Origin of the sequence: Eubacterium segne, from assembly GCF_014287775.1 — a bacterium.
Lineage (GTDB): Bacteria > Bacillota > Clostridia > Lachnospirales > Lachnospiraceae > Eubacterium_G > Eubacterium_G segne.
The window spans coordinates 57,672-106,228 of record NZ_JACOOZ010000011.1; the positions used below are offsets into that span (position 1 = coordinate 57,672).

Sequence of the window (48,557 nt, forward strand, 5' to 3'; positions counted from 1 at the left end):
TTTTATGGCAAATGACATTCCCAAAATTCCCGGATTGTTGTTTATATTAACTGCTACCTTTACTGATTTAGCTCCTGCCTTTGTATCCACATTAGCTACACTAAAATAAGGCTTCGTTCTGTTAATGTTGTCAGTTGTTTCTTCCTGTTCATCTTTTTTAGTAGTCTCCGGCTCCTTTGTAGGTTCTTCCGGTTTAGTAGTAGGCTGCTGAACCGGTGTTGTAGGCGTCGGCTTTGCCGGCTCAGGCTTTGTTGGTGTAGGTTTTATTGGCTTTGGAGTTGGCTTTTTCTTTACTGTAACCTTGCACTTAAGAACCTTCTTTCCTACCTTGGCACTGATAGTAACCTTTCCGGCTTTCTTTGCCGTAACTACTCCTTTCTTTGAAACTGTCGCAATTTTTTTGTTACTGCTTTTCCATGTAACTTTTTTTGCATTTTTTACCTTTAATTTTTTCTTTTGTCCCACTTTTAAGGTTATTTTTTTATTGCTTAATTTTGGTGCCTTTTTTGCTTCGATTGTACTTACTGTAAGCAATGACATAACAAGAACTAAAGCAACTAACCCAACTAATGATTTTCTTTTGTTCATGGTTTTCCTCCTTTTTATCATTAAACCGGATAACTACACTTTTTATAGAAAAAATTGTCACTTTCCAATATCTGTAAATAATTGTATCCCATTACATGCTATATTTCTACTTTATAATTGTTAATTTTGTTATATTTAATGCCTTTTTTTCACTTTATGTTTAAATATATTTTCTACTGATAGTTCTCCTCAAACACCCATATTTTACTACCCCTTTCATCTATCACCAAACCATAAACTTCCCTTGCGGCTTTTGTGGCATCCTCCTTTTTAGAATACACTCCCTGAAGCATTCCATATCCATATACAAAATATCTGTCTTCAGTGGTTTTTACAAATTTAGAGTCAACCTCTGTTCCTGTAGAAAATTCCACTGTTCCCCATTTGCCAATGGTAAGCTTGGTTGTGGCATTAAGATTATTGGTAAAGGACAGCGCCAGTTCCCTCATTTTCATGTCATCGGTATAATAGCTTGAATTAGCAACCCTTACCGTATCCTCTGTGTTATCAAGAAGCTGGTCATCCTCTAAACGCTTTCCTTTTCTAAAACGCTTAAAGCTGATAATTGTATCTGTAATGGTTACGTCTGTCATGGTTATTCCGCTTTTTGAATATGACTTAACCAGGTTTAAATCAGAATCCACTATGTTTAGTGTTTCAATAGGAAAAGCATCGTATTTCTTATCCTTTGAAATTGTTCCTGTTCCATATACCAGATTAGCACCGGTATATCCGCATACTGCAATTTTCTTACCTTCTTCTGCCTTAATTTCCTTTTTCTCTCCATTAGTTAAATCAATAACGGTAATACTGTCACTGTTGTAAATACTTCCATTGGTGTTATAAGCAATTACTGTTCCCTGCTCATTTACACACAGACTTCCATCCTCCATGTTCTCAATCAATGTTCCCCATTCCTTTGTTTTTAAGTTCACATAATATACTGCTTTTCCTAGCATTATATATAATGTTCCGTCACCTTCATAGCAAAGCTGAGACATTTGATTTTCCAGAATCCACGCCGGCTCATTACATGGTATAAAGGCTTTTTCCACTGATTTATTATCCTTAACACTGTAATCCATTATGGAAATTCCATTTTTTCCACCATGATTTACACTTGGACTGTAACCATATATCATGTATTCTGCATTTCCATCATTATCCACCTTTATAACTCTGGAGCGGGTCTTGTAAAGCTGCTGCCCGCTTTTTGCCCTGCTGTTATATACACGATACATTTTTTTGCCGGTAACATCAAAAGTATACACGTCACCATTTATCTCATATCCAATAAACTGTCCGTTAGAGCTTTCTACATTAGGAACCGTTGTCTGCTTCTGTATTCCCAAATCAATAAAACTGTTTCCAACATTATTCTTTGAAGCAGCCCAAACCTGATTTACCTCCCTGTCATATGCCAGTACATACTGTTTACCTGCACAGGTCCACACTGTAATGTTTTCAGTAACATTGTAGGTTTCCTCCACCTTTTCAGTATTTGTTGCCTTCATCTGATAATTCATGGTGTAGGTTCCTGCCTCGCCGCTGTCTTTTATACAAAAATCCTTGGCATACACAGTTGTATCAGTGCTCTTTGCCGGGTGAAGTGTCTTCCACACCAGCATGCTGTAACTGGATTTAATGGTAGTCACCCCTAAATTATCATTAGCTCCCTTTGCATCCGGCTCAATATATGCCACTAATCCCTTTGCCTCGTTTTCATTAAAGGTTCTGTCACTAAAATCCTTGGCAAAGGCAATCTGGTCTTCAACTACATCTGCACCTATTTGCATAACCCTTGTGTAATAGTGCAGATTTTTATGTTTATCTGTAGACATGTTGAAGGTAAGAAAATATTCTTTTCCCTTTTCCATAATGGCACTTGCCTGATAATCAAAGGCAATTTCCCCGTCATTTTCCTGTAAATCCGTGATTTCTCCACTATCTAGAAGAGTGTCACCTTCTGCACTTACCACCTCATAAGATAATTTTTCAATCTTATTTTTGTTGGATGTTATTTCCATAGAAACCTTATTGTCTGTACCTACCGGAATAATACTATCTCTAAGGTGTGCATAATTCATTTCCATTGTGTATCCGTCTATGGTTCCAATAACATTGCTTCCTGCATATACCTTCATGTCAGGAATTTTGTCTGTCATTTCTGCCACATCATTTTTCTCAGGCTCCCCTGATGTATGATTTTTATTGTACATTATTCCAAATGCACTTGCTCCACCTAATATAATTAAAATAATAATTACGATAAATACCTTTTTTTTCATCTTTTTCTCCGAAAATTCTCTGTATTGTTACTGCCAACAAAGGGCAGCTTAACAACTGCCCTTTTTAGTTAATCTTTATTTCTTTTTTGTTGTTTTTGCTTTCTTCTTTATTACTTTAGGGAATTCAAAAACTACTGATTCCAGAGGCCTAAGTGGTATTTCCAATCTATATGGCTTACCATCAGCCTCCTGTTTCTTTGCTTTATATTTCACTACTTCCGTATCTCCTGTTTCCGTAGTAATAATTCTCTTGTATGTTCCGGCTTTTGGAACACCAACTACATAGTCAGGTCTTTCCACCGGTGTAAAGTTAAATACGAATCCCACAGAATTCCTGTAATCAGGCTCTGTTGTTTTTCTTATAAAACTAAATATACTTCTGTCTCTGTCATCTGCATTTATCCATTCAAAAGCTCCATAGCCTTTTGTTTCAGTATAAAGTGCCGGATATTTCTTATAGATATGTAATAATTTCTTTACATAGTCCTGCATATCCTTATGTTCAGGTTCGTCTAACAAATACCAGTCAAGACTTCTTGCCTCTGACCACTCCTGAAGTTGGGCAAATTCCTGTCCCATAAACAAAAGCTTTCTTCCCGGATGTCCCATCATAAATGTATACGCCGTCTTAAGGTTTTTAAATTTATCTGACGGGTACCCCGGCATCTTGTTAATCATTGAACATTTCAAATGAACTACCTCATCGTGGGAAAGAACTAAGATAAAGTTCTCACTAAATGCATAAGTCAGTCCAAATGTCATCTTATTATGATTATTCTTCTTAAAATACGGGTCAAGCTTCACATATTCAAGGAAATCGTGCATCCATCCCATATTCCACTTGTAAGAAAATCCCAGTCCGCCTTCTTCCGGTGCCATGGTAACCTTCGGCCACGCTGTAGACTCTTCTGCTATAATATAAGCCCTTGGATTTCTATATCTCATAATACTGCTTAAATGCTTAAAGAACTCTATTGCCTCTAAATTTTCATTTCCGCCGTACTTATTAGGAACCCATTCTCCATCTTTTCTTCCATAATCAAGATAAAGCATTGATGCCACTGCATCTACACGAAGTCCGTCTATATGATACTTTTCCACCCAGAATAAAGCATTTGCAATAAGGAAATTGCTAACCTCTGTTTTAGAATAGTCAAAAACCTTTGTACCCCAATCAGGATGTTCTCCCTTCCTAGGGTCAGCATATTCATAAAGAGGTGTTCCGTCAAACATGGCAAGTCCGTGGGCATCCTTTGGGAAATGCGCCGGAACCCAGTCCAAAATAACTCCGATTCCTGCCTTATGAAAAGCGTCTATTAAATACATAAAATCCTGAGGCTTTCCATATCTGGATGTAGGTGCATAATATCCCACAACCTGATACCCCCATGAACCGTCAAAAGGATGCTCTAAGATTCCCATAAGTTCCACATGAGTATATCCCATATCCACCACGTAATCTACCAGTTCATCTGCCATCCTTCTATAGTCATAAAATCCATCTTCATCATCCGGTCCCTTATAGTCTTTTCTCCATGAACCCGGATGCACCTCATAAATTGACATAGGCAGTTCGTAGTGACTTTCCGATGCCTTCTGATGAATCCACTTGGAATCATTCCATTTATATGAATCAATATTGGTTACTCTTGAAGCATTGCCCGGTCTGACTTCCGCCCAGTTTCCATATGGGTCGGACTTGTACAATGTGTCTCCACTTTCCGTGGAAATCACATATTTGTACATTGCTCCTTCTCCAACTTCCGGAATAAACAGCTCCCATATTCCTGAATCATTATCCATAGTCATATTGTGATTAAATCCTAACCAGTCATTAAAATCGCCTATAACTGCAACATTAGCTGCATGGGGAGCCCATACTGCAAAGTATGTTCCCTTAACTCCATCTATTTCCGTAATATGAGCACCCAGTTTCTCATATATTTCATAATTAATGCCTTTACCAAATAAGTAACAGTCATCTTTTGTTATGGCTAATTTATTTCCCATATGGTGTCCTCCATCTGCATACATTATGCTTATATTTTTCCGACTTGTCTGTTTCCGGAAGATTGATTTTAAACTCTGTTGTAGTTAATGAGACAACCCTTTAATATAATGTCACGTTCATCATCTGTCATTTCACCAAGCTTTAATGTAAATGGCTTTAATTCATCGCCAACTACATATGCCGGAATTTCTGTTGTCTTATTCTTTACTGCCTCTGCAATATTTGGAACGAAAATAAAGTCATCCTTCTTAAATGGGAGCTCTTCCTCTTCATAAATAAATGGAAGCATACCCCAGTTAATAAGGTTTGAACGATATCTCTTTGTAGCGTACTCCTGAGCAATATTAGCCCATCCGCCCAGAACCTTCTGACATGATGCAGCTTGTTCTCTTGCTGAACCGTCACCAGGTTTTACAGCATAAATTGTACTTCCTACACCTAAATTTTCTTTATTCACATCAGCAAATTCCTTCTTGATTGTTTCAAGAATCTTCTTATATTCATCTGAATATTCACACATACACTGGCCTGCTTCTCTTGCCTTTTCTACCTTCTGAACTTCCTTTGCCTTTCCTACATATTCAGGGTCTTTTCTTGAAAGTGCAAATTCTGCAAGTCCTAATGGGTTAGAACGGTATGATGAAGTTTCACCTGATGGAATAAGTTCATCAGTTGTTGTTACAGGGTCATGTATTTCTGATACCACCTTAAGTAACAAATTGTCTGTAAGTGCAACCATTTCCGGCCAGTCCTTAATGTTAGGGCCAAACTGGATTTCCGTATCAGGGTCAGCAACACCGTGAGAATCAAATACTCTGTTTTCGTAAATAGTCTTATCAAAATGATACTTACGTCCCTTGTATTCAACATCCATATCTGTTGCTGCTGTAAGATATCCCTTGTTAGCTGCTGTAGCTGCAATTGATCTTGCATCCATAAGTGCAACTGATGCAATCTGTCCGTTCTGCAACTTGCTTCCTTCTCTGTTAGGGAAGTTACGTGTAGAATGTCTGATACTGAATGCATTGTTTGCCGGTGTATCTCCTGCTCCAAAACAAGGTCCGCAGAAAGCTGTCTTCATAACACCGCCTGCTTCCATAATGGAGGCTGCTGCACCATTTTTAATAAGTTCCATGTATACTGGCATTGAAGCCGGATATACGCTAAGGGTAAATTCATCCGATCCGATATTCTTTCCTGTAAGAATGTCTGCTGCTGCACAGATATTTTCAAATCCACCGCCGGCACATCCTGCAATAATACCCTGATCCACGTATAATTTACCATTCTTAATTTTGTTTGTAAGTTTATAATCAACCTGTCCGTCTAATGAGACAAGGGCTTTCTTTTCAACATCTCTTAAAATATCTTCAAGGTTAGCATTTACCTCGTCAATAGTATATGTGTTACTTGGATGGAAAGGCATTGCTATCATAGGCTTAATCTTTGATAAATCAACGTATACCATTCCGTCATAGTAAGTAACTGCTCCCGGATTTAACTCCTTGTATTCCTCTACTCTTCCATGAATATCGTAGAACTCTTTAATCTTCTCGTCTGTTCTCCAAATAGATGAAAGACATGTAGTTTCTGTAGTCATTACATCTACGCCGATTCTGAAATCAGCACTAAGATTTGAAACTCCCGGTCCTACAAATTCCATAACTTTATTTTTAACATATCCTTTGTCAAAAACTTCTCCGATAATGGCAAGTGCCACGTCCTGAGGTCCCACTCCCTTAGCAGGCTCTCCTGTCATGTAAATTCCAATAACTCCCGGCATGTTAATATCATATGTCTGGGAAAGAAGCTGCTTAACAAGCTCCGGTCCGCCTTCACCCATAGCCATGGTACCAAGGGCACCGTATCTTGTATGTGAATCTGAGCCAAGTATCATCTTTCCGCCACCGGCAAGCATTTCTCTTGCAAACTGATGAATAACTGCCTGATGAGGTGGAACATAAATTCCGCCGTATTTCTTAGCACATGTAAGACCAAACATATGGTCATCTTCATTAATTGTTCCTCCAACTGCACATAAACTGTTGTGACAGTTTGTAAGTACATATGGTATAGGGAACTTCTCAAGTCCTGAAGCTCTTGCTGTCTGAATAATACCTACAAATGTAATATCATGGGATGTAAGCTTATCAAACTTAATCTGAAGCTTGTCCATATTTCCTGATGTATTGTGATTTTTTAAGATGCCGTATGCAATAGTATTCTTTGCTGCATCTTCTTTTGAAAGATACTTATCTCCTAATTTGCTCTTAAGTAATTCTTCCTGACCGTCCTCAATCACTTCTGTACCGTTAATGAGATACGCGCCGCCTTTGCTTAATGTTATCATTTTCTCCTCCTGCAATCCTAACTTTTCAGTCTGTATCTGTAATACTTAGCTGATATTCAGGCAAAATAATATGCCTTAAATGATGGCAGTGCCAAAGGTACTTTTGACATTCGCCTATATAAAATATAGTATACAAAATTTCCGGTTTCAAATCAAGCAAAGCAGTGTCCGGTTATTGCAACAAATATATGTTTTTGTATGTTTTTTATTTCTTGATTTCATGTACTGCCTATATTAAAATACCAATATGTGAGATTAAGAAAGGTTTTACCTTTTTAATATATATGTCATAAGCCGTGACAGAATGGAGATTAGTATGATAATTGCAGTAGTTAGCGATGTCCTTGGAGAAGAAAATAACGGTACTACCATTGCCGCTATGAACCTTATACGTTCCCTAAAGGCTAAGGGCCATGAGGTTCGTGTTATCTGCCCTGACGCAGACAAGGCCGGCGAAGACGGTTATTATATTGTAAAAACATTAAACGTTGGGCCTTTTAATAATTATGTTAAGAAAAACGGAGTTAATATTTCAAAGCCTGATAAAAAAGTCGTGGCAAAGGCTCTAAAGGGCGTGGATGCCGTTCACGTTATGGTTCCTTTTCTTACAGGATGCTACGTTGCAAGATATTGTCACAAATACGGCATTCCCCTGTCTGCCGGTTTCCATTGCCAGGCAGAAAATTTTTCTAATCATTTCTTTTTAATGAATGATAAGCATTTTAATAAAAATGTATATAAGTTTTTCTATAAACATTTGTACCGTTATTGTGATGCCATTCACTACCCTACCCAATTTATTCGTGATACCTTTGAAAAGGTGGTAGGGCCTACTCCGGGACATGTTATTTCCAACGGAGTTAACCGCCAGTTTAACCGTGATATTCCAAAGTATCACGTTAATGACGGTCTTTTCCGTATATTGTTTACCGGACGTTACAGTCGTGAAAAAACTCACATTGTGCTTTTAAAAGCTGTAAATAAAAGTAAATACCGAAACCGTATCCAGCTGATTTTTGCCGGGGACGGTCCTCAGAAATCTAACCTGATAAAGTATTCTAAAAGACATTTGCCAATACAGCCTACAATGAAGTTTTATTCAAGAACGGATTTGCTTAAGGTTTTAGGAACAGCTGACCTTTACGTCCATGCCGCGGAAATTGAGCTTGAAGCCATTTCCTGCTTAGAAGCCATTTCCTGTGGTCTTGTACCTGTTATTAATAACTCCCCCCGTTCCGCTACCCGGTACTTTGCCCTTGATGACAAAAACCTGTTTAAATGTAACAATGTAGGGGATTTGGCTAAGAAAATTGACTACTGGATTGAACATCCTAAGGAAAAGGAACAGCGAAGTCTGGATTATGCTGATTTCGCAAAGCAATGGGCTTTTGATAAATGTATGGACAGTATGGAAGAAATGATTTTGGGCATCATAAACAAATAGATAAATAATAGTGTTCTAGTGAAATTAACGGAAAAGGATTTTTATGAAAACAATTTACTATACAGATGAATTAAATGATGATTTTGCGGCAACTAACGGGATAAAAACTCAGGCTCTTCCCCCGGACTATAAGTGGATTCACACCGGTTTTCTGTGGAATTTCTTTGCAGATATTTTGTACTATCTTATAGTGTTTCCTTTGGTAAAGATTTTCAATACCATTGTCGTAGGGCTTCATGTTAAAAATCGCGGTGCTATAAGGCGGTTAAAATCCGGTTGCTTTTTGTACAGCAATCACACCATGCATATTGACCCTCTTCTTTCTGCCGATGTTTCAGGCTGGGGACACCGTACTTATTTTATGGCCGGAAATGATGCTTTTTCCATTAAAGGACTTTACCATTTAGTTGCAATGCTTGGTGCTATGCCCCTTGGCTACGACATGGCAAGTATGAAGGAAATGCTTAACACAGTTTCTAAACGTTATCATCAGGGCAGCTGCATAACTATCTATCCTGAAGCACATATATGGCCTTATTATGTAGGCATACGTCCTTTTAAAAGTGCCAGTTTTGCTTACCCTGTACTTTTAAACGCCCCGATAGTGGCTATGGTTGTAACTTACCGCAAACGTAATTTTCCTTTGGGACTGATATTTAAGAAACCCGCCATTACCATATATTGCAGCGACCCAATGTATGCAAACCCTACTCTTAGCCGTAAAGCTGCCAAAGAGGATTTGCGTAACCGGGTTTATTTATGGATGAAGGAAACCGCTGAAAAATACAGTACTTATGAATTTATTCATTATGAAAAAGAAAATGAGGAGTAAAAAGGAACTTTTCAGCCCCTTTTTTGGTTTTGTTCTCAAAGATGTTCTCATAAGAGACTTATTTTTCATTATTTTTCATTATCTTCCAAATAAATCTTTTTTAATATCAAAGCTAAAACTATTATTAAAAAGATTTCCGGTATGATATAGCAATACGGACTATAATTTACATTCAGCAATGGAAGCCAAAAATCAAAATATGTATCCGGTTCGTCCAATGGATGCATGGTGTTAGAAAAAATAGCAGCAATTATATAATATGCTCCTATCGCTTTTACCAGACAGCCCTCATTTTTAGTATCTTTCCGTTTTAACTTAACCAATACCAATATGATATTGCTTAAAATGAATGTAATGATTATTTTTGCGTATATCGTTTTATAATCCACATAAATATCATCATATGTTTTCAGTATTTCGGAAAAATTTACATCCAAATGGTAAAACACGGCTTCTATTGTTGCGTAAATATTTATAAATATAACAATATATTCAGAAATACTTCTTTTATTTCCGTACTTGCTTAGTATTATTCCTAATATACCTCCAATTAGCAAGCCAATTATCGTTCCTAATATTTTATCATTTGTGACAAATAAAATCATTTCACCTAATACTATAGAATAATACAAAATTATAACTGTTTGTTTATGTCTGATTTTAAGAAATTTTGAAATAAGAATAATTCCTATAAACATCCTTATTATAATTGTTAACAAATATAAATTATTACCAATATTAAAATAATCCATCTTCACTCCTAACTTACTTTCCTAGCTCCCTATAAGCAGTATCTCTGAATAAAATCCCACCATCTCCTACAGGTAGTTGTCTTGCCGGTGTAAAATATCCATTATTGTAAAGAAAAACGATTTGCTTTTATAAAGATTATTTTATATTTACCTTTTTTTAAATTCCTGCCAAAATATTTTTTCCATTTTATCTTTATCGGCTTCTTTTCATTTTGTAATATTGTTACGGTTTTCGCAAACTTAACGCCTTTCTTAAAATGTATTTTCTTCCACTTTCCTTTAACCTTCTTTTTTAATACAAATCTTTTGGAAATATATACACTATTCTTTCGTTTATTGTTAACAGTTATTTTAATGTACTTATTTGTTGCGTTAACTACATTAACTTCTACACCTTTTATTTTTGATGCTTCTACACTTTTTTCACTTGGTACAATAAGCGCTATTGCTATTATCAAAATCATCAATCTTTTCATAACTTTTTATATCCTTTAATATTTAGTCTTAAGTTTCCCTCAGAGCATTTTTAGGGGCTGCCACTTTAACGCTTATAAATCATTAAAATGACAGCCCCGCTATGTAAACCTTATATTATTTCTAACTATTTCTTTGTTTTAACAGCCTTCTTCTTTGTCCATTTGCTGTATACTGTATCTTTTGACATATTGTATTTTACAGCTCTGACTCTTACATAATACTTTGTTCCCTTTTTAAGCTTTGTAAGCTTGTATGTGGTTTTCTTTATTGTTTTTGTCTTTGCTCCCTTAAATGAACCTTTTGTAGAATACTGTACCTGATATTTCTTTGCTCCGCTAACCTTAGAAAACTTCAATGTTGCAGTAGCTTTTTTAGCCTTTTTAGAAACCTTATTTGCTTTTAACTTCTTAACAGATGGTTTGCTAATAGTATTGTCAGCTTTGTATTTAGCTTTTGCTGTTTCTAAAGTTACATTTGAATTTGTAGTTGCAAATAATGTCTGATTCTTTGAAATCTTAACATCAAATGTTGCAATGTTTTTGTTTGTTTCACTAATTGTTCCTGTTGTTGCAACAATTGCCTTTGGCATTTCAACATTTACTGTCATTTTTACTAATGAATCCATATCAAGACCTGCTGCCTTAAACTGACTTGCTATGTCTCCGTCAACCATTCCTGCATCCATTCCGCCTAAATCGTTCATTTGTGAAGCGAAGTCCATTTTTAAATAAAATGTATCAGTTGTTACATAACCTTCTCCACCTTCAGTTATATCCTGACTTAAGTTTCCTTTTTTGATAGTCTGATTTCTTGTAATCTGATAATATGTTTTACCATCTCTTACAACCTTCTTAGCTCCTGCTTCTGCAAATGATTTAGGAAGTTCTTTTCTTAGTTCCTTCTCATATAATGCAATTTCCACATTTGAAAGCCCACTTGCCTTAAGCATCTTAAGTGTAGCATCAATGTATGCTTCTTCATCAATTTCTACATTAACAGTAACCTTTCCTGTTCCATCAGCATTAATCTTAATGTCTGACTGCTGTGTAGCACATCCTGTAAATACCATAACAACTACCAGCATAATTGCCATAACCTTAACTTTGATATTTTTCATTTTTGCCTCCTGTAAAAAATATTTCCGGGGTTCAAATTTTGTTGCCCCTTGACTGATAAATTAATTATATTCTATATTCCAAAAAAAGTAAAACTATTTTTAGAGCATTACTAAATACACTAAATTACTCTACTACTTTGTTAAATCAAAAACACCTATGGCATATTTTTCCTTACCTGCATAATCGCTGTACCCTATGCCTTTTTGGGCTTTGCGGTCATGGAGAAATACTTTGCCGTTGTATATTCCTCCATCTTCAGAACAAAATTTAAAATAGATATACATTGCTTTATTTGTTTGAATTGCTCTAATCTTTTGATATGATGTGCATGCCGTTATTCCCTCCTTAAAGCCTTCACCTTTAACATCAGTGGCAAAAAAGTACCTTGTGTCATCTAAACCGAAATTAAATAGATTTTCGTCATTTCCACTATCCGTTTCCATTTCCCGCATATCCAAATCAGGGTACATCACTTTTATCCTCAAATAGCCTGCTGATTTATCACTCTCAAAAAAATACTGATCCATAACCATTGTGTATCCATCTACCTCTATTGTCTGGTTTCCTGTTTTATAATTTTTCACTCCATACTGCTCTTCTAAATTAAGTACATCAGGAAAATATTTATTTTTTACATAATTATATATTGGATTCTTTCCATATATACTTGTAATTATTGTTAGGGCAATGATTACACCTATCACAACTGTTATTACTGTTTTTTTCTTCATATATTTATCACCTAATTATTTAATTGTAAACTTAAATGCTTTATCAACACCAGCATATGATTCCTCTACGCTCTTATTCTTTCCTGTCACTAATGTATATATAGCTGTAAACTTTCCATCATCTGCCAAGCACACCGCCACTGAAACCCAATCTTTTTTTGTCTGTATGTGTTTATAATACGGGTGGAATACAACGATGTTTGACTTTCTTTTCAAATAGAAAATTATACCTATTCCCTCATTTGAATATTCTTTAGTTTTTACATATGGGAAGTTTGCAAGAGCAGTATCATTATTTTTATGAAGTTTAAATGCACATCGTATTCCATAATTATCTAAATAATACTGATTATTCTTCAAAGTATTATAATTATCATTATACTTCATATTAACTGATTCTGATACATATTTTTCATTTAGTATCACACTTCCACCATCAGTTCTGTGCTCATATTGATGTTTTGTCCAGAAATGACTCACCGATGTTTTTCCAGCATATGCGTAATCATATACCACATTATCCCATTTCATTGCTATCGTATCTAACTCTCTGTATTTGGGCATTTGATCCCACTTAAAAATTGCATGAACATAAAGGTAGTTCTTTTTATTTTTTGCTTTCGTACATATAATTGTTTTCTTAAGCATTGTCTTATTTTTCTTATCATTTGTTCCACCTTTATGCTGTGTCTTTGCTTTTACCTGCAGAGGTCTTATTCCAATACCCTCTAATATACCTTCAATGACAGAAACTTTGTCTTCCTCACTGTCTTCTGCCTCCTCATCATAATACTCTTCCGCAATATACGCATTAATTTCCTCATCTGAAACCGGCACCATTTCTTCGTCTGTAACAGATACTCCATTTAACTCCTCCGTATCCTTTATTGCATAATATTCAGCCTGTACTTCTATATCCTCTGGATTAAGTTTATTTAGTTCGTCAATATATGTTTCCGAATATTGACATATTTCGCCATCAAACACACCCTGTTCATTTAAAGCCTCTTCCACCTGCGGTTCAAGCAAACCTGTATCTACACTTAATTCGTCCTCAACTTTTTGCTCTATGTACTCATAATCTTCCATATTTTCGGTGAAGTTCTGATTATCCTCCCCTACCATAGATACTGTGGTATTATCTACCGCATAAATACTTGTTGGTTCCCACCCCCCTACAATAATTAATGTTGTTGCCATTGTAATTGCTAATATTTTCTTAATCATATGCAATTCCCCTTTCAATTTTTATATTTATTACAACATTTGAAATTCAAATGCTTAATACTTCTTTCGTCTTTAAACTTTTCATTAATTTAAAGTAACACTTACACTCAAAGTTATATCTATTATTCTACTGATATAGTTAACAAGCGTCTGTTATTTATTCTATTATATGTTTTAACTTTAAGGGATTTTGTCTTTCCTGACTTTTCATTTTCCACATATTTAGACAAAATTTTCCATGCGTTGCTACTCTATCATAATTGTATCAATATTTCAAGTGTTTTAATTACCCGGAAATAAAATACAAAAGTGCTTCTTCCCAATAATTTGACTACGTATAAACAAATCAAACCGGGAAAGATTTGATTTGTTTTAAATATCCTGGTAGAAATTGGCGCCTTACAGGCTATAATCAATGAATTGAACCCGGAAAACAGCAATTTCACAAAAATATCCTGGCATGAATAGCCTTTTCACCGGTTAATACAACCGGTATTTACGTGGATTTTGGCATTTTATATCTTCTTCCCGGTTCTTTGCTGCGCATATTGTTGTTTTTAACCCTTTAATTACCCGGAATCAATTCATAAATTCGTCTTTTCCGGGTAATTGCAAACAATTTCAGCCGACGAAGGTGCGATTCCTACCGGGACTTTTATATAAAATCATCATTTTCCTGGTAATTGCACCTTCTTCCCACCAAAAAAGCTGCCACACCTAAGTGCAACAGCTTTTTCGCTCTCATTCTTTATATTTAACGCAGCTTAGCTATATTTTAAGCCGCCATTAAATCTCCATCTAAAACTTCCATCTAAATCTTTCATCTAAAATCTTTCATCTAAAATCTTCAACTAAAAATTTCGCCCAGAATCTCCATCTAAAGCTTCAATTAAATTTTTCAGATGACATTTTCAATTATTATTTTCCTTTATGCTTCTTTATCTTCTTGAACTGTATGTACTTAACTTCAATACCTGCTAAAACATCCTCCAGTTCAATGTTGTAAACTCCCTTGTCTAACTTAACCTTGCATAACTTCTGGGTAATCCAGTTACCATCAGTTCCGTTAGTCTGGATAACAACCATAGTCTCACCGTTGGCATTAACATTTACCGTTGACTGGGCAAGATTTGATTTTGCAAAAGAAATATTCACAATAATAGAATATTCTGCCTCATCTTCCACAACCATTGTTGCAGTTTTCCTGCCATCAAACATAATCTTATCGCTGTCTGCTAACTTCTGTACATCATATTCTGCCTTATCCTCAGACACTGCCCCGTAATGTTTAGCCACGTCAGTATCAACTAACTCTCTATTAATAACCGGTGCATTCAAAATAAATGTACAAATGTTAATTGCTGCTCTTTGAAGCTCTCCAACTGTAAGTCTTCCCTCTTCAACAGACTTCTCTGTATCATCATTATTTGAATTAATTTCAGCACCATTGTTATTGACAACCATGTAAACGTCATTCTGTGAGCGAACCATATCACGGGTTTTCTGACCTGATTCCTCACCTTTTTCCACAACGTCATTCATTTTTGCCCACCAGTCAGTCATAACAATACCTTCATAACCCCATTCTCCACGAAGAACTGTTGTACAAAGGTCATAGTTTGAAGCTGCCCAATGTCCGTTTATAGGATTATAACTTGTCATAAGAGTCATAACCGTTTTTTCCTTTACAGCCATTTCAAAGGACTTAAGATAAATTTCTCTTATAGCTCTTTCTGAACAAACTGCGTCAACCTTAAATCTGTGTGCTTCCTGACCGTTAAGTGCGAAATGCTTGATAGTTCCCCATGCACCGCCGTCTTTAATACCACCCGTAGATGCTACTGACATAGTTCCTGAAAGATAAGGATCTTCTGAATAATATTCAAAGTTTCTTCCGTTAAGAGGATGACGATGAATATTAACTCCCGGTCCTAAAAGTGTGTCAACTTCATTTCTGCAAAGTTCCATTCCCTCCATGGTGTAAAGTTCCCTTACAAGCTTTGGATTCCATGATGCTGACAAAGCAGTTCCAATAGGAAGCTGTGTAGCCTTAGCTTCCATTCTAAGTCCGCTAGGGCCATCTGCCGTACAGGCTGCCGGAATACCATAGTTAAATAATGAATCGCTTAATCCACCAAAAGCTGAAGCCGTTCCTTTAGTTACACGTGGGTTGCTCATTCCTTCACCTCTGACAATCTGTGCCAGTTCTTCCACACTAAGCTGTGCAACAAATTCCTCCACACTGCTTTTTCCTGCATGAACATCCTGAAGGGCAATTCCAACATCACCGGTAATTTCCATTGTTTTTGGAAGATTCTCTTCAATTCTCTTTCCTAAATCAACTGTCGGCTTCTGAGAAGGTATATAAACTTTCTCATAACTTCCATCTTCCTTTTTTGCCCCCGGCTTTAAGATAGTTAAATTATCATCATCCGGACACATAACCTCTGACAACTGTTCTACTACAACTATGTCATCTAACTGATATGTAAATACGCTTTCGCATTTTTTAACACTGTTACCAACTAAAATCTCGTAATCTCCTGCTTCTAATACATAGCATGACTTGTGACCTGTCACTCCTGAATCATCATAAGAAGCCATTGAATACTCATCTACATCAATTTTTATAATCTGACTTTCTCCCGGATTAAGGCACTTAGTTTTCTCATATCCACACAAAACCTTTGCCGGTTTTCCCAGCTTGCCCTGTGGTGCCTTACAATATACCTGAACTACTTCCTTTCCCGAATACCTGTCACCTGTATTTGTCACCTTGATTTCAAGACTGATTTTTCCATTATCTGCTTTTGCTGACAATGTTTCAATATTAAAAGTTGTATAAGACAATCCATATCCAAACTCATATACAACTTTGTCCGGTGCAAATGTTTCAAAATATCTGTAACCAACATAAATATCTTCTTTATAAAGATTAGTAAACTGGTTTCCGAAATTTTCAAAAGATGGATAATCTTCCAAATTAAATGCCACTGTATCCGGCATCTTTCCGCTAGGAGTTTCCTTTCCTGACAATACATCTACAACAGCGTCACCGCCTTCCATTCCGCCTTGCCATACAAAAAGTGCCGCCTTAATGTGACCCTTAAACTCCTCATTATTAATCCACTTTACATCAACAATGTTTGATACGTTTAAAATAACACACACATCATCAAATGCTTCTGTAATATTCTTTAAATTCTCTTTCTCTTCATCTGTAAGTAGATAACTTCCCGCTCCGTTATAGTTATCCTTGTCTTCACCGGCTGTACGTCCAATAATATAAACTGCCTTGTTAGTTGTCTCAGCCTGCTTTTTAGCATATTCAACGCTTATGTCCATATCCTTCTGGAACCATGGCTCACAAGCCCATCCGCCACCGCCATTATCAAATGGATGGTCTTTAATCCAGTTTACATAATCTGTAACCAGTTCTTCGTTTATAGATAAATTACTGCTTTTAAATCCATCAATTATATTTTTAGCATACTCAACATTTACAGCTCCACCTGAACCTGTACCACTTCTATAGTAATCCAGCTGTGGACGTCCAAATACTGATATTTTATCTTCTTTAGTAAATGGAAGAATGTTGTCTTCATTTTTTAGAAGTACAATTCCTTCTGCTGCCGCCTGACGGCTCTTTTTCGTGAACCCTTCAACCGGAACACCTTTTAAACTTTTTTCCATATGTTAGTTGCCTCCAAATTCTAATTTTATTCAAACACATTTTGTTACGTGATTTTCTTCCAAATTTCTTTAATTGCACTATACCATATAGCTCCACGAATTACTAGATTTTATGGGCAGAAAAACATTTTTATTATGGTGCTTAAACGCCCATTTCAAGCACCATAAAATGTTGCTTTTTGCTAAAAGAAATCTATCTTTGGGGAGTTTTTGTAACGTTTTTATATTAAAAAAAGTTTATTGCGCAAGTACCCTAAATATTGTAAAATCATATTATAAATATTTACGACCGAGAGAAAGGATTTACAAAAATGGGAAAATATTTTCAAGAAGATATTGAGACTGCTTCCCGCGAGGAAATCGAGCAGTGGCAAAATGAAGGACTTGTATCTGTAGTAAAACGTGTTTATGAAAATGTACCTTACTACAGAGACTTGATGGACAAGGCAGGAGTTACACCTGACGATATTAAAAGCACAGCAGATTTACCGAAGCTGCCTTTTATTACAAAGGATGATTTAAGAGATGCTTATCCATATGGTTTACTGGCAGTTCCACTTAAGGACTGTATCAGAATCCATTCCACATCAGGAACAACCGGAAGACGTGTTGTTGACTTTTATACCAAAAAAGATATTGATATGTGGTATGACGGATGTGCCCGTGCCATTGTTGCCGCTGGTGGAACTGACGAAGATGTATGCCATATTGCATACGGATACGGACTTTTCACCGGTGGTTTTGGTTTAAATGGTGGTTCCCAGAAGGTAGGATGTCTTACACTTCCTATGTCATCAGGTAATACCGACAGACAGCTTCAGTTTATGACTGACTTTGGTTCTACTATTCTTTGCTGTACTCCTAGCTATGCTTCATATTTGGCAGAATCCATTGAAGAACGGGGACTCAAGGATCAGGTTAAGTTAAAAGCCGGCATTTTCGGTGCTGAGGCATGGTCTGAGGAAATGAGACACGATATTGAAAGCAAGCTTGGCATTAAAGCATATGATATTTACGGTCTTACGGAAATTGAAGGACCGGGAGTTGCTTTTGAATGTGAAGCACAAAATGGCATGCATATTTGTGAAGATTATTTTATTCCGGAAATCGTTGACCCTGAAACCTTAGAACCTGTTCCTGACGGACAGATTGGTGAACTTGTATTTACAAGCTTTGCTAAAGAGGCTTTCCCTCTTATCAGATACAGAACAAAAGATATTACATATATCACAAGGGAAAAATGTTCCTGCGGACGTACTCATGCACGTGTTCACAGATTAATGGGTAGAACTGATGACATGCTTATTATAAAGGGTGTTAATGTTTATCCTTCACAGGTTGAAGAAGTTCTTATTAAACAGGGTATGCCTGCTAACTACCAGCTTATTGTTGACCGTGTAAATAACAGCGATACCATGGAAGTTCGTGTTGAAATGACACCGGAAATGTTCTCAGATACAGTAAGTTCCATTGAAAAGAAGGAAAAAGATATTGTTTCAGCCCTTAAGAGCATGCTGGGAATTTATGCCAAGGTTAAACTTGTGGAGCCAAAGTCCATTACCCGTTCAGAAGGTAAGGCTGTCCGCATAATTGATAAACGAAAAATTTAGGAGGTAGACTTATGTACATTAATCAGATTTCAGTTTTCGTAGAAAATAAACCGGGAAATCTTGCAAATTTTACAAACTTTCTGGCAGACAATAACATAGATATCAGAGCCTTTGAAATTGCAGATTCCAGCGACTATGGTATTATTCGTATTATAGTTGATAAACCTTTTGATACAGTAACACTTTTAAAGGATAATGATTGGATTTGTAACCTTACACAGGTTATTGGCATTAGAATTGCTGACAAGCCAGGAGAAATGGCTGCAGTCCTTAATGTTTTAGCAGATGCCAAGGTTAGCATTGATTACGCTTACACCTTTGTAACAAGAAATACTGATGATGCTTTAATGATTTTTCGTGTACAGGAAAACGAAAAAGTTTCATCCCTTCTTAGCAGCAAAGGTTTCAAGCTTGTAGCACAGGAAGATTTGGCAAAACTATAAACTTATAAAATAACTTATCATCCAATGAGGCTTCCCCTCAGATGTATTCACTACATCTGAAGGGAAGCCTCATTTATATATATATATATATCACATCTAAGTTTTTATTATAGACGCTTTAACAACTGTGCTGTTAAATCTTCAAATCCCGGCTTACCAAGAAGTGCAAACATGTTCTTCTTGTAGCTTTCTACACCAGGCTGGTTGAAAGGATTTACTCCTAAAATGTAACCACTTACACCACATGCAAATTCAAACATATAGAATAACTCACCAAGATAAAACTCATTCTGCTTTGGTACGTTTACTATAATATTTGGTACATTTCCATCTGTGTGGGCAAGAATTGTTCCATTCATGGCACTCTTATTAACAAAGTCCATATCCTTTCCTGCTAAATAGTTAAGCCCGTCTAAATCCTCTGCTTCTTTACTTATTTCAATCTTTGCGTCAGTTTCTTCAACGTTGATAACTGTCTCAAACATTATTCTTGAGCCATCCTGAATAAACTGTCCCATAGAATGAAGGTCTGTTGTAAGGTCAACTGCTGCCGGGAAAATACCCTTGTTGTCCTTTCCTTCGCTTTCACCGTAAAGCTGCTTCCACCATTCACCTACATAATGAAGGCTTGGTTCGTAGTTAGCAACAATCTCTACTGACTTACCTTTTCTTAATAATATATTTCTGATTGCCGCATATTTCATGGCATCATTATCTTCAAATTGGCTATTTAATGCTCTCTCTCTTCCGCTTGCTGCACCTGCCATAAGCTGGTCAATATCAGCTCCGCTTACTGCTATAGGAAGAAGACCTACTGCTGTAAGAACTGAGAAACGTCCTCCAACATCATCCGGTACTACGAAGCTTTCATAACCTTCTGCTGTTGCAAGTCCCTTTAAGGCTCCCTTTGACTTATCAGTTGTAGCATAAATTCTCTCTGCTGCACCTTCCTTGCCATATTTCTTCTCTAACTTCTCTCTGAATACTCTAAAAGCAATAGCAGGTTCAGTAGTTGTACCTGACTTTGAAATAATATTAACAGAAAAATCCCTGTCTCCTACTACATCAAGTAAAGCCTTTAAGTATGATGGGCTTATGCTGTTTCCTGCATAGTAGATCTCAGGTGTCTTTCTGATTTCCTTTGAGACATTGTTATAGAAACCATGTCTGAGAAACTCAATAGCAGCTCTTGCGCCTAAATATGAGCCACCAATTCCTATTACAATAAGAACTTCTGAATCACTCTGAATCTTCTGTGCCGCCTTTTTAATTCTCTCGAATTCTTCCTTGTCATAATCTATTGGCAAGTCAATCCATCCAAGAAAGTCATTACCTGCTCCAGTCTTTTCAACTAATACTTTCTTTGCATTTTCTGCAATATCCTTCATGCTTGTCAACTCGTCATCCCCGATAAATGATTTAACTTTTGAACAATCAAGCGTTACTTTAGACATATTTCTTCCTCCGTTGTTTCTCCAAAATCATCCTTAATTATAGGCTTAGAAAACATTTTTAGCAAGACTAAATCCAACAATTATGAAAATCCTGCACATTATTGTAAAAATTCTCCAATAACTTGGTTTAATATTTGCTCTTCACTATCATTTTCACCTATTTTAGATGGTGAAAATTCTTGATTATCAGGCATATTTTTATTATATTCCACATCTATATCATTATTATCCAATATATTCTCAGTATTCTCAGTATTTTCAGTGACAACGCCCTTATATCTGGCACTGTTTTCAAGATTATCCGCCACAGAGTATGCAAGCTCTGACTTTCTATCCTCCACATTAACCATGCGGTCTGTCATTTCCAGGCTAATTGCCACAAAAATTCCAGCCAGCACATAGGAAAATGCTACATTTTTCTGTGCCGAATTATTGTATAAATACCATCCGGCTATAGCTGTAAATCCCATAATTAAAACCACACAATACCTGATAATATTATCAATTTTTCTAATTGGTATATAGAATAGTTTACTTTTGTTAACATAGTGTTTTACAAACAAAAGAGTATTAGGCAATTCTCCGTTTACCTGCCGGATACCTTCATATTTATTTTTAATCTGACGGATAGTTGCATTTTTAGTATGCTGCATGTTCTCTGCCCTTCTAATAAGTTTCCCATAATAATGCCATACTATCCATTTTGTCACAGCACCTAATAAAAAAAGACTTCCTATTATCAACAGAAAGTTCTCTTTATCCATTACCGTTGGTGCCACACTCTCCAACCCTTTTTCTAATTTAGTTATGTAAACTTCCAACATTGCTCATTCCCCCAAATATAAAATAGTTTTAAGACATCCCGTCCAAAATTACTATATCACATTTCAGAGGCATAAGCACTTGTAATCGTTCGTCAAATTATTCTAAAAAATTCGTAGCCGTCCTAAGCTGCTGTACACAATACTACACGTTTTTGATTATCTCATTTAAAAGCAAAATGGAATTAGCTGCTGCCTTCTTTTCAAATGTGGGATAATCCATATGAGCGCCACCATCTGCCTTGTCAGAAATTGCTCTGATAACAAGAAATGGAATGTTATTCAGGCTTGCCACATGAGCAATTGCAGCTCCCTCCATTTCAGCACAGTCACCGCCAAAGCTGTTCTTAAGGCTTTTCTTCTTTTCGTGGGTGCTTATAAACTGGTCGCCGGATACAACCTTACCTTCAAAGACCTTTACATCAAGACCTGCTTCCTTTGCACTCTTTTTTGTAAGTTCCACCAGCTTTCTGTCTGCTTCAAATATAGAAACATCCATATCCGGAATAATTCCCTTCTCATAGCCTAATGCCGTTACATCCATATCATGTTCCTGTGCCACAGTTGATATAACAATGTCGCATATATCTATATCGTTATTAAGGGAACCTGCAACACCTGTGTTAATAACGGCATCCACATTGTATCTGTCTGCCAATATCTGAGTACACATAGCTGCATTTACCTTGCCGATTCCACACTTTACCACTACAACATCTTTTCCGCCAATTACACCTTCATAAAAGTCCATTCCTGCAATTTTATTAATGGCGGGATTTTCCATTTCGTTTTTGAGGCTGTCCACCTCAATGTCCATAGCTCCAATAATTCCTAACATTATTTCTGCTCCAAATACTGTTCCAAGGCAATTGCCAGCTGATCAGGGCATGAAGTTCCCCTGCCATTGCAGTCAATACCTTTTAATCTTTTTATTACTTCGTTAATGTCCATGCCTTCCACTAATGCTGCAACCCCCTGAGTATTTCCGTTGCATCCCATAGTAAACCTTACATTAGTTACTTTATTATCCTCTACATCAAAATCTATAAATCTTGAGCATGTTCCCTTTGTTGTATATCTCATAATTCTATCCTTCTATCTTCTTTCTGTACAACTCAGCCATTTCATTCATTTCTCCTTTTGCAATAAGGTTTCCATGGTCTAATAAAATAGCCTTGTTACATATTCTCTGTACCTGTGCTAAGTTATGTGAAACGAAAAGAACCGTAACACCGTGGTCAAACATAGACTGCATCTTCTTTTCGCACTTTCTTCTAAATCTGGCATCACCAACCGACAAAACTTCGTCAAGAATCAGAATGTCAGGCTCAACTACTGTTGCAATGGCAAAACCAAGTCTTGACTTCATTCCTGATGAATAGTTTTTAATAGGTACATCTATAAACTCCCCAAGCTCTGAAAATTCCAGAATTTCATCATATTTAGCCTCTAGGAATTTACGTGAAAATCCAAGTACCGAACCGTATAAGAAAATGTTTTCCCTTCCTGTATAGTTTGGATCAAAACCTGCACCTAACTCAAGAAGTGGGGCAATATGTCCCCGTCTTACCACTTCACCGGTAGTCGGCTTGTACACCCCGGCAATAATCTTTAATATGGTACTTTTTCCTGCACCGTTAAGTCCCAGAATACCTAATCTGTCACCTTTTTCAAGTTTAAAACTTAAATTTTTTACAGCCCAAAACTCGTTAAAACGAATCTTTTCGCCCTTTATTTTTTTAAATATTAATTCTTTTAAATTGTCTACTTTTTCTTTACTTAAATTAAAACGAATGCTGACATTATTAACTTCAAGTACATACTTTTCCATAACGCCTCCTAAATGTGCAAGATGAATTCATCCTGATGCTTTTTAAATACATACATACCAATTATTAGTGCCACGATACTAAATATTAATGAATATATCATCATAAACAGATTTGAGAATCCATAGCTTACACTTGTAAATATAGACCCCTGCTCCATTAAAATACATCGGAAATTACTAATAATACAATATATCGGGTTGAACTGTAATGCCAAAGTAATACCTGAATTAAGTGTATTTACATAATAGAAAATAGCTGAACAGTACATAACAAGCATTATAACTACTTCCCAAAGGTATTCTAAGTCTCTAAAGAATACACACACTGTAGACAATATCAGTCCCGCCGCAACGCATAAAATAAGTAATATGGTTAGCGGTATAAATATCTCGATTATGTGCCATGTCATCCTTACTCTTAATACTATACACAATGCTGCAAGCACTATAAGTGACAGTAAGAACAAAATGTAGTTATATATAATAGCTGACAACGGATACAGGTACTTAGGTACATATATCTTCTTAATCATCGCCTGATTAGCTCTTATGGAACGCATGGCAATTTTACTTGTACTGGAGAAACAGCTAAATACCAGACGTCCACACAAAATATAAACAGGATATGTTGCATCACCTTTTCCTAATATCTTTCCGAACACAACTGTAAGTACCATTGTTGTAAGCAACGGCTCTAACAATGTCCACACCAATCCTAAATATGATCTTCTATACTTTAACTTAATACCCTTTGTTACTAATTCTTTCAGCAAATATCTGTAATGCCAAAAATTATCTATATATTCCTTCATGTTACCTCCATAATAACCTGCAATACTCGCATATATTATATATTATTTTGTTTTATTGTCAAATTATAATTGAAAAATGACCCTTATCTTATTAGTATACCAAAAAAAGTCCCGGTAGTATATTAAATATTTACTTCCAGGATACATTATTTCAGATTATGACTAACATAATCATTAAAGCTTTATTTTATACATAATTATATCAACAATTATATTATTTTTTTATAAGTTTTAAAATTAAACAAACAATTCCTACTATAATGGCTGCAACAATCAATAAAAAAATACCTAATTTCATATGTATCTCCCTTCTTGCATTAATATTTTTGAAATTTTTAATGGGATTTTTTATCATTTTGTAAATAATAACAGATTGAACCTACCTGTCACAAATCATGTTTATAATTTATATATAATTAATTTTCCATCTCTTTTGACATTAAAGACACTTTTTTCTTTTGAAATATTTTTGATTTTATCATATTCTCCAACATCAAAATCGAATCCTAAATTATTTGGATTTCCATATATCTGATATACAACTTTGTCATCTAGTGTGAATATCATATACAACGTTCCCTCATCTGAAATATTATCATATATTTCATCAGAACTTATGCCAATATACTTTTCTATTTCCGACTTCTCCGTATACGGTTTTACAAAATACACACTATTCCATTGGAAATCTGTCAAACTGTCAAGCCTTACTATGTCACTTTCCTTTTTTTTCAAAAGTGCATCTTCAAGGCTCTTATCTTCTTTTGAACATGAAACCATAAATATAGCCAATATAGTAAACAATAACATTATTGTAACCAATCTATGTATTATCCTTTTCATATCCCTGTATCTCCACTATTTCTTAAAACAAAATCTTTACCTGTCATCCAACTGTTCTTTTATATAATTACTTACTTTATACAAATCTTTAACATCTGTCAAATTATTATATATGCCCTCTTCAAATACTACTTTCCTATTTTTTTCAATAAATAACCAGTACACACCATTTAACAATCCATAATCAGATATATCCTTTAAAACCAGCTTATCTGATCCGCTTTGCACAAAATATTTTTCTCCTTTATCATCGTACTTTACAGGCATAAATATTCCTTCATCTCCAACCTGAAGTTTGCTGGAAATTGTTGCAATTGTCGAATTAATTGGAACAAGAATACTTATCATTTCATTCTTCTTTATTTCTCCTCTAATTACATCGTCAACAGTGACAGTGACAATAGCCCTATAATCTTCCTTTTCACCAACCTTAATTCTTATTGGTTCTATTGATTTTACCTTTCCCCTTACAATATCAGTATCATAATCATTAAAAATTTCATATATAGATACTGCCTGCAAATCATAACTCATTCCCCTACCAATTTCGTTATCCTTTATCGATGTAACCCTAACTCTTCCAGTGGATCTTTTTAATTTATAATCTGATTTTTTGTTATTGAGTAAATATATTCCACCTATTAAAAAAATACAAATTATAATAATTATGACTGCTATAATTTTTTTATTTAATACTTTAAACATTTATACGCTCTCTTTCATAACATTTGTTTTATTTTATTCCTGAATGCAATTATCTATATCATCTTGTTCTAATTCATAAACAACTTTCTCCCCAGCTGAAGCAACATCACTATCTGATAAATTACGAATGTATTTATCATCATATTCTTCTTCAAATATACCCTGATATAATCCTACTGGATTGTATTTTTTTAATTTCTTATTATATGTTGCAAAAACAATATATGTTTCCCCCGTCTTCATAGACGAAATACCATTAACTTTCATATCAATAACTTTTTCATTTATCTCTTTTTGTTTAAACTCATTTTCCCCAATCATTGAATCTTTAGCATCCACTTGTTCTAAATATTCTGCGCAAGTAATGGTTCCCCCAAGAGATTCAAGATGAATCACGTCTGGCATATTATCTCCCTTGTATATTTCCTCAATTTTCACCTCATAGTCCGTGTAAATACTTGATCCAGTTTTTACAAAAGCTTCTTGTCCAATAACATTACATTTAATTATAATATCAGCACTATCACACAATTTGGGAACATCATTGTATATTTCTTCCATATCGCATTTACATTCTAATTCTACCAATATATTTTCATCGTTTGCTTCGACTTTAGAATCATTGTCATCAATATTTCCTTCATTGTTATTTATTAACTTTTCATTATTATAACAAACAAATGATGTACACATAACAATTCCTACCACAAACATTATCATTCGCTTAAGTTTCATATTATCTTATCTCCCATCTAATCATCTTATTTATACAATTTTTTTATGCCTTCAAAATCACACGATTGTACACTTGTTACAGATCTCCCATAAGCTGCTTGGCACATAATTGACTTTTTATTTGTATTATTTTCATCCAATCCAAAACAATGCCCTATCTCATGTGCATATACCGCAATAATTTTTTTTCTATCTTTTTTCTCTAATCCATTATCTAAATTATAGTATATCTGACCATATTTCCAGTTTGATTCATCAGGATCAACACTCGAAAACCAACTCTTTCTAAATACTGTATATGCGTTATATCCCGATTCTTTTCCATCATATGAGCCATATATGTCCACAACACTTTCTGGTCTTTTCGATGTTATATAAAAATTAATATAGCTTGCGTTGTTTGTCCAATTTAACATTGCATCTTTAGCACAGTTATACATAAACCCACTTAAACCAGATGATATCCAATAACGTTTCTGATCCTTTTTACTTTTTCCAACTCCACCCTCAAGATGGTGTTTGTCCTTAAAATACACATATTGTTTTGGCTTTGATTTTGAACTTGTTGCCGCTTCAATATTTACTATAGAATGAGATGATATCGTTATTAAAATTGCCAAAGTAACAATTAATATCCTACTTTCTATCCTCAACTTACCGTTTAAACTCTTCATCTTAAAGCCTCTCTTTCTTTATTCTTAACATCCACAGTCTATATTATTTCTTTTATCCTTTCCATAACTTTTCGACGAACGGTCTATTTTTTCGACAAACGGTCATTTTTTATTTGTATTTCTGAATAAAACATATTATTCTCTACTTTACATAGAAAATTTCCATCATACTTTTTAACTGTCTTTTTTATATTTTTTATTCCAAATCCATGGTTTCTTTTGTCTTGTTTATCTGTTTGAAATCCACTGTACTTTGTAAAACATGTATTCTCAACAATTATATATGTATAATATTTTCCACTTTTTATATTAAAATTAATTAATTTCTCACATTTTTTGTTTATCTTTTTTATTCCCTCAACCGCATTAGACAAAAGATTTGATACCATTATACATAAATCTCTATCCTCAATATTGATTGTTTCCGAAATATAACCTTTAACATTAATACTGCAATTATCTTTAACTGGAATTAGGTAATGATTCAACAATATATTTACTACCTCATTTCCAACATCATAATTATAATTGCTGATTAAATCTAATTCATGTAAGGATTCTGCCACGTATTTATCTAGTGCCTGATATTCCTTCCGCTCCACATAAGATTTAATCTGCATTAATTCTGCCATAATATCATGCCTAAACTGCCGTGTTTTCCCTTCCTTATTTAATAACATTTCAAAATATTCTTTTTGCAATTCTCCGTATTCACTTAAATGTTTAGACCTCTTATAATACTTTTGCTTGGCATTCATAGAATATATCATTATTAACACCATTGTTAAAATAATAATTCCACCTACAATTGCTAATCCAATTGCGACATGAGGGTACCGTATGTCTGCTGCTTCCTGTATTATATATGTAAAATATACAAACATTATAACAATTGTAAACATTACAATAGATAGCAATGCGTTTATTTTTTTCGGTAATATAAAGGCTTCTCTATCTAATTTTTTCCCAATAATTTCATAAAATCCCCATATTAAAATAACAGTAAGTATAATAGAAAAAATACCACTTTGATCGTCATTCATTTTTGTGCATGAATCTATGAAAAAACCAAATATACTCTCAATAATTGACAACAATGGAAATGTGAAGAAAAAGGTGTTTAACATCTCTCCCCATTTTATTTTATAGATTAGCATAACATGTATAAATGACTCCATTGCCGTTATGCATAAAAATATTAATCCGGATTTTTCAGACATACATTGTATAACCATTGCAATAATATCCCCAATTGCTAAACATATATAAATCTTTTTGTTTCTATTTAACTCTCTTTTTCCCAAAAACACGTAATAAAAAGAAAGATATTCCGCAACTATTATCAGACATGCTGCTACATTAATCCACTGCATATTTTTACCCTTCCCAATTTTTATCAAATTCAATTATTTTTTGATGTACCTCTTTATATTTTCTTCGTGAAACAGGTATCCTTCTCCCACCATTTACATATAGCCATTCTTTATCCATATCTAAAACATATAATAAATTAACAATTTTACTTCTGTGTGTCTGTACGAAGATTCTTTGGTCCAATTTTTCCATAAATATTTTTAACGATTCATTTATCTCAAAATCGGTTTTATAAGTATAAATTTTTAAATAATCTTTTTTTGACTCTATATATTTTATTTCTCGTTGAGATATTGTACATTTTTCACCGTTATTAGATACTTCAATTAACCCACTTCCTGCCAAAGAATATATTACGGCACTTAGTGCCTCATAAAATTCCTTTTCATCAACAGGCTTTGTAACAAATCTTTTTGCTCCTATTTTAAAAGCATCTTTAAACCTTTCTCGTTTACTGCTAAGCATTATTATTTGGGGATTATAGCCATTTTTCAATAGTATCCGTGCTGCTTCAATGCCATCTTTATCAGGCATGTCGATATCCAGCATTAGCACATCGTACTCAATACTAAAACTTATAAGTTCCTCACCATTATAGCAATGAAAAACCTTAAACACATATTCATTTGTTTTATCATAAGTTTTAATTAACTCTTCTACTTTTTGATGTATCAATTCTTCATCATCACAAACCAAAACCCTGATTTCCTGCATTCTTCAACTCCTCTTCCGTATAAAAACTTTTCATTCCACAATATATTACCATACATTTTATATCCTGTGGTAATTTTTTACAAAAAACAGGCACAGAAAAACAGGCTCTCCTGCCAACAACCTCAGTCATTAGCAAGAAAGCCTGTTATTTATACCGTTGCCCTGTGTAGGCAATATTCTGTTTTACTGTGCCAGAGTTACTATTTCACTCCATTCAAATTCCAGTTTTTTGTAATCTTTATTTACCACTGATAAAATCTTATCGTAAATAAAATTATATCCCTCAAGAGAATTCATCTTTTTATTCTGATAAATGTAATCAGCAATTTCATAAATTGAAAACTCACTTATTGTACTGTATACATAAGTTCCATCTTCAAGAATTGCATATGCCCTTATTTTATATCCTGCTGTAAGGGCTGTGGCATTTGTGTTACCAAAGGACATTGTTCTTACATAATTTGTGCATGTAGCTGAACCTCCCAGATTGGTTGGAAGCGTACCCTCAGCTGTTGACTGATAATGAATAACTTTGTTGCTTGAAGAATCAATAATCATATCATCATCTGTAACACCTGTACTTTGGTTATTTATGGTTGCGAGACCGTATATAAATCCCCAGCCTGTAACTTTCTTACCGTTTATTTCCGGTTCAACTGCTGCAAGAACCCTGAAACCACCTTCCTTGTTAAATGCCTTATCACTTATCTGGTATCCTAAAACTTCAATATCATCACTTACTACAATTGTATTATCTTCATATAATTTTGCATTCTTTTCCGTGCTTAAAATTGCAACTTCACATATCTGAATACCATATGTCGGTGTTGTAGGATAACATACCTTGACATATCTTACTGCCCCGGTGTTACCTGAAACATCAGTAGCAACGCAATTGTCACTGTCTAAATCATTTGCAGTAATTGTCTTTGAAGTATAAATAGTTTTGAAGTTCTCTCCGTCTTCAGAATACTGAATATTATATGTCCTGCCAACTACAGTATCATTATCATTATTGTCTTTGTACTGTACCAAAACTTCATCAATGGTAGATGCGTCATATTTAGCTCCTAAGTCAATAGTTATATAACTTTCTCCTGAATATCCCCATCCACTTGATATGGCACAATGAGTTCCTCCTGTTGTGAGTTTTCCATCTGTAACACAGTTTTCGTCACCTTCAGCTACTCCCGGGCTTATTTCAAAACTCTTATTAAGTGCCACATTGCACTTGGTACTTGATACCATTTCCTGATTTGTTGCTGCCGGCCCTACAGTTACGTGACATACTGCCTTATGTTCTCCCACCTTAACTGTAATATCAACTTCACCTTCATTTTTAGCTGTAACTGTTCCTGCATTACTTACAGTTGCAATTTTTTCATTGCTTGAGCTCCATACAGCTGTTGTGTCGTCAGTAGTATCTGCCGGATTAATCTTAAGCTCTAATGTTTCCGAAGTTTTCTTCTTCATTGTATAAGTTTCCGGAATGCTGATAGAGGTAATGTGTACCGGTTCCATAACTGTAATCTGACATTCTGCCACCTTTCCACTTGGTGTAGTTGCCGTAACCTTTGTAGTTCCCGGATTTTTACCTGTAATCTTTCCTTCTTCATTTACAGTAACAATTCCTGTATCTTCACTTTTCCATGTAACTGTTTCGTCACTTAATGCTGCTAACTGCATTACTCTTCTAATTGCGATTTTAACTGATGAAGGATTAATTGAAATTGTTCCCGCAATTATAATATCCGATTCTGTTACATCAGATAAAATCATTCCTTTTCTATAAGTAACTGCCTTAACTATAGTTGACTTATTAACCTTTATTGGTTCAACATATGTAGCTGAATCCTCTGTTGGTGTTGAGCCGTCTAATGTATATTTAACTTCGGCACCCTTTACTGCCGTTGACATTGTAATAGTCTGTTCACCTGTATATTTTCCACTAACCGGTGAAACTATAGGTGCATTAGCCTTTAAGGCTCCATATACTTCCATCTCGTAAATTGAGTATCCGTACCGGGTTCCTCTCTTAACACCCTGCATTCTTACATACTGTGCCTTAACTGCTGCAAAGCTTGATGTGATTTCTCCCACCTGTCCGCTTTCTGTTGCAACTGTAGTCCAGTTTTCTCCATCTACAGAAACCTGAATCTGATATTTTTCCGCATAAGCTGTTTCCCATGTAATTTTTACTGTATTAACAGCCTGAACACTTCCCAAGTCTACCTGTAAATATTCATCATCTGCTGACTGTGCCTGCCATCTTGTGCTTCCATCTCCGTCAACTGCCAGTTCTGCCTTTGCCGCACCATCCTCTGATGATGCAGTAGCCGTCTTTCTCAATGCAAGATTATTGCTGCTTTGTACTGTATCTCCGTTGATTTTTATTGATGCTGATGCATAAGCAGAATCTATTGAACCGCTTTTAACTGCAATGGCTTTCAGTACAGTGTCACTTGATACCAATATTTTTCCATTGTACCGGTTAGAAGCTGTAGTTGGAACTGTTCCATCTGTTGTGTAATAAATCTCTGTTCCTTCATCTGATGAAAGTTCAACAAACTGTGTATCGTCAAAGTTCTTTGTTCCTGTTATATTGTCAGCCACTTTTCCATCAGCAATTGCTGTTGCCTTAATTACCGGTGTACTTACCTGAGAAATAGCAAATTCCTCTTTTGTGTTAATTTCAAATGCTACAGTAGCCTTTGAACCTACAGTGGCTGTTCCCACCTTTGTTCCGTCAGCCTTCTTTACGGCAACTGTCTGGGTAACTGATGTAGGATTCCAAACCTCTGCTGTGTACGCCCCGTCTTTAACATATACGGAACCCTGAATATTTCCAACTACCATGTAGTCATTTGTTCTGTGACCGATAGAATCCATTGCTGAAATAAACCATAATGTATTTGCCCTGTCTTCTACCTGAACCTTTGAAACATTTGCCTCAAATTTGTCATAGGCACGCTTTGCATCTGTCTGTGAAAGATACGGCCATGTAATATGCTGCCATCCATTGTCCGGTGTTGCATACTCATCATCATCTGTTATATTTCCCAGTCTCTTTTCTATACTGATTGCGTATGCAGTATCATCTTCCAGACCTTTATAGATTTTTGCACATTTTGTCTGATTCATGCCATAGTTTGTAAGGTACTCCGAAACAGGAAGCCACTGAATACCGTATACATATACCGGCTGTCCTCCAAAATATGTACCATATCCCATTGATGCACCATATATCTGACCTGCTGCCTGGAAAGGATAATCCGGCAACCAGTTATCTTCGTCATAATCAAACCAGTATTGCTCAATTGCATCCATTTCAGTAGTAAATCCATAAGCACCTGCATCTATGTATGTTTTATTCTGAGTTGCCTCGCCCCAAAGGTACATTCCAACCCAGCTAAACAATGCTTCTGAAGCTGATTCCTGGTTGTTACCTGAATCGCTGTCTCCATATCCTCCTGCCCATGAATGTCCTGAATACTGGTCAAAAGCCCTGAACTTGCAGAACATGTTTCCGTCATCTTCCGGGTCTTTTGGATCAGCATAATCTCTTACCAAAAGTTCAATCATGTCTCTGTAATCATTTAAGAACTCTTTATCGTAGGTAGCCAGAACTGCTGCACCAAACATAAAATATCCGTATGTGAAATGGTGGTCACATATTGCGGCGTTTGCGCCGTAAGCACTGTCAGGATAGTAAATTGTTCCCCAATCCTTATTATATATAAGGTAGCATCTGTCATCCGGCCCGTCATAGTTAAACCAGTCAACCATAATGCTCTTTAATTTAGCCAGTAACTTTTCCTTAATTTCCGTTTCACCTAACTGGTCTGCCATTATTGCACTAATTGCCAACGGATGTACATTTTTACCTTCCCAATATGCATCTGATACAGGAGCGGTATTTACCTTAGACGCAACTACCTGATTTAAGTAGTCAATCATTTCCTCTGTATCCATCATGTCACTGTCAGGCTTTGCAAAAGTTGGAAGCAAGCCTGAAAACTGCTGGGTTGTACTATATGTATTAGCCCAGATTGACTTCATATTGCCTCTGATTGATGTATATGTAGCCACCGGTGAATCTGCTGCAGTGCTGTGTTTCCACTGATGTGGGAATAAGCAATGCATAGTTTCATTGGAAAATCCTGCTCTCTTTAAATCTGTTGAAGCAGTATATATAGTTGTAATTTTTGAATTATCATGGTTATACTCGTAATCTACAGTAGTATCTGTAACAAAAGCATATCCATGCTTATAATATCCATCAATATTTTTTAAATCCGTCATTGCGGCAACAGACATATAATTATCAGCCTTTGATGGGAAAGTAACCTTAACCTTATAATTTGATTTTCCAATCATTACTTTAAATGTTGTGCCTGCCGGAACGTTTACCTCAAAGTATGAGCCTTCATTGCCTGCTTTTGTATTTTCCTTATCAAAAGACTTAAAAGCAATGTGATCTGTTGTTATTGTGTCCCCTTTATTTCCAAGAATTGTATTTCCGTTTCCGTCATAAAATTCCTGAATGCTGCTTCCACTTATAAATGCAACTGTGTTATTGCAAAATTCATTGAAAATATATGGTGAACCCTTTACTATTGTTGATTTCATCTGAACTGCATCTTCATCTGTAAGTCCCAGTTCAACTGAATAATCTCCATAATTTTCTACTCTGTCATATCCTGTTTCTGTATCAAAATTCTCCGGTGAAATATAGAAATCTCTTTCTGTCTCTGTACTTTGATCTGTTCCCAAATCATTTTCAGTTCTTGTTCCTACCCATCCTGATGTTGCCAGCAAAATTCCCAGACCTTTAGTTGAAAAACTTGCTTTTAAAGGTGTTGAACATAATAAACTGCTGTACTTCTGAACAAGGGCAGATGACCACCAGCTGTTAGAATCTATAGGTGTTTTAATATTGTCTTCATTAACAAATGTAGGGAGCTTGTTCTTTTCATTGTACATTTCTCCCGTTACATAAGTTCCCTTGCCTGATGCACTTTTTAAAATTTCCTGTTTTGGAAGTTCTGTAATTGTTTCATTTGTCTTGCTGTCACCTTCTACATATTCATACACTGACAACTCTGAAATACCAAAGCCACTTCCGCTTTCTACCTTTGTATATCCTAATACCTTTACATATCTTACATTTTGCTGATACATAGTGCAGTTATCCACCATATATGCGTATCCCTTTTGAACACGGTGAACTGTTTTCCAGTCTTTTCCGTCTGAAGATACCAGAACGTCATATATTTTTCCTGCATCTGCATTCCAATTTACAATAACTCTTCCTATTGTGTATGCCTGTCCCAAATCAACGGTAAGCCACTGGTCTGTACCCTGATAAGATGTAAATGATGTTTCTGTATTTCCGTCTACTGCATTTTCAGCCTTAACATTATTATATGCACTTTCCATTATATTTCCGTCTTCATCCTTCATCCACCACTCATCTCTTATTCCTGAACATGTAACTGTCTTATTAAGAGCAAGGTTTTTGCCATAATTTGAAGGACGTTTTCTTGCGCCGTTAGTTCCATAAACCTGAAATTCATACATTGAACATCCATAGGCTTCCATGGCTCTTTCATTTACTACCATTCTTACATATCTTGCCTGCTTCTGTTCTGCTGAAAGCTCATCAAAGGTAATTGTGTCTTCATACTTGTTTTTGCCTTCTTTAGTTGTCTCCTCAACTGTTGTAGCTTCCTCCGTAAATTCCCCTTCTATTGTTCCTTCTCCTAAAACCTGCTTTGTTTCTTTATCCAAAGCATAAACCATAAGCTTATGTTTTCCTGCGGAAAGAACAATCTGTCCCTGATTTACATTATGACCGGTAAAACTATATCCGTCCGGCGCCTTGGCAATATTTTCTTCACTGTCAACGCAAACCTTATATATTGCTCCGTCCACAGAATCCCAGTTTGCCTGAATTGTGGCATATCCCTTTTCAACCTTTTGAACTGAATATGTAATTTTCAGCCCTGTAGTTTCTCCTGGTTTAGTTGTTTTTCCCTTTGTATATACTGTAGTCCAGTTTTCTTCATCATCTGAAAACTGGATTTCATATGACTTTGCATATGCGGCTTCCCAATGTATAAACAAATGGTCGATATCTGCCTTTTTTCCCAAGTCAACATATAACCACTCATTTGTATCATCACCGGCAGCCTGCCATCTGGTGCTATCCTTGCCATCCACGGCATTTTCTGCGGAATCATTTCCGTTCTGTGAGCTGGCATATACCGGTCTTCCATATGAAATATTATATGGCTCTCCATCCATGGTATCTGCTGCTGATACATTAGTATAGAAAATCTGTCCCTTAGGACAAACTGTTACAGTCATGGCAACGCACAACGCCAGACTGCATGCCTTTTTAAGGAATTTATTCATCATTTTACCTCCGAAATCTTTTCTCCTACTATTAATTATAATTTTTGGTAAATTAGTGCACAAGTGTAAAAAAGTTTTTCCTTAATTTAGAGCATATTGCACAATTTTTTAACTATATATTCTTAATGTTCCACCTGTTTTTATGGTAATAATATCTAAATTATTTTTGGGGCAAAAAAATGTTTTTACTACTTTTTTTGTGCAATTTGTTTTATTATAAATTTTACGTTTTTTTCTTATGGTTTTGTTTGAAAAACCATAAACCTTATACTATAATTTAACTGATGTTAAGTGTAACAAATTTAACTATGATTTTACTATAATTTACGAGGTGTGGTATGAGTGAATATACAGCCACCGTCAAAGATGGCACAAAGGTTAAGTTAAACAGAGGTTTTAAAAAATTTGCTCAAAAATTTCGTATGAGCAAGGATGACAAAATCAAATTTCAATATCATAATTATCTTTCTCTTCCTATTAAAGATAATTATATTTTTTATGAAGCATTTTTAGGGCTTGGTATTTTAGACAGCCCCCGTGCGCTTTTCAATTATTTATTAGATTCTAAGGATGCCAGTCAGTATACCCATGTGTGGGCCGTGGCTGACATTGAAAAAACCGGTGATAATTTAAAGGAATATTCTGAATATTCCAATGTTATTATTGTTCAGAAAGGCTCTGATGATTACTACAAATATTTAGCCACATGTAAATATTTAATAACCAACTCTTACTTTGATTATTTCTTTGAAAAAAGAGTTGATCAGGTTTACATAAATACATGTTGTGGCATTCCTTTTAAGCACGTAGGCTATGATAATCATTCCCAGCCTGTGGAAAACAGCAAGGATTTAGTCCGCAACTTCCTTATGGCTGATTATCTGTTGTCTGCCAACCGTTTTATGACAGACACATTGTACAAGCATGCCTTTATGTTAGAGGGAATTTTTCAGGGAAAGATTCTTGAATTAGGATATCCCAGAATCGATACTATTTTAAATTCCAATACCGCAGTTGTGTATAAGCGGTTGGAGAATTGCGGTTTTGACACTAATAAAAAAATCATTTTATATGCTCCTACATGGCGTGGAAATGTTAATTCCGTTGACTTTAATTTAGATGGCATTAAAGATGCCATTTCAAAAATGTCCGGCGCCATTGATGAAACCCGGTATCAGATTTGTCTCAGGGTTCACTATTATTTGTACGAAGCATTGGCAAAAGACCCTGATTTAAGTAAGTTTTTAGTTCCTTTTACAATTGATACCAGTGAACTTCTTACTGTTACAGATGTTTTAGTTACAGATTATTCTGCAATTTTTTATGATTTTTTAATTACACAGCGACCTATACTTTTCTATCTTCCTGACTACAAGGATTACAGGAAAAGCCGTGGACTTTACATTCCTGCAAAGAAGCTTCCGGGATATGCAACATCCGATGTGGATTTAATAGCTGCTTCCCTTACTGCCATTTGCAATGATCCTGAGCAGTACATGGAATATTACGGAGAAAATTATTATGAATTAATGAAAAAGTCATTAGAAGGTGAAGATGGTGAAAGCTGTCAGCGTATTGTAAATACCATACTGCGAAACAAAAATACGCCAATTGCTGTTAATACCCTAAAAAATTACAAAAAGCAGACTCTTGTTATTGTGGATATTGACACCAATGGCAAAACTTTTTATGACCTATTAAATGAATATCTTGATAATGTAAACTTTTTCGATAATGACATAACTATTTTAGTTACGGCATTTAAGGATACATATAACCGTGAATACTTTAACGCCCTTGCCACTAAAATACGTGTTTTAGAATGGCACAGGCTTCCTTATGAGCTTAAGAGAGATAACAGTTTCTTTACCCGTGAAGTAAGACGTACCCTTGGCAATTCCGACTTTGACGAAGTTAAGTTTATAGGCAAGGTTTCCGAATACTGGGCTGAATTTGCCAATAATGTTATTAAGTTATCATAACAAAAAGTAGCTAAAAACCACTACTTATGGCTTTTAGCTACTTTTTCTTTTTTTATAATTATTACCGTTCCTGCTGCCACTATAACTATGGCTCCCAGCAAAATAATTATTCCATTATTATTCTTTTGTTTTTCCTCACTACTACTGTTTTCCGTTGTTTCCTCAACTATTTTAGTAACAACTATCGTTTCTCCATCTTTTTTCGTTTCAATTTCAGTTTCTACTATGGTTTCATTTTCCACAGTTTTTTTTCCTTTTTTCTTTGACTTTTTAATTGTTGTTGTTTCCGGCAACGTTTTTTCCTGATAATAGGTTGTTGTATTGTTTATTTTTTTCACGGTTTTAGAACTTTTTGAATTTTTGTTTCCTGACCTGTTATTTTTGTTATTTTTATTTTCGATATTTTCCCTTGAATTATCTGCTTTTTTTATTTCAATGCTTTTGTAGGTAATTCCGTCAGACATATCAAAAAGTCTGTTCATTCCTGAAATATTTCTATAATAGGCAGTTAAAGCATACATCGCCTGTTCCGTGGACATCTGATTTATCATTCCTCCCTGAGCATGACTAAATCCACCATTTTTATAATATTTCATTAAACCATCTATTACGGAATTTCCGTTTTTTATAAACCTTGAATCCTTTACACTTACATTTATGGTGGAAATTGCCGTTAAAACCTGTGCCGTACTTTCACAGTTTTTAACATTAGATGTAGCATATCCTCCATCACTTTGCTGCAATTCTCCAAGGCAGTCCACTGCCTTGTCCACAGCTTTTTTTACCCTTTCTTCACTCATATATGGAGCTAGTGCCTGAATTGCCATAGCTGTCATATCTGTGTCAGCTTTTGTGCCACTAAAATTCCAGCCTCCATCGGATTTTTGGTTGTTTAAAATAGTCTTAACCAGCTTTTCCCTTGTTGTAACCTCTCCGGTGTAATTTTTCTCAGGCTTTGGAATATCATAATTTCCACAATCAAGGGCAATTAATCCATAAATAATACCATTTAATCCCTGACTAATAAGCCTGTCATATTCAGCTAATGGTCTTACGAGATTATATCCTGCAAAATTTTCCGGATTTTCCTCTATAGCTGTTAGTGCAATAACAACCCTTGCATACTCCGTATATTTTCTGGAAGATAACTGTCCGTTACAGGATTTCACATATGCCTTTAAATTGCTTTTGTATGTAGAAAGAGTTTCCCGGGTAACGGCTCCATATCTGGCAAGCCCCATTACCATCCATTCCCCGCCTACACTTCCATAGGAAGGTTTTGTTATATTATATTGCTCATAATATGAAATGTCATACAAATACTTATCTGTCTGAGCCTTTGTTAATGCAGTTGCCCCACATACAGGTACTGTACTTATTAGCAATAATATCATTATTACACAGACAATCCTTTTTTTCATATTTGTATAACTCCTTCATTTTGTAACTTAAATAGCTGATTATTTCTTTATCCTTACGGTTTTAACCTTACTCCATTTGCCATATATACGAACTCCGTTAACCACTCTGTAACCACGGACCTTCACATAGCATACCTGTTTTTTCTTTAATTTCTTTGTTGTTATATATGTTTTTGATGTGGTCTTTACTACTGATTTTTTAAAGCTTTTGCTTACGGAATATTTGTACTGATATCCTGTTGCTCCTGATGCTTGGTTTACATAAATTTTAGCCTTGTACTTTCTAACATTTTTAACTGTTTTTATGGAAGCGGTTTTCACTGTAGGATATGTGGGTTTCTTCTTTGCTCCCTGCAATGCTGCCAAAGCATTATCCACATTCTTTTGTGTAGGATTGTACTCCTTTGCTACCTGAAACGCCTTATCATATGCTGATTTAACATTTGGATATGCCATCCAGTAATCTTTCTTTTCGTTAGTTTCCGCCACTTCCTTTAAAAGTGCATCCCTGTTAGCCATCTGGAGTTTAGGAATACCGGTGTAGCTTTCCGTATCATATCCTAAATCAGCTCCATAACCATAAACTGAAAACTGAAGTCGTATAACATCTCCATCTTTTACCGGTATGTAATTAACTGATTCACTTGCCGGCTCATTGTTGATGGTGAACATCCATCCTGCCATTTCGCCATATGAATATTCACCTAATGCATTATTTTCCAACTGATTTCCTATATTTACACTACTTGTAGGTGCCTTATAAGAAACGCTATGCTCCTCACCGTCACTTCCCACATATGTATATGAGTAATCAGGCATGGCTGAAATTTCTTTTGGAATATTCACCGTTCCTGCATCTGCATTATTTATGGTCTTAAGATAAAAAGTCTTTACCCCTGTAGCTGTATAAGTTCCTCCCATACCCTTAAGGGCTCTTTTAAAAATCGTCTTTACATTATCTCCTGCCTTTATTTCCACCTTAACAGGCTCCATGTAAAAGCCCTGACCAATAGTCATTCTTTCTATGTCAAAGGTAACTGTTCCCAGATTTTCTTCCTCTGCACCTTTTACATATCCCGGTGTGTAAACTGATAAAATCATAGCTGCTGCTAAAATTCCCGCAACAAACTTCCTTGCCCATTTGTTCATAAACTACTCCTTATCCTATCTGTTACATTCATTATAAATGTCTCTCTTAGACACGCCTCTATCCTTTGCCGCAAGCTTCATGGCTTCTTTTTTGTCCCGACCTTGGTTTACATAATATTCAACATGCTCCTGAACACTCATTTTTTCCCACTGCCTGCGCTTTTCTTCTATTAATTCCTCTTCAGGTTTTCCTGCAATTACTAAAACAAACTCTCCCTTTATATCTGTATTGGAATATTTCTCTATTAATTCTGAGAAAGTTGTCTGAAAAGCTTCCTCATACTTTTTTGTCAGTTCCCTGCATACCGTAAGTGGTCTGTCACCTAATACATCCATTAATTCCTTTAAAGTCTTAAGTAATCTGTGAGGTGCTTCATATATAATAATAGTCCTGGTTTCCTCCTTAAGGCTCTCCAAAACTCTTGATTTTTCCTTTTTATCCTTTGGCAAAAATGCCTCAAAACAAAATCTCCTTGTTTTCTGCCCTGACATGGTAAGAGCTGTAATACATGCTGCCGCACCGGGAAGTGAAGTTACTTCCACCCCTGCCTCATAGCACTGTCTTACAAGTTCCTCTCCCGGGTCTGATATTCCCGGCGTTCCTGCATCAGTTATTAATGCCACATTTTTTCCATCTAACATTTCCTGCACCAAAACCTTTGCCTTATCATATTTATTAAATTCATGATAACTGGTCATAGGTGTTTTTATATCAAAATGATTTAATAACTTTATGCTGTTTCTGGTATCCTCCGCACCAATAATATCCACTTCCTTAAGGGTTCTCACCACCCTGTAAGTAATATCTTCTAAATTTCCTATTGGTGTAGCACACAAATATAATTTTCCTGCCATTTTTCTTCCTTACTTAAAACATTAAAAACCATATATCTCATGGATTTCATCAGAATACACGCCCTGTTCCTTATAAACAACAATAGGAGGTTCCACCTTCATCATAGGTCTCTCTCCCCTTCTTCCCTCAATTAAAACCATATTGGCTTCTCTGTCTGAAAAAGGATGTACCATTCTTATACGCTTAGGCTCAATTCTATATTTTCTCATAATCTCAATAATGTCCACTAACCTTCTGGGTCTGTGAACCATATAAAATCTTCCACCGGGCTTTAAAACCTTAGCACTTTCCCTGACAACATCCTCTAAGGTACATTTAATTTCATGTCTTGCTATTGCCTTTGGCTCTTCAGGATTTTTAAGTCCGTGATTTTCTGTCATATATGGTGGATTAGTAGTCACCACGTCAAAGGATGCTTTTCCAAAAATCTCTCCCGCTTCCTTTATGTCCCCGGTTACCACATCGATTTTATCTGCAATATTATTAAGCATAACGCTTCGCCTTGCCATGTCCGCACTTTCTTCCTGAATTTCCAGACCGGTAAAATGCATTCCTTCTGTCTTTGCCTCTAAAAGTATAGGAATAATGCCTGTTCCCGTTCCTAAATCCAGCACCTTTTCCCCTTTTTTTACTGCGGCAAATCCGGTAAGTAAAACAGCATCAATGCCAAAACAGAATCTTTCCCTGTCCTGAATTATACAATAGCCGTTTCGCTCTAAGTCCACAATGCGTTCATTTCCTTTTAGTTCCATAAATTTATTCCCATTAGTCCAATTTTGAACTTTCTGTATCCTCAAGTCCTTTAAGTTCCTTAAGTTCATCTGCTGCCAAATCAAACTTCTTTTTCTTAGGCTTAAACTTAAGCTCGTTTACAGAATACTCCCTGATTTCCCTCTCATCATTTTGTTCAATAACAATTTTAACCTTCTGTCTTAAAACGTTGACACTTGCAACCTCCCCTTTAAATCCGTCAAAGGTTTTAACAGTTTCTCCCACATTTGGAAGGTTAGAATTTAAGTGTTCATAAGCCTCCTGCTCGTTTTTAAGACAGCACATAAGTCTTCCGCATATTCCGGAAATCTTTGTGGGATTAAGTGACAAATTCTGCTCCTTAGCCATCTTAATTGAAACAGGTATAAACTCTGACAAATAAGTATTGCAGCACAGTGGTCTTCCACACATTCCTATGCCGCCTAACATTTTTGCCTCATCTCTCACTCCCACCTGTCTTAACTCAATTCTTGTTTTGAAAACCGAAGCTAAATCCTTTACTAACTCTCTAAAGTCAATTCTTCCGTCAGCTGTGAAATAAAATAAAACTTTATTGTTGTCAAAAGTATACTCTGAATCTATTAATTTCATTTCAAGGCCGTGCTTTGCAATTTTTTCCTTACATATTTTGAATGCCTTTTTGCCCTTCTCAATATTTTCCTGTGCCTTTTGGTCGTCCTCCGGTGTTGCCACCCTTATAACAGTTTTTAAAGGCATAACCACATCTTCTTCCTTTTCCTCCTTTACGCCAAAAACAACATAGCCATACTCTACGCCTCTTGCTGTTTCCACTATAACATGGTCTCCTTTTTTTATTTCCAACTCTGCCGGATCAAAATTGTAAATTTTTCCTGCCTGTCTAAATCTGACTCCAATAACTTTTATCATTTTTTTATCCTTTCTTTTATCGATAAAAACAATACCTCCATGGTAATATCAAAATTAACATTTGATTTAATTCTGTTCCATGCCTGGTCTATTGATTTTAAAATAATATTTATATGAAAATATGATATTTTTTCTGACATTTCCACAATTTCGTGATAATCATCCTGAAAAATAAGTTTTTCCGTATCTCCCGTAGCCTTGTACAAAAGTACATCCCTGAACCACGTTTGCATCAGCCCGAAATAATCATCTATCTGATTTTTAAAACTGCCTGCTTCCTTAACCCTCTGGGTTATAATGTCCATTCCGCCTTTCTCTAAAGAAAGAAGTGTGCCTACCACCTGCTGCTTTAATTCCTTAAAATCCTCAGATGTAGCCAGCTTTATGGCTTTTCCCGGATTACCATTGGCAAAAACCGCTGCCACATTAGCCTCATAATTTCCAATGCCATACTCAGACATTAACTGATTTCTAATGGTCTCTTCCTTTACCGGCCTTATGTTTAGCAGTACACATCTTGACAATATTGTTTGAAGAAACATATCTGCATTAGTTGTCAGCAAAATAATTATTGCATATTCCGGTGGCTCCTCAATGGTTTTTAACAGGGCATTTTGCGCCTGCACCGTCATTTTTTCACTATCAGGAACAATATAAATTTTGTATCTGCTACTATAGGGCTTTATATCAATATCATTGTTAATCTGGTCTCTTATTTCATCTACGCCTATACCTGATTTCTCGTGAGTTACATATTTTATGTCCGGCTGGTTTCCCGAATCTGTCTGGTGACAGGATTTACAATGTCCACAGGCAACTCCGGTAATTTTCTTCTTTTCCCCTGTGCCTTCTCCAAAATCAAACTGCATATTTCCATCAGCTGCATCAGGATTATTGGCTTCACATTGAAGTGCCTTGGCAAAATGAACTGCCAGCTTCATTTTTCCTGAACCTGCCTCACCATTTATAATATAGGCATGGGATATTTTTCCCATTTTTATGGCATTTTCAAAATGTTTAATTATATGGTTTTGTCCAAGAATCCTTCCTGACTCCATATTTCGCTCCTATCTTAAAAATGAATTTGCACATTAAGGTTTGAGCTAAATATTATCTGACACAAACCCACCTTTTATAATACCATAAAATCACGAATATCTTCAACTATCTCTTCTATGCATCTTTCCAGACTGTTATTTTCATATCTCTTTTTGATTCCCGCTTTTTTTATATTTTCCTCGCAAAAATCTTCTTCATCTGCCAGAAATCTTCTGCAAAGCTCTGTATATTTAGGATTTTCCTGCTGTCTCTCCCTATTTACGGCTCTTGTCAGCCTTTCTCCTGTTTCCACTTCCACATAAATAGGAACAACTACCTCTTTTCCGTAGTATCTAACCATCTGCTCATAGGATTCCAGTGTTCCTATGTACAAATAATTTCCTTTTTCAAGATTAATCTGTCCGTCATCCACCGTAAAATAACTCCAAACTCCGTAAACAGTGTTGTAATCCCTGCACTCTATTACTTTTCCCTGATTTTTTAAAGCCTCAAGTTCCTCATTATTTACAAAAAAATACTCCACACCGTTAATTTCCCCTTCTCTCATGGGTCTTGTGGTGTAACCTGTTACAGTATTTAAATTTAATTCCCTGTCTTCCTTTAACTTCTTAAAAATTGTATCCTTCCCGCTACAGCTTTTTCCCAACACAAAAAAAATCTTTGCCATTTTACTTCCTCTTAATCTATTTAATAACCTTAATGTATTTATTTTCCATATCTGCTAATCCGTTAATGTTCATATTCATTTTCTTAAATTCTTTTACATGACTAATTAATTTATGGGAAATAACTTCCCCCGGCACTAAAAGAGGGATTCCCGGTGGGTATAAATAAAGAAACTCCCCTGAAACTTTTCCCTGTGCCTCTTCTATTTTAACCGGTACACTTTCTGATTTCTGTGCCTCATAAACAGACATTGCCCTGTCATTTCTTGTAAGTTCAAATTCTGCTGCGTCACAGGTCTTTTCCTTATAACTAATACTGCTGTCTATTTCTTTCAAACTTTCATAAAGTCTTTGTATCTGGCTTAAATCATCACATATACCTGTAATTCCCAGAACATATTCCGGTGCTTCCATTTCCATTTCAAATCCATAGTGTTTCCTTAATATATCTGAAAGCCATTTTCCATCCCCTGCCTGTGCTTTTATGCATATTACCAGCTTTGTAGGATCCATATCATATACGGAAAACTTTCCTACAATTTCCTTTCCCGGCACATAAAAGCTTTTTAATTTATTAACATTGCTTCTGAAATTATTAAGGGCTATTAACAATTTTCCCATGAAGTTATCACCATAATTTTCAATAACATCAATACACCTGTCAATAGATGCCATAAGCACATAGGAAGGGCTTGATGACTGGTAAATTCCCAGTGATTTCTCCACTTCTTCTTCTTTTACCCTGTTGCCACATTTGTGCAAAACCGCTGTCTGTGTCATGGACGGCAATGTTTTGTGAACACTTTCTATAACCAGGTCTGCCCCTAATTTGTACGCCGGTGTCGGAAGCTTATCACTTATTCTAAAATGTGCTCCATGAGCCTCATCAACAATTAACACCGCCCCGTATTTATGGGTAATTTCTGCTATTTTTTCAATATCAGATACTATCCCATCGTAGGTGGGGGATGTTATAACCACTGCCTTTGTGTCTTTGTTCTCCCTTAGCAGTTTTTCTAATATTTCAGGATTATATCCTCCGTTTATTCCCAGTTCACTAACATATTCCGGATAAAAATATTCTCCTTTAAGATTTCTAATTGTCATGGCGTTATACACCGCTTTATGACAATTTCTTCCTATTATTATTTTATCCCCAATATCTGTCACTGCATTTATGGCAGCTAAAATTCCACAGGAACTTCCATTAATTAAAAACCATGTTCTATCTGTTCCATAGTAGGACGCTGCCCTATCCATTGCCTCTTTTATAATGCCCTGAGGATGATGGAGATTATCAAAATCCACTATTTCAGTAATATCAATATCGAAGGGATCCATTCCTGAAAGCATGCTGTCATTTCGCTTATGTCCCGGCATATGAAAGGGATATTTGCCATTTTTTCCGTATTCTATTAATTTATCGTACAATATGTGACTCATTTTCTATTCCTTTTTATAAGTAACTATACCTTATAGCTGAAAAAAGCTTATTTGCTTATTTGTATAATCGCCCCTGTTAAATCCTTCCACAAAAACTTCCATTGATATAAATATTTTACGTCCTTTTTTTGTAACATATGGAATATCCACGTTAAACACTACATGATCTCTTGTGTTGTTATCTTCCCTTTCCATAAGCTTCTCCAAAACCGCCACAGGCACTGAAAACTCTCCACTGCTCTCCATAAAATTAAGCTCAAAATTTGCCTCAAACTGGTTTTCACTTCGGTAAACACTGTCAATGTATACCTTGCCTATCTCTGAATTTTCCGCTTCCTCCAAAACCGGCTTAAGCCAATCCTTTTTTCCCATAATCATTACCGGATATACTCCGTTTACAATTCCAATTACCGCCTCCGGCATAACTGATTCTTCCTCTACCTCTCTTTCGTACCCCTCTAACAATTCCTGTTTTGTAATATTATTTATGGTAGATTCGCTTAACCCTGCCACGAAATTATCAATTTTTTTAAGTATAGGCTGCATAACTCCTATTCGCTCTAAGGACACCATAAATATGTTGTGAGCCCATGCATATTCCTGTGCATCTCTTGAAAAAGCCGTGGCACTAAAAAAGCACCCCGAATAAGTATACCTATCCGGGATATTTTTTGCTTCGCCTTTTATGGTATAATTTTTTTCTGAAATATCAGCCATTATGCCACCAAAATCCCTTATATGATTTAACTCTACCCTGTTTTTGGCATAATATTTATACTGACATATAATTCGCACTGGATATAAAAATGCTGTTGGCACATTTATCCTACCATAGGCATGTATGTCATGGTATCCGCTACGCCCCGGAACCTCCTCCTCTATAATTGATATATACCTGCTATCCTGCAATAATTTTTTTACCTTTTCCTCGAAAATATATTCCCTTGCCTGATGTTCCTTCATTCTTTTCTCCGTACCTGTATAACACTAATCGCTACTTTTGTTTTCACTTTATTCTACTATGATTTAGGAACATTATCAAACTAATATTGTTATACGTTTGTTTTTTCTTAAAATCTTAATAATTTGACAAACCTCCCTGAACTATTTGCAATTGCAGATGTATGTGTTATAGTAAACTGAAGCAAAAACAGTAAAAAATGTAATGCTTACGCGCGATCTACACAGGCATTACATTTATACAGTATATAAATTAGAAAAGAGGTAACAGATTTGATTTATAAAAACGGATTACTAAGAATAATCATACCTATAATATTTATCATATTAATTTTAGGTTCGTATTTTTATAAAAAAAAGATAGAACCTACACTAAATAATAAAAGTCTTTTGATAATTAGAACTAGTGTAGTTGTTTTGTGTTTGGTAGTAGCAGTTTGGACTTTTGGAAATATATTTCTTTAACTAAAAAATGAAAATATATTAGAAACTTCATAAAGTATATTTTTTTCCATTATCACATAAAAAAAACAGAAAATACAAGATTCATAATAAATCAGTATTTCCTGCTTATTTTTTTACATAAAAATGCCCAGTTCCGGAATCGAACCAGAGACACGAGGATTTTCAGTCCTCTGCTCTACCAACTGAGCTAACTGGGCATTGAGTTGCGGGGATAGGATTTGAACCTATGACCTCCGGGTTATGAGCCCGGCGAGCTTCCAGACTGCTCCACCCCGCGATATTTAATTAAATAATGGGCAGAGGTGGATTCGAACCACCGAAGCAAGTTGCAGCAGATTTACAGTCTGTCCCCTTTGGCCACTCGGGAATCTGCCCATCATAACTTAGAAATAATTTCTAAGAAAGCCGATGAACGGACTCGAACCGTTAACCTGCTGATTACAAATCAGCTGCTCTGCCAATTGAGCCACATCGGCATATTTAGTTTTAACCACAGTACTTAAAAGTACTAGTGGGACCTACAGGGCTCGAACCTGTGACCCCCTGCTTGTAAGGCAGATGCTCTCCCAGCTGAGCTAAGATCCCAAATTTTTAGAAAAAATAAAGAGGATGAGAAAGCTAGCTTCTGTTGCTTTCAACCTCCTCAGTATAACTTATATATACTAGCGACCCGGATGGGGTTCGAACCCACGACCTCCGCCGTGACAGGGCGGCGCTCTAACCAGCTGAGCCACCGGGCCAACAATTGTACTATAACACAAAAAAGTCAAAAAGCCAAGCTTTTTCACTTTTTATTTATTGTACATTCAAAACTACATACTGAAATTTACATCCAGAGGATAACTCCTCTTCCTTCCTTTATGGATAAGCCCTCGACCTATTAGTATCAGTCAGCTCCATGCATTACTGCACTTCCACCTCTGACCTATCAACCTCGTCGTCTTCAAGGGGTCT

Annotated in this window: 37 protein-coding genes, 6 tRNA genes and 1 rRNA gene (1 of these 44 only partly in view); 5 read left to right on the forward strand and 39 right to left on the reverse strand. The window is 35.6% G+C overall.

The window, feature by feature from the left end; all coding sequences use genetic code 11:
- From H8S00_RS13025 to H8S00_RS13040, 4 genes are all read right to left on the reverse strand, one after another.
- Nucleotides 1–588, reverse strand: the 5' portion of a protein-coding gene (locus tag H8S00_RS13025) for a cohesin domain-containing protein (protein ID WP_243169601.1). The gene continues 303 nt to the left of window position 1, outside the view; 588 of the gene's 891 nt are visible here — the first part of the coding sequence; the start codon lies at nt 586–588; its stop codon lies off the left edge, out of view.
- Between the two features lie 173 nt (nt 589–761).
- Complete coding sequence (locus tag H8S00_RS13030; protein ID WP_186840700.1) at nt 762–2,876, reverse strand: hypothetical protein; 2,115 nt, start codon at nt 2,874–2,876, stop codon at nt 762–764.
- 75 nt (nt 2,877–2,951) lie between these two features.
- A complete protein-coding gene (glgB, locus tag H8S00_RS13035; RefSeq protein ID WP_186840701.1) occupies nt 2,952–4,886 on the reverse strand; it encodes a 1,4-alpha-glucan branching protein GlgB in 1,935 nt (644 codons plus the stop codon).
- 68 nt (nt 4,887–4,954) lie between these two features.
- Nucleotides 4,955–7,237, reverse strand: a complete 2,283-nt coding sequence (locus H8S00_RS13040; RefSeq protein WP_021952383.1) for a hydratase — start codon at nt 7,235–7,237, stop codon at nt 4,955–4,957.
- A gap of 316 nt (nt 7,238–7,553) precedes the next feature.
- On the opposite strand from H8S00_RS13040, the gene H8S00_RS13045 reads away from it, so the two are divergent.
- On the forward strand, nt 7,554–8,681 hold the full coding sequence (locus H8S00_RS13045) for a glycosyltransferase (protein ID WP_158576887.1): 1,128 nt from the start codon (nt 7,554–7,556) through the stop codon (nt 8,679–8,681).
- A 43-nt stretch (nt 8,682–8,724) separates the two neighbouring features.
- Complete coding sequence (locus H8S00_RS13050; RefSeq protein ID WP_118589611.1) at nt 8,725–9,513, forward strand: lysophospholipid acyltransferase family protein; 789 nt, start codon at nt 8,725–8,727, stop codon at nt 9,511–9,513.
- Between the two features lie 68 nt (nt 9,514–9,581).
- Here H8S00_RS13050 and H8S00_RS13055 read toward each other — a convergent pair whose 3' ends face one another.
- From H8S00_RS13055 to H8S00_RS13080, 6 genes are all read right to left on the reverse strand, one after another.
- Complete coding sequence (locus H8S00_RS13055; RefSeq protein ID WP_118589612.1) at nt 9,582–10,265, reverse strand: hypothetical protein; 684 nt, start codon at nt 10,263–10,265, stop codon at nt 9,582–9,584.
- 101 nt (nt 10,266–10,366) lie between these two features.
- On the reverse strand, nt 10,367–10,741 hold the full coding sequence (locus tag H8S00_RS13060; protein ID WP_118589613.1) for an immunoglobulin-like domain-containing protein: 375 nt from the start codon (nt 10,739–10,741) through the stop codon (nt 10,367–10,369).
- A 125-nt stretch (nt 10,742–10,866) separates the two neighbouring features.
- Nucleotides 10,867–11,859 (reverse strand): fibronectin type III domain-containing protein, encoded by a 993-nt coding sequence (locus tag H8S00_RS13065; RefSeq protein ID WP_021952392.1) that lies wholly within the window; start codon nt 11,857–11,859, stop codon nt 10,867–10,869.
- Between the two features lie 132 nt (nt 11,860–11,991).
- On the reverse strand, nt 11,992–12,591 hold the full coding sequence (locus H8S00_RS13070; protein WP_021952393.1) for a hypothetical protein: 600 nt from the start codon (nt 12,589–12,591) through the stop codon (nt 11,992–11,994).
- A 15-nt stretch (nt 12,592–12,606) separates the two neighbouring features.
- The gene (locus H8S00_RS13075) at nt 12,607–13,818 is read right to left on the reverse strand and encodes a hypothetical protein (RefSeq protein ID WP_118589614.1); all 1,212 of its coding nucleotides are present in this window, start codon (nt 13,816–13,818) and stop codon (nt 12,607–12,609) included.
- Between the two features lie 918 nt (nt 13,819–14,736).
- A complete protein-coding gene (locus H8S00_RS13080; protein WP_186840702.1) occupies nt 14,737–17,511 on the reverse strand; it encodes a glycoside hydrolase family 3 protein in 2,775 nt (924 codons plus the stop codon).
- A gap of 311 nt (nt 17,512–17,822) precedes the next feature.
- On the opposite strand from H8S00_RS13080, the gene H8S00_RS13085 reads away from it, so the two are divergent.
- Together H8S00_RS13085 and H8S00_RS13090 are read left to right on the forward strand one after the other, a co-directional pair.
- On the forward strand, nt 17,823–19,121 hold the full coding sequence (locus H8S00_RS13085; RefSeq protein ID WP_186840703.1) for a phenylacetate--CoA ligase family protein: 1,299 nt from the start codon (nt 17,823–17,825) through the stop codon (nt 19,119–19,121).
- Nucleotides 19,122–19,132: 11 nt separating this feature from the next.
- Nucleotides 19,133–19,564 carry an ACT domain-containing protein gene (locus H8S00_RS13090; protein WP_021952398.1) on the forward strand — a complete coding sequence of 144 codons (432 nt, stop codon included), beginning with the start codon at nt 19,133–19,135 and terminating at the stop codon, nt 19,562–19,564.
- A gap of 107 nt (nt 19,565–19,671) precedes the next feature.
- Here H8S00_RS13090 and H8S00_RS13095 read toward each other — a convergent pair whose 3' ends face one another.
- From H8S00_RS13095 to H8S00_RS13155, 13 genes are all read right to left on the reverse strand, one after another.
- Nucleotides 19,672–21,018: a glucose-6-phosphate isomerase gene (locus H8S00_RS13095; protein WP_186840704.1), complete on the reverse strand. Its 1,347-nt coding sequence runs from the start codon at nt 21,016–21,018 to the stop codon at nt 19,672–19,674.
- Nucleotides 21,019–21,116: 98 nt separating this feature from the next.
- Nucleotides 21,117–21,842 carry a hypothetical protein gene (locus H8S00_RS13100; protein WP_118589618.1) on the reverse strand — a complete coding sequence of 242 codons (726 nt, stop codon included), beginning with the start codon at nt 21,840–21,842 and terminating at the stop codon, nt 21,117–21,119.
- A gap of 142 nt (nt 21,843–21,984) precedes the next feature.
- Nucleotides 21,985–22,677: a 5'-methylthioadenosine/adenosylhomocysteine nucleosidase gene (locus H8S00_RS13105; protein WP_118589619.1), complete on the reverse strand. Its 693-nt coding sequence runs from the start codon at nt 22,675–22,677 to the stop codon at nt 21,985–21,987.
- Complete coding sequence (locus H8S00_RS13110) at nt 22,677–22,922, reverse strand: TIGR03905 family TSCPD domain-containing protein (RefSeq protein WP_021952402.1); 246 nt, start codon at nt 22,920–22,922, stop codon at nt 22,677–22,679. Before H8S00_RS13110 ends, H8S00_RS13105 begins: the two co-directional genes overlap by 1 nt.
- A gap of 4 nt (nt 22,923–22,926) precedes the next feature.
- Nucleotides 22,927–23,670, reverse strand: coding sequence for an ABC transporter ATP-binding protein (locus H8S00_RS13115; protein WP_021952403.1), 744 nt, complete (start codon nt 23,668–23,670; stop codon nt 22,927–22,929).
- 8 nt (nt 23,671–23,678) lie between these two features.
- Nucleotides 23,679–24,482, reverse strand: a complete 804-nt coding sequence (locus H8S00_RS13120; RefSeq protein ID WP_021952404.1) for an ABC transporter permease — start codon at nt 24,480–24,482, stop codon at nt 23,679–23,681.
- Nucleotides 24,483–24,881: 399 nt separating this feature from the next.
- Nucleotides 24,882–25,325 carry a hypothetical protein gene (locus H8S00_RS13125; protein WP_186840705.1) on the reverse strand — a complete coding sequence of 148 codons (444 nt, stop codon included), beginning with the start codon at nt 25,323–25,325 and terminating at the stop codon, nt 24,882–24,884.
- Between the two features lie 36 nt (nt 25,326–25,361).
- Nucleotides 25,362–26,030, reverse strand: coding sequence for a hypothetical protein (locus H8S00_RS13130; protein ID WP_186840706.1), 669 nt, complete (start codon nt 26,028–26,030; stop codon nt 25,362–25,364).
- 33 nt (nt 26,031–26,063) lie between these two features.
- Nucleotides 26,064–26,765: a hypothetical protein gene (locus tag H8S00_RS13135; RefSeq protein ID WP_186840707.1), complete on the reverse strand. Its 702-nt coding sequence runs from the start codon at nt 26,763–26,765 to the stop codon at nt 26,064–26,066.
- Between the two features lie 26 nt (nt 26,766–26,791).
- On the reverse strand, nt 26,792–27,439 hold the full coding sequence (locus H8S00_RS13140; RefSeq protein ID WP_186840708.1) for a matrixin family metalloprotease: 648 nt from the start codon (nt 27,437–27,439) through the stop codon (nt 26,792–26,794).
- Between the two features lie 83 nt (nt 27,440–27,522).
- On the reverse strand, nt 27,523–28,812 hold the full coding sequence (locus H8S00_RS13145; protein ID WP_186840709.1) for a GHKL domain-containing protein: 1,290 nt from the start codon (nt 28,810–28,812) through the stop codon (nt 27,523–27,525).
- Between the two features lie 4 nt (nt 28,813–28,816).
- The gene (locus tag H8S00_RS13150) at nt 28,817–29,527 is read right to left on the reverse strand and encodes a LytR/AlgR family response regulator transcription factor (RefSeq protein WP_186840710.1); all 711 of its coding nucleotides are present in this window, start codon (nt 29,525–29,527) and stop codon (nt 28,817–28,819) included.
- Nucleotides 29,528–29,710: 183 nt separating this feature from the next.
- Nucleotides 29,711–35,947, reverse strand: a complete 6,237-nt coding sequence (locus H8S00_RS13155) for a discoidin domain-containing protein (protein ID WP_186840711.1) — start codon at nt 35,945–35,947, stop codon at nt 29,711–29,713.
- A 335-nt stretch (nt 35,948–36,282) separates the two neighbouring features.
- Here H8S00_RS13155 and H8S00_RS13160 point away from each other — a divergent pair, with 335 nt between their 5' ends.
- The gene (locus H8S00_RS13160; protein WP_186840712.1) at nt 36,283–37,926 is read left to right on the forward strand and encodes a CDP-glycerol glycerophosphotransferase family protein; all 1,644 of its coding nucleotides are present in this window, start codon (nt 36,283–36,285) and stop codon (nt 37,924–37,926) included.
- 20 nt (nt 37,927–37,946) lie between these two features.
- On the opposite strand, the gene H8S00_RS13165 is transcribed toward H8S00_RS13160, so the two are convergent.
- The 16 genes from H8S00_RS13165 to H8S00_RS13240 form a co-directional block, all read right to left on the reverse strand.
- A complete protein-coding gene (locus H8S00_RS13165) occupies nt 37,947–39,347 on the reverse strand; it encodes a prenyltransferase/squalene oxidase repeat-containing protein (protein ID WP_186840713.1) in 1,401 nt (466 codons plus the stop codon).
- 39 nt (nt 39,348–39,386) lie between these two features.
- Nucleotides 39,387–40,496 (reverse strand): DUF4430 domain-containing protein, encoded by a 1,110-nt coding sequence (locus H8S00_RS13170; protein WP_021952416.1) that lies wholly within the window; start codon nt 40,494–40,496, stop codon nt 39,387–39,389.
- A 15-nt stretch (nt 40,497–40,511) separates the two neighbouring features.
- Complete coding sequence (gene rsmI / locus H8S00_RS13175; RefSeq protein WP_186840714.1) at nt 40,512–41,351, reverse strand: 16S rRNA (cytidine(1402)-2'-O)-methyltransferase; 840 nt, start codon at nt 41,349–41,351, stop codon at nt 40,512–40,514.
- A gap of 21 nt (nt 41,352–41,372) precedes the next feature.
- A complete protein-coding gene (locus H8S00_RS13180; protein WP_186840715.1) occupies nt 41,373–42,104 on the reverse strand; it encodes a tRNA1(Val) (adenine(37)-N6)-methyltransferase in 732 nt (243 codons plus the stop codon).
- A gap of 13 nt (nt 42,105–42,117) precedes the next feature.
- Nucleotides 42,118–43,011: a PSP1 domain-containing protein gene (locus H8S00_RS13185; protein ID WP_021952419.1), complete on the reverse strand. Its 894-nt coding sequence runs from the start codon at nt 43,009–43,011 to the stop codon at nt 42,118–42,120.
- On the reverse strand, nt 43,008–44,069 hold the full coding sequence (locus H8S00_RS13190; RefSeq protein ID WP_186840716.1) for a DNA polymerase III subunit: 1,062 nt from the start codon (nt 44,067–44,069) through the stop codon (nt 43,008–43,010). The genes H8S00_RS13185 and H8S00_RS13190 overlap by 4 nt, the downstream gene beginning before the upstream one ends.
- A gap of 74 nt (nt 44,070–44,143) precedes the next feature.
- Nucleotides 44,144–44,737, reverse strand: coding sequence for a nucleoside/nucleotide kinase family protein (locus H8S00_RS13195; RefSeq protein ID WP_186840717.1), 594 nt, complete (start codon nt 44,735–44,737; stop codon nt 44,144–44,146).
- Between the two features lie 16 nt (nt 44,738–44,753).
- Nucleotides 44,754–46,178, reverse strand: coding sequence for an aminotransferase class I/II-fold pyridoxal phosphate-dependent enzyme (locus H8S00_RS13200; RefSeq protein WP_186840718.1), 1,425 nt, complete (start codon nt 46,176–46,178; stop codon nt 44,754–44,756).
- Nucleotides 46,179–46,208: 30 nt separating this feature from the next.
- Nucleotides 46,209–47,141 carry a hypothetical protein gene (locus tag H8S00_RS13205; RefSeq protein ID WP_021952423.1) on the reverse strand — a complete coding sequence of 311 codons (933 nt, stop codon included), beginning with the start codon at nt 47,139–47,141 and terminating at the stop codon, nt 46,209–46,211.
- 586 nt (nt 47,142–47,727) lie between these two features.
- A tRNA-Phe gene (locus tag H8S00_RS13210) sits at nt 47,728–47,800 on the reverse strand.
- 6 nt (nt 47,801–47,806) lie between these two features.
- Nucleotides 47,807–47,880, reverse strand: a tRNA-Met gene (locus H8S00_RS13215).
- A 16-nt stretch (nt 47,881–47,896) separates the two neighbouring features.
- Nucleotides 47,897–47,978: transfer RNA gene (locus H8S00_RS13220), tRNA-Tyr, on the reverse strand.
- Between the two features lie 28 nt (nt 47,979–48,006).
- Nucleotides 48,007–48,079: transfer RNA gene (locus tag H8S00_RS13225), tRNA-Thr, on the reverse strand.
- Nucleotides 48,080–48,115: 36 nt separating this feature from the next.
- Nucleotides 48,116–48,188 (reverse strand) — tRNA-Val (locus H8S00_RS13230).
- Between the two features lie 81 nt (nt 48,189–48,269).
- Nucleotides 48,270–48,343 (reverse strand) — tRNA-Asp (locus H8S00_RS13235).
- Between the two features lie 120 nt (nt 48,344–48,463).
- Nucleotides 48,464–48,557, reverse strand: a 23S ribosomal RNA gene (locus H8S00_RS13240); the annotation flags it as partial.

Excerpts from the sequence above, each read along its gene's own strand:
- H8S00_RS13030 (WP_186840700.1), bottom strand. The coding sequence starts at position 2,876 with ATGAAAAAAAAGGTATTTATCGTAATTATTATTTTAATTATATTAGGT.
- glgB (WP_186840701.1), bottom strand. The coding sequence starts at position 4,886 with ATGGGAAATAAATTAGCCATAACAAAAGATGACTGTTACTTATTTGGT.
- H8S00_RS13040 (WP_021952383.1), bottom strand. The coding sequence starts at position 7,237 with ATGATAACATTAAGCAAAGGCGGCGCGTATCTCATTAACGGTACAGAA.
- H8S00_RS13045 (WP_158576887.1), top strand. The coding sequence starts at position 7,554 with ATGATAATTGCAGTAGTTAGCGATGTCCTTGGAGAAGAAAATAACGGT.
- H8S00_RS13050 (WP_118589611.1), top strand. The coding sequence starts at position 8,725 with ATGAAAACAATTTACTATACAGATGAATTAAATGATGATTTTGCGGCA.
- H8S00_RS13055 (WP_118589612.1), bottom strand. The coding sequence starts at position 10,265 with ATGGATTATTTTAATATTGGTAATAATTTATATTTGTTAACAATTATA.
- H8S00_RS13060 (WP_118589613.1), bottom strand. The coding sequence starts at position 10,741 with ATGAAAAGATTGATGATTTTGATAATAGCAATAGCGCTTATTGTACCA.
- H8S00_RS13065 (WP_021952392.1), bottom strand. The coding sequence starts at position 11,859 with ATGAAAAATATCAAAGTTAAGGTTATGGCAATTATGCTGGTAGTTGTT.
- H8S00_RS13070 (WP_021952393.1), bottom strand. The coding sequence starts at position 12,591 with ATGAAGAAAAAAACAGTAATAACAGTTGTGATAGGTGTAATCATTGCC.
- H8S00_RS13075 (WP_118589614.1), bottom strand. The coding sequence starts at position 13,818 with ATGATTAAGAAAATATTAGCAATTACAATGGCAACAACATTAATTATT.
- H8S00_RS13080 (WP_186840702.1), bottom strand. The coding sequence starts at position 17,511 with ATGGAAAAAAGTTTAAAAGGTGTTCCGGTTGAAGGGTTCACGAAAAAG.
- H8S00_RS13085 (WP_186840703.1), top strand. The coding sequence starts at position 17,823 with ATGGGAAAATATTTTCAAGAAGATATTGAGACTGCTTCCCGCGAGGAA.
- H8S00_RS13090 (WP_021952398.1), top strand. The coding sequence starts at position 19,133 with ATGTACATTAATCAGATTTCAGTTTTCGTAGAAAATAAACCGGGAAAT.
- H8S00_RS13095 (WP_186840704.1), bottom strand. The coding sequence starts at position 21,018 with ATGTCTAAAGTAACGCTTGATTGTTCAAAAGTTAAATCATTTATCGGG.
- H8S00_RS13100 (WP_118589618.1), bottom strand. The coding sequence starts at position 21,842 with ATGTTGGAAGTTTACATAACTAAATTAGAAAAAGGGTTGGAGAGTGTG.
- H8S00_RS13105 (WP_118589619.1), bottom strand. The coding sequence starts at position 22,677 with ATGTTAGGAATTATTGGAGCTATGGACATTGAGGTGGACAGCCTCAAA.
- H8S00_RS13110 (WP_021952402.1), bottom strand. The coding sequence starts at position 22,922 with ATGAGATATACAACAAAGGGAACATGCTCAAGATTTATAGATTTTGAT.
- H8S00_RS13115 (WP_021952403.1), bottom strand. The coding sequence starts at position 23,670 with ATGGAAAAGTATGTACTTGAAGTTAATAATGTCAGCATTCGTTTTAAT.
- H8S00_RS13120 (WP_021952404.1), bottom strand. The coding sequence starts at position 24,482 with ATGAAGGAATATATAGATAATTTTTGGCATTACAGATATTTGCTGAAA.
- H8S00_RS13125 (WP_186840705.1), bottom strand. The coding sequence starts at position 25,325 with ATGAAAAGGATAATACATAGATTGGTTACAATAATGTTATTGTTTACT.
- H8S00_RS13130 (WP_186840706.1), bottom strand. The coding sequence starts at position 26,030 with ATGTTTAAAGTATTAAATAAAAAAATTATAGCAGTCATAATTATTATA.
- H8S00_RS13135 (WP_186840707.1), bottom strand. The coding sequence starts at position 26,765 with ATGAAACTTAAGCGAATGATAATGTTTGTGGTAGGAATTGTTATGTGT.
- H8S00_RS13140 (WP_186840708.1), bottom strand. The coding sequence starts at position 27,439 with ATGAAGAGTTTAAACGGTAAGTTGAGGATAGAAAGTAGGATATTAATT.
- H8S00_RS13145 (WP_186840709.1), bottom strand. The coding sequence starts at position 28,812 with ATGCAGTGGATTAATGTAGCAGCATGTCTGATAATAGTTGCGGAATAT.
- H8S00_RS13150 (WP_186840710.1), bottom strand. The coding sequence starts at position 29,527 with ATGCAGGAAATCAGGGTTTTGGTTTGTGATGATGAAGAATTGATACAT.
- H8S00_RS13155 (WP_186840711.1), bottom strand. The coding sequence starts at position 35,947 with ATGATGAATAAATTCCTTAAAAAGGCATGCAGTCTGGCGTTGTGCGTT.
- H8S00_RS13160 (WP_186840712.1), top strand. The coding sequence starts at position 36,283 with ATGAGTGAATATACAGCCACCGTCAAAGATGGCACAAAGGTTAAGTTA.
- H8S00_RS13165 (WP_186840713.1), bottom strand. The coding sequence starts at position 39,347 with ATGAAAAAAAGGATTGTCTGTGTAATAATGATATTATTGCTAATAAGT.
- H8S00_RS13170 (WP_021952416.1), bottom strand. The coding sequence starts at position 40,496 with ATGAACAAATGGGCAAGGAAGTTTGTTGCGGGAATTTTAGCAGCAGCT.
- rsmI (WP_186840714.1), bottom strand. The coding sequence starts at position 41,351 with ATGGCAGGAAAATTATATTTGTGTGCTACACCAATAGGAAATTTAGAA.
- H8S00_RS13180 (WP_186840715.1), bottom strand. The coding sequence starts at position 42,104 with ATGGAACTAAAAGGAAATGAACGCATTGTGGACTTAGAGCGAAACGGC.
- H8S00_RS13185 (WP_021952419.1), bottom strand. The coding sequence starts at position 43,011 with ATGATAAAAGTTATTGGAGTCAGATTTAGACAGGCAGGAAAAATTTAC.
- H8S00_RS13190 (WP_186840716.1), bottom strand. The coding sequence starts at position 44,069 with ATGGAGTCAGGAAGGATTCTTGGACAAAACCATATAATTAAACATTTT.
- H8S00_RS13195 (WP_186840717.1), bottom strand. The coding sequence starts at position 44,737 with ATGGCAAAGATTTTTTTTGTGTTGGGAAAAAGCTGTAGCGGGAAGGAT.
- H8S00_RS13200 (WP_186840718.1), bottom strand. The coding sequence starts at position 46,178 with ATGAGTCACATATTGTACGATAAATTAATAGAATACGGAAAAAATGGC.
- H8S00_RS13205 (WP_021952423.1), bottom strand. The coding sequence starts at position 47,141 with ATGAAGGAACATCAGGCAAGGGAATATATTTTCGAGGAAAAGGTAAAA.